The organism is Aquipuribacter sp. SD81 (assembly GCF_037153975.1).
In the GTDB taxonomy this organism is placed as follows: domain Bacteria; phylum Actinomycetota; class Actinomycetes; order Actinomycetales; family JBBAYJ01; genus Aquipuribacter.
The window spans coordinates 1-57153 of record NZ_JBBAYJ010000015.1; the positions used below are offsets into that span (position 1 = coordinate 1).

Genomic DNA, 57153 nt, shown 5'->3' on the forward strand with positions numbered 1-57153 from the left:
GAGGGGGCCGGCGCGGCGGGCGCCGGTGCCGCGGCGGCGGGTGCCGCCGGTGCCGGCGCGCTCGGTGCCGGTGCGGCCGGGGCGGCCGCCTTGGGCGCCGCCTTCTTGGCCGGGGCCGGGGCGCCGTCGAAGTTCTCACGGACCTTCCGCACGACCGGGGCCTCGATGGTCGAGGACGCCGCCCGCACGTACTCGCCGTTGTCCTGCAACCAGGACAGCAGCGCCTTGCTGGTGAGTCCGAGCTCCTTCGCGAGCTCGTGTACGCGGACCTTTGCCACTTCTCTCCTGTCTCGGTCCGGGAGCCAGGAGGGCACACGGACCGTCGTTAACGAGGGCTGTTCATCGCAGCGCGCTCATGGGGTGCTCATCACTCGTCGACCCGCTTCCGGTCTCGTGGGGTGGTGCAGGGCCTGGTCCTCCGGGCCCTCGTCACCGTCCGTGGGTGCCAACGTCCGGTGTGGTGCTCGTCCTTCCCGTCGCCCAGGTGCGGGCGAGTTTCGCGACCTGGTCCGTGGCCACCGGTCCCGCGGTGCGCAGCGCCCGCGCGAACGCCTTGCGGCGGACGGCGTGCTCGGCGCACGTGGGGTCGGGGTGGAGCCAGGCCCCGCGCCCGGGGGACCGCCTGCCGGGGTCGTGGACGACCTGCGGCCGGCCCTCGACCTCGACCACGACGAACCGGGCGAGGACGGACCGCGAACCGGGGCGGCGGCAGCCGATGCACGTGCGAACGGGTCCGTCCGCCGTGGTGGTGTCCGTGGCGTACCGGGGCTCCGTGCGCTCGGGCAGGGCAGGTGCCGCTCCTGTCGAGGCCTCGGTAAGTGTAGCGCCGTCCGGCGCCGGGGCCGACCGGGGCGCACCCGGCTGCGCACCGGACCGCCCCGCGGCGCTCACGCGGGGGTGTCCGGGCGGGCCTGCTCCCGCGCCACCGCCTCGTCGGAGCGGATGTCGATGCGCCAGCCCGTCAGGCGGGCGGCGAGCCGGGCGTTCTGGCCCTCCTTGCCGATGGCCAGCGACAGCTGGTAGTCCGGCACGACGACCCGCGTCTGCTTGGCCGCCGCGTCGACGACCTCGACCGACACCACCTTCGCCGGCGACAGGGCCGCGGCCACGAAACGGGCCGGGTCGTCCTCGAAGTCGACGATGTCGATCTTCTCGCCGCGCAGCTCGCTCATGACGGCCCGCACCCGCTGGCCCATCGGCCCGATGAACGCGCCCTTGGCGTTGAAGTTCGCCCGGTTCGCGCGGACGGCGACCTTGCTGCGGTGCCCCGCCTCGCGGGCGATGGCCGCGATCTCGACCGTCCCGTCCTCGAGCTCGGGCACCTCGAGCGCGAAGAGCCGGCGCACGAGGTTGGGGTGGCTGCGCGACAGCGTGATCTGCGGGCCCTTGAGCCCCTTGGCCACGCTGACGACGTAGCAGCGCACGCGCTCGCCGTGGCGCAGCGACTCCCCCGCCACCTGCTCCGCGGGCGGCATCACGCCCTCGACGTCGCCGAGCTTCACCCGCACGTAGCGCGGGTCGCGGCCCTGCTGCACCTCGCCGGAGACGATGTCGCCCTCGCGGCCGCGGAACTCGCCGAGGACGCGCTCGTCCTCCGCGTCGCGGATGCGCTGGAGGATCACCTGCCGCGCGGTCGAGGCCGCGACCCGGCCGAAGCCGGCGGGCGTGTCGTCCCACTCGCGGACGACCTGGCCGTCCTCGTCGGTCTCCTGCGCCATGACCGCGACTCGCCCGGTGCGACGGTCCAGGTCGATGCGGGCGCGTGCCTGCGCCCCCTCGGTGCGCTCGTAGGCGAGAAGCAGCGCCTGCTCGATCGTCTGGATGAGGACGGGCAGCGGGATCTCCCGCTCCTGCTCGATGAGGCGGAGCGCCTGCATGTCGATGTCCATCAGACCTCCTCGTCCTGCTCGTCGCGCCGGCCCTTGGGCGGCTTGGTGAACTCGACCTGCACGAGGCCGCGGCGCACGTCGGGCCACGCCAGCGGCAGCCGCTCCCCGTCCACGCCGAGGACGGGCCCGTCGTCGGAGACCTCTTCGAGGCGGCCCGTCACCGGGTCGTCGCCGGCCCGCTCGACGGTCACCAACCGCGTCCGCGCCCGCCGCCAGTGACGGGGCTCGGTGAGCGGCCTGTCGACGCCGGGGGTCGTGACCTCCAGGGAGTACGGACCGGGCCCGAGCACGTCGACCTCGTCGAGGCGGGCACCGACCGCGCGGGACACCTCGGCCACCCGGTCGAGGTCGACCGCGCCGACCTCGGTGTCCGGCAGGTCGACGACGACGCGGACGAGCCGTCGCCGCCCGACGGTCGCGACCCCGACCTCCTCCAGCACCAGCCCGCCGTCGGCCACCACGGGCTCCAGCAGCGTGGTGAGCTGCGCGTGGTGGGACGGGTTCGGCGAGGGCACGAGGACGCTCCGGGGTAGGCGGGCAGGTGGGTGGGGGACGCGGGACCACACTATCCGTGCGCCCCCGCCGACCAGCACCTCGCGCGGGCCGCTGCGACCGGTCGACGGTCTGACAGCATGCCCCGGTGCGCAGCGACCGGTCCGGCCCCGCGCCGGGCCGCAGGTCGGTGCTGCGGGCCGGGGCCGTGCTCGCCGCCGGCGCGCTCCTCGTGTCCGGCTGCACGCGCGACGGCCGCTCCTCCGGCGGGGCGAGTCGTGAGCCCGACGGCGCGGACGGTCCGGACGGTGCCGACGGCGCGGACGGTCCGCGTGAGCCCGACGAGCCGAGCGCGCGCGAGCTGCGCCGGCGCCGCGCGGTGGCCTCGGCCCGCCTGGCGCTCGACGTGCTCGGCCTCGCGGTGGCGCGGGGCGTCGCGCCCGCGGGGCGCTGGGGCGGGGACGTCGACCCCGTCGCGGCGCGCGCCGTGCACGCGGAGCACCTCGCCCTCCTCGAGCCCGTCGAGCCCGCTCCGACCGGCTCGGCCGGTACCGGCGCCTCGACGGGCCCCCAGCCGACCCCGGCGTCCCCCTCGCCGGGCGCGTCGGCCCCGTCGGCCCCGTCGGCCCCGTCGGCCCCGTCGCCGCTCGGGTCGGCCCCGGCGGTGGCGCTGGCCGCGGCGGCGCGCCCGCTGGCCGACGCGCTGGACGCCGACCTCACCGACGCCCTCGCCGAGCAGGCGGCCGACGACGGCGATCTCGACCTCGCGGTGCTGCTCGCGCGCGCGGCGGTCGCCCGGGGCGCGCACGCGGCGGGGCTCGGCGCGGACCCGGGTGACGCCCTGGAGCGGCTCGGCGCGCTCCCGGGCGCGTGGTCGACCGAGGCGGTCGGCGACCCGGGGGCGCTGGTGGACGCGCTGCAGCGGCTGCTCGCGCAGGAGCACCGGGCCCGCTGGTCGTACGCCGTCGTGCAGGCGTGGTCGACCGACCGCGCCGCCGACGCCGCGTCGGCCCGGGACGGGCACACCGCCGCGGTCGAGTCGCTGCAGGACGTCGTGACGCGGCTCGGTGCGGTGCCGGTCGCCGCCGAGGCGACGTACCCGACCGACGAGGACGGCCGACCGGTCGACGGGCCCGCCGCGGCGGCCGCCCTCGCGCTGCGGCTGGAGGAGGCCGTCGCCGGGGCCGCTGGTGCGGTCCTCGTCGCGGCCGTCGCCGCCGGCTCGCGCGGCTGGAGCGCCGCGGCCGCGCGCGGCTCCCTCGTGACCGAGCTCGGCCGGTGGTCGTGGGGCGGGGCGCCGGCCGTCCTGCCGGGCGCCGTCTGACCGGCCCCGACGGTCGGCTCCCGGCCCCACGCCTGCCACGAGCCCCTGCCGGCCACGACCCTCAGCCGGCCACGACCTCCCACGCGAGCCGCGCGGCGAGCAGGCCGACCACGACGAGGAAGACGACGCGCACGAAGCGGGAGCCGCGCGCGATGGCCGTGCGCGCCCCGAGCCAGCCGCCGAGCAGGTTGGCGGCCCCCATGAGCAGCCCGAGGGTCCACAGCGGGGCGCCCTGCACGGCGAAGACCGCGATCGCGGCGAGGTTCGTCACGGCGTTCGCGATGCGCGCGAGGCCCGTCGCGTCGAGGAACTGGTAGCCCGCGAGGCCGACGAGCGCGAACACGAACAGGGTGCCCGTGCCCGGGCCGAAGATGCCGTCCCACACCCCGACGCCGATGCCGATGCCGGCGAGCAGGGCCGCGAAGGACACCGAGCGGACCCGGTGCCGCTCGACGAGCCCGAGCTGCGGCCGGGCGACCGTCACCACCCCGATCACGACGACGAGCACGAGCACGAGCGGGGTGAAGACCTCGGAGGGGACGAAGGCCGCGAGCGCGGCGCCGAGCGCCGACCCGGCGGCCGCGGACACCGTCAGCACCCCCACGGCCCGCGGGCGGCGCGGCAGGCGGCGCGCGTAGGTGACCGCGGCGACCGTCGTGCCCCACACCCCCGACAGCTTGTTGGTCGCGAGCACCTGCACCGGGGTCGCGGTGGGCAGCGCGAGCAGGAGCGCGGGCAGCTGGACGAGGCCGCCGCCGCCGACGACCGCGTCCACCCAGCCCGCGACGAGCGCGGCGAGCACAAGGAGCGCGACGACCTGCCAGCCGACGTCGGGCATGCCCGGCAGGCCGGCGAGCACGCCGGCCGTCGGGAGGTCGATCACCCGAGGTGCTGCGCGACGTCGGCGAGCGCGACGTCCTGCCGCTCGCCGGTGCGACGGTCGACGACCTCGACGAGGCCGTCGACGAAGCGCTTCCCCACGACGACGACCGTGGGGAGGCCGACCAGCTCGGCGTCGTTGAGCTTGACGCCCATGCTCGCCTTCCGGTCGTCGAGGACGACGTCGTAGCCGGCGGCGTCGAGGTCGGACGCGAGCCGCTCGGCGCCCTCCGCGACGGCCGGGTCCTTGCCGGCGACGACGACGTGGACGTCGGCGGGGGCGACCGCGCGCGGCCACGCGAGCCCCTTCTCGTCGTGGGTGGACTCGGCGATCGCGGCGACGGCCCGGCTCACGCCGACGCCGTAGGAGCCCATCGTCACCACGACGCTCTTGCCGTTCTCGTCGAGCACGCGCAGCCCGAGCGCGTCGGCGTACTTACGCCCCAGCTGGAACACGTGCCCCATCTCGATGCCGCGCGCGGACTGCAGCGTGCCCGCGTCCGCGCCCGTCCGGCCCTGCTCCGCGCAGCGCGGGCAGGCGTCGCCGTCGCGGACCTCGGCGGCCTCGAGGGTGCCGTCGGAGCCCTCCTCGCCCGCCGCGGGGAAGTCGCGGCCGGCGACCAGGTCGAACACGTGCCGTCCCTCGGCGTCGGCGCCGGTGATCCAGCTCGAGCCGGCGACCACGCGCGGGTCGAGCAGGTAGCGGATGCCCGTGCCGCCGCGCTCGGCGCTCGCCGTCCCCAGCGCGCCCGGCCCGATGTAGCCCTTGGCGAGGCCCGGGTGCGCGCGGAAGTCGTCCTCGGTGAACGGCTCGACGGTCGCGGGCTCGACCGCGGCGGCGAGGCGCTTGGCGTCGACCTCCCGGTCGCCGGGCACGCCGACCGCGACCGGCTCGCGCGTTCCGTCGGGGTGCACGAGCACGACGAGGACGTTCTTGAGCGTGTCCGCGCCGGTCCAGGGCCGGTCCGCGCGCGGGAGGGCGGCGTTGGCGTGGTCGACGAGCGTCTGGATGGTCGGCGTGCCCGGGGTGTCCTCGACGTGCGCCGCGGGCAGCGCCGCGAGCTCCTCGGCGGTCGCGGCCCGGGGGGCGGGCGTGGTGACGGCCTCGACGTTGGCGGCGTAGTCGCAGCCCGTGCAGCGCACGTACGTGTCCTCGCCCACCTCACTCGGGGTGAGGAACTCCTCGCTCGCGCTGCCGCCCATCGCCCCGCTCACGGCCTGCACGACGACGTAGTCGAGCCCGAGCCGCTCGAAGATCCGGACGTAGGCGTCGCGGTGGGCGCGGTAGCTGCGCTCGAGACCCTCGTCGGTCACGTCGAAGGAGTAGCTGTCCTTCATGACGAACTCGCGCCCGCGCAGGATGCCCGCCCGCGGACGCGCCTCGTCGCGGTACTTCGTCTGGATCTGGAACAGGTACAGCGGCAGGTCCTTGTAGCTGCTGTACAGGTCCTTGACCAGCAGCGTGAACATCTCCTCGTGGGTGGGCCCGAGGAGGTAGTCGCCACCCTTGCGGTCGTGCAGGCGGAAGAGGTTGTCGCCGTACTCCTCCCAGCGGCCCGTCGTCTCGTACGGCTCCTTGGGCAGCAGCGCGGGGAAGTGGACCTCCTGCGCGCCGATGCGCTCCATCTCCTCGCGCACGACCTCCTCGACCTTGCGCAGCACCCGGTAGCCCAGCGGCAGCCAGCTGTAGATCCCGGGCGCGGCGCGGCGCACATAGCCGGCGCGGACGAGCAGCTTGTGGCTGGGGACCTCGGCGTCGGCCGGGTCGTCGCGCAGGGTGCGGAGGAAGAGGGACGACATGCGCATGAGCACGGCGGCGAGCGTACCGGCGGGCCACCGGGCCCCCGCGCCCCCTTGTCGCCGCCGCTGCTGCGCCCGAACGGTCGTGGCGGCCACAGCACAGGAAGCGGCTTCCGCCGGCCCGCGACGCGTCCTGGCTGAGGGGGTCGGCGCCTGCGCTGTGGCCTGTGGATCACGTCGCCGTCGCATCCGCCGCTGTGGACGACGGCCACGACGAGGCGCGCCCCGCCAGCCTGGCGGCCATGGCGACCCGGACCACCACACCGACGACGGTGCTGACCGCCCTGGGCAGCGCGACGTACGCGGAGCTGCTCGAGCACGTCCCACGGCGCGCGCTGCGGACCGCGGTGACCCACGGCGACATCGTGAGGGTCCGGAGAGGCCGCTACGTGCTGGCGGCACCGACGCCCCCGCAGTCGCCCTCGAGCTCGGTGGGGCGCTGTCCGGCCGCAGTGCAGCGACCCGTCACGGCTGGGGTGTCCTGCGGGTTCCGGCGGCACCCGAGGTCACCGTCCCACGGACCGCGTCGCGGCTCGCACGCGCCGGGACGGTCCTCCACTGGGGCGCGCTCACGGACGGCGAGCGACGAGCAGGTGTCACGGCACCGCTGCGGACCGTGCTCGACTGCGCGCGCCGGCTCCCGCCGCACGAGTCGCTGGCGGTCGCGGACTCGGCGCTGCGCTGCGGGGACGTGCGGCGCGACGAGCTCCTGAGCGCTGCTGGCGCCCTCACCGGCCCGGGAGCCGGGCGTGCACGGCTCGTCGTCGCCCACGCCAGTCCCCTCGCGGCGAACGCGTTCGAGTCCGGTCTACGCGGGTGGTGCCTCGAGGCCGGCTACCGGGGCCTGCGCCCGCAGGTGGAGGTCCGTTCACCCGGCCGACTGGCTGTGGTCGACATCGCGGACCCCCGCTGGCGCGTCGGCTTCGAGGCCGACGGGTACGAGGTGCACGGCACCCGGCGGGCCTTCGCCCGGGACCTGGTCCGGCACAACTGGCTCCAGTCCGCCGGCTGGGTCACGCGCCGCTTCGCCTGGGAGCACGTCATGTCCGCCGGACCGTGGGTGGTCGAGCAGGTGCGCGGCGCCTTCCGCGAGGCGGCTCTTCGACGCCCGGCGTGAGGCCGGCGGCCACACCGCAGGAAGCGCCCCCATGCGCCGTGACCCGACGTGCGCCGTCGCCGTACGGCTCCTGCGCTGTGGCCGTGGGAGTGACCAGGGACGCGGGGCGGCGGCTCAGAGCAGGACGGTCGCGAAGCTGCCGTGGCGCTCGAAGCCCACCTGCTCGTACACGTGGACGGCGCGCTCGTTGTAGTCGTTGACGTACAGCGAGGACCGGGCGCCCAGGTCGTCGCGGACGGCGCGCACGACGGCGGCGACCGCGGGCACGGCGAGGCCCTCGCCGCGGCGGTGCGGGGCCACCCACACGCCCTGGATCTGCGCGATGGCCCCGGTCACGGCCCCGAGCTCGGCCTTGAACACGACCTCCGGGTCGCCGTGCTCGTCGAGGTCGATCCGCACGAACGACCGCCCGAGCGCGACCATCTCCGCGACGCCCGCCTTGTACGCGGCGCCACCGTCGAGGCCGACCGGGGAGTAGCCGATCTCCTCGGTGAACATGGCGACGGAGGCGGGGAAGAGCGTGTCGAGCTCGTCGGGACGGGTCCGCCGCACGTAGGGGTCGACGCCGACGGCAGGCTCACCGCACACCATGAGCGGCTGGTCGCGGCGGACCTCGCGGGCCGGGCCCCACGCCTGCTCCAGCCCCGCCCACAGCCGCAGCACGTCGTCGCGGGGGCCGAACAGCGAGGAGCTGCGGCGGGGCGCGGAGCGGGCGCGCGCGGCGAAGGCGTCGGCCGCCTCGCCGCCGGCCTCGACCGGCACCATGTTGGCCCCCACCCAGCACAGCGAGACCAGCTCGCCACGCTCGTGGTAGCCCCACACCTCGGCGTGCCCGGCCTCGCCCAGCAGGCCCCCGACGAGCCGCGACGACACGAAGGCGTGGGACACGGGGTCGCTCGCGCACACGTCGACGGCGGCCTCGAGGTCCCTCGCCCCGAGGACCCGCACGGTCGAGCGCAGCACGCGGTCATCCTCACCCACCGCGGGCGATCATGCGACGAGGCGCGAGCACCGACCTCGCCGGGAGTGCGCGGCGACCGCGGTCGGGCGGTCTCAGGAGACGCTGACCACCGGGCTGCCGCTGCCCGCCGCGGCCTCCGGGTCCACGCCCATCTCCTCGGCGATGCGCATCGCCTCCTCGATGAGCGTCTCGACGATCTGCGACTCCGGCACCGTCTTGACGACCTCGCCCTTGACGAAGATCTGCCCCTTGCCGTTGCCGCTGGCGACGCCGAGGTCGGCCTCGCGCGCCTCGCCCGGGCCGTTGACGACGCAGCCCATGACGGCCACGCGCAGCGGCACGGTCATGCCCTCCAGGCCCGCGGTCACCTCGTCGGCGAGGGTGTAGACGTCGACCTGCGCCCGCCCGCACGACGGGCACGACACGATCTCGAGCTTGCGCGGGCGCAGGTTGAGCGACTGCAGGATCTGGTTGCCGACCTTGACCTCCTCGACCGGCGGCGCGGACAGCGACACGCGGATCGTGTCGCCGATGCCCTTGCCCAGCAGCGCGCCGAAGGCGACGGAGGACTTGATGGTGCCCTGGAAGGCGGGCCCGGCCTCGGTGACGCCGAGGTGCAGCGGCCAGTCGCCGCGCTCGGCGAGCATCTCGTAGGCGCGCACCATGACGACGGGGTCGTTGTGCTTGACGGAGATCTTGAAGTCGTGGAAGTCGTGCTCCTCGAACAGCGACGCCTCCCACACCGCGGACTCCACGAGCGCCTCGGGGGTGGCCTTGCCGTACTTCGCCATCAGCCGGGGGTCGAGCGAGCCCGCGTTGACGCCGATCCGGATCGACACGCCGGCGTCGCGCGCGGCCGCCGCGATCTCCTTGACCTGGTCGTCGAACTTCCGGATGTTGCCGGGGTTGACCCGGACGGCGGCGCAGCCGGCGTCGATCGCGGCGTAGACGTACTTCGGCTGGAAGTGGATGTCGGCGATGACGGGGATCTGCGACTTCCTCGCGATCGCCGGGAGCGCCTCGGCGTCGTCCTGCGACGGGCACGCGACCCGGACGATGTCGCAGCCGCTCGCGGTGAGCTCGGCGATCTGCTGCAGCGTCGCGTTGATGTCGGTGGTCGGCGTCGTCGTCATCGACTGCACGCTGACGGGCGCGTCGCCGCCGACGAGGACGCTGCCCACCTTGATCTGGCGCGACTTCCGGCGGGGGGCGAGGACGGGCGCGGGGGCTTCGGGCATGCCGAGGCTGACGGTCACGCCCCCATTGTGACCCCGGCTCAGCCCGTGAGCCTGATCGGGTTGACGAGGTCGGCGTAGATGAGCACGGCCGCCATGCCGAGCAGGAGCACCGCGACGCCGTACGCGAGCGGCAGCGCCTTCGCGACGTCGACGGGGCCGGGGTCGGGCAGGCTCCGCGCGCGGGCCCACGTCTTCTTCACGCCCTCCCACAGCGCCCCGGCCACGTGGCCGCCGTCCAGCGGCAGCAGCGGGACGAGGTTGAACACGAACAGCGCGATGTTGAGGCCGGCGAGGATCGCGAGGATCTGCGCGACGCGCCCGCCGAGGCCCAGCAGGCCGTCGGGGTCCTCCAGGGCCGCGACCTCGCCGGCGAACCGGCCGACGCCCACGACGCTCACCGGTCCCTCGGGGTCGCGCTCACCGGCGCCGAAGGCGGCGTCGGCGACGCCGACCATGTACTGCGGGAGCCGGACGATGACCCCGGCGGTGCCGACGACCGCGTCGCCGACCGTGCCCGGGACGACGGTGAGGGGCTGACGGACCCGCTCGGTGACGGGGGAGATGCCGAGGAAGCCCGCGCGGACCGTCTCGAACCCGCCGTCCTCGCGCACGACCGGCGCGCCGTCCTCGTCACGGGCCACGACGTCGGCGACGACCGGGGTGGCGCGCAGCGTGGTCTCGACGCCGTCGCGCTCGACGACGACGGCCACCTGCTGCCCGCCGGCGGCCCGGATCGCCTCGCTCACGTCGTCCCAGCTCCGGGTCGGGGTGCCGCCGAGGGACACGATCCGGTCCCCGGGCCGCAGCCCGGCCGCCGCGGCCGGGGCGGCGGTGTCGTCCGGTCCGCACTCGGCGTCCAGGGGCGCGTCGACCGGCAGGACGCACTGCGACACGGTCTGCACCTGCGTGGTCTGCTGGGGCAGCCCGAACCCGACCGCCACCACGGCGAGCAGGACGGTGGCGAGCACGAGGTTCATGACGGGCCCGCCGAGCATGATGACGAGCTTCTTCGGGACCGCGAGGGAGTAGAACGTCCGGCGCTCGTCGCCGGGGCGCAGCTCCTCCAGCGACTCCGCGCGCGCCTGCTCCACGAGCGACGCGATCGGGTTGCTCGAGGCCGCGCCGACCATGCCGGCAGGCGTGCCGGGCCGGGGCGGGAACATGCCGATCATGCGGATGTAGCCGCCGAGCGGGACCGCCTTGACCCCGTACTCCGTCTCGCCGCGCCGCCGGGACCACAGCGTCGGCCCGAAGCCGACCATGTACTGGGTGACCCGGACGCCGAACAGCTTGGCGGGCACGAGGTGCCCGACCTCGTGCAGGGCGATGGAGACGGCGACACCGACGACGACGGCCAGCACCCCCACGGTGTAGGCGAGCGCGTACTCCACTGCTGCCTCCTGCTATAGGTCCCGCGTGCCGCGGGCTGCCAGTGTCTCAGCCGCGCGGGCCCTCGCCCACGCGTCGGCCTCGACGACGTCGTCGACGTCGCGCGGCTCGGCGAGGCCGCGCGCGGCCGCCTCGTCGAGAACCTCGGCCACCGTGTCGACGATCTGGAGGAAGCCGGTGTTCCCGGCGAGGAACTCCGCGACCGCCACCTCGTTGGCCGCGTTGTACACCGCGGGGGCGACGCCGCCCGCGGCGCCGGCCTCGCGGGCGAGGCGGACGGCGGGGAACGTCGCGTGGTCGACGGGCTCGAACGTCCACGCCGCCGCCTGCGTCCAGTCCAGGCCGGGGGCGGCGTCAGTGAGCCGGTCGGGCCACGTGAGCCCGAGCGCGATGGGCAGGCGCATGTCCGGCGGCGAGCACTGCGCGAGGGTCGAGCCGTCGAGGAACTCGACCATCGAGTGCACGACGGACTGCGGGTGCACGACGACGTCGACCCGGTCCATCGGCACGTCGAAGAGCAGGTGCGCCTCGATGACCTCCAGCCCCTTGTTCACGAGCGTCGCGGAGTTGCACGTGACGAGGGGGCCCATGGCCCACGTCGGGTGGGCGAGCGCCTGCTCGGCGGTGACCCCCGCGAGCGAGGTGCGGTCGCGGCCGCGGAACGGCCCGCCGGAGGCGGTGAGGACGAGGCGGCGGACCTCCTCCGCGCGCCCGCCGCGCAGGCACTGGGCGAGCGCGGAGTGCTCGGAGTCGACGGGCACGATCTGCCCGGGCCGGGCCGCGCGCCTCACGAGCGGCCCGCCGACGATGAGGGACTCCTTGTTCGCGAGCGCGAGCACGTGCCCGGCCTCCAGCGCCGCGAGCGTCGGGCGCAGCCCGACGGCGCCGGCGAGCCCGTTGAGCACGACGTCGGTGTCGCGCGCCGCGAGCTCGGTGGCGGCGCCGTCGCCGACGAGGACCTCGGTGCGGCGCCCCGCCCCCCGGAGCCTGGTCTCGACGTCGGCGGCCACGCGGGCGTCGCCGACCGCGACGACGTCGACGTCGTGCTCGACCGCCTGCCGCACGAGCAGGTCGGGGTCGCCGCCGCGGGCGGCGAGACCGGTCACCCGGAGCCGGTCCGGGTTGCGGCCGACGACGTCGAGGGCCTGGGTGCCGATGGACCCGGTGGAGCCGAGGACGGTGACGCGCCGCATGGGCGCGAGTGTCCCAGCCGCGCCCGGCCGGTCGGCGCCCGCCCGGCCCCGGTTGTCAAAAGTCTTGTCACGGGCCGTCATCGACGCCTACGGTCGGCCGCCACGGGGCGACGTCCGCCCCCGACAGGAGGAACCATGCGCCGACCCCACCCCAACGCCCGCCGGTTGCTGGCCCTCGCCGCAGGGCTCGCCCTCACCGCGGGCCTGGCGACGCCCGCCGGGGCCGTCCCGTCCGAACGCGCCGCCGGCGTCGCGCACGCCCGCGCCGCCACGACGGCCGCGGAGCGCGCCGCCGTCGCCGCGTACTGGTCCCCCGCGCGGATGCGTGCGGCGCGGCCCGCCGACGCGCTGGCCCCGACCGTGACCCCCGGCGAGGTGAGCACGGCCGACGTCGCGCGCGGCTCGGCGTCGGTGCGACCGACTGCCCGGCCCGGCGGCGGGAAGGGCAAGCCCGGCGGCGGTGGTGGCGGCGGCACGGTCGTCACGGGCGCGGAGTGGACCGGCGGCACCGCGGTCGTCGCGACCACGGGCAAGGTGTTCTTCACCCTCGGCGGCAGCAACTACGTGTGCTCCGGGTCCGCGGTGACGAGCGCGAACGAGAGCACCGTCCTGACCGCGGGCCACTGCCTGCACGGGGGTCCGGGCGCCTACGCCACCAACTGGGCGTTCGTCCCCGCCTACGACGACGGCGCCCGGCCGTACGGCACCTTCGTCGCCACGGACCTGTACACGACGAGCCAGTGGGCGAGCAGCGGCGACTTCTCCTACGACGTCGGCTTCGCGACAGTCGCCCCGGTCGCCGGCGCGACCCTGACGGACACCACGGGGGCGCAGGGCATCACGTTCAGCGCTCCGCGGCAGGAGAGCCGCTACGCCTTCGGCTACCCGGCGGCGAAGCCCTACGACGGCAGCGACCTCGTGCACTGCGCGGGTCCGCTGAAGTCCGACCCGTACGGCGCGGACACCCTCGGCATGGACTGCACCATGACGGGCGGCTCCTCGGGCGGGCCGTGGCTCTCGCAGTTCAGCACGTCGACCGGCCTAGGCCAGCTGAGCTCGGTGAACTCCTACAAGTACTCCTCCGACTCCCGCTCGATGTACGGGCCGTACCTCGGCTCGGTCGCGCAGCAGCTGTACGCGACCGCCTCCCGCTGACGGGCTGCGGTCCGCTTCCGCCGCGCACCAGGGGCGGATTCCGTCGCCGGGACTCTGTCCGGCCGCGGAATCCGCCCCTATGCTGCGCGCATGACGACGGTAACCGTGGACGCCGACCCGACCCGCTCCCCCGCCGTGGTCGCGGGGGTCGAGCAGGTGCGCCGGCTGCGGACGGCCGTGCCCGGGCCCGTGTCGCTCCGCCTGCGCGAGCGGCGCGCGGCGGCCGTCGCGGCCGGGGTCGGCATGGTCCTGCCCGCCTTCGTCGAGCGGGCCGGCGGGGCGGTGCTCGTCGACGTCGACGGCAACTCCCTCGTCGACCTCGGCGCGGGCATCGCCGTGGTCAACGCGGGCCACGCGCACCCCCGCGTCGTGGCCGCCGTCACAGAGCAGGCCGAGGCCTTCCTCCACACGTGCTTCATGGTGACCCCGTACGAGGGCTACGTCGCCGTCGCCGAGCGACTCGGCGGGCTCGTGCCCGTCGACGGGCCCACGCGGACGGTGCTGCTGAGCTCGGGGGCGGAGGCCGTCGAGAACGCCGTGAAGATCGCCCGCGCCGCCACCGGGCGCGACGCCGTCGCCGTCTTCGACCACGCCTACCACGGCCGCACGAACCTCACGATGGCGATGACGGCCAAGGCGATGCCGTACAAGCGCGGCTTCGGCCCGTTCGCGGGCGAGGTGTACCGCGCGCCGATGTCGTACCCGTTCCGCGACCCCGCCGGGCTGACCGGCGAGGAGGCGGCCGAGCGCGCGGTCCGCAGCCTCGTCACGCAGGTCGGCGCGGAGGAGCTCGCGTGCCTCGTCATCGAGCCGATCCAGGGCGAGGGCGGCTTCGTCGAGCCCGCGCCCGGCTTCCTGCCCGCGCTGGCCGCATGGTGCCGCGACCACGGCGTGCTGCTAGTGGCCGACGAGATCCAGACGGGCTTCGCGCGCACCGGCGACGTGTTCGCCCTCGACCACGAGGGCGTGCGGGCCGACCTCGTGACGGTGGCCAAGGGCCTCGCCGACGGCATGCCGCTCGCGGGGGTCGTGGGCCGCGCCGAGGTCATGGACGCCGTCCACGCCGGCGGCCTCGGCGGCACGTACGGCGGTAACCCCGTCGCGTGCGCGGCCGCGCTCGCGAGCGCCGACGTCATGACGGAGGAGGACCTGCCCGCGCGGGCGCGGGAGATCGAGGCCGTCCTGCGTCCCGCGCTCGAGGCGGCACGCGAGCACGCGCCGGGGATCGGCGACGTGCGGGGCCGCGGCGCCATGCTCGCCGTCGAGCTGGTGCGGCCCGGGACGCTCGAGCCGGACGCGGCCGAGGCGGCCCGCGTCGCCCGCACCTGCCACGAGGCCGGCGTCGTGGTGCTGACGTGCGGCACGTACGGCAACGTCATCCGGCTGCTGCCGCCGCTCACCATCGACCCGGCGCTGCTCGCCGACGGCACCGCCGTGCTCGTCGAGGCCCTCACGGGACGCGCCGGCAGCGCCGCGTGACCGGCGTCGACCCGGCGCGCGTGGCGGAGCTGCACGCCGCCGCCACGACGACCTTCGAGGCGCAGCGCCCGCGCTCGCGCGAGCTGTACGCGCGCGCCCGCCGGGTCATGCCCGGCGGGGTGCCGATGTCGTGGATGGTGAAGTGGCCCGGCCCGTGGCCGACCTTCGTCGCGCACGCGTCGGGCGCGCACTTCACCGACGTCGACGGCAACGACCACGTCGACCTCTGCCTCGGCGACACCGGCGCCATGACGGGGCACTCCCCCGCCGCCACGGTGGCGGCCGTGCGCACGCAGCTCGACCGCGGCATCACGACGATGCTCCCGGGCGAGGACGCGGTGCTCGCGGCGGAGGACCTGACCGCGCGCTTCGGGCTGCCGCAGTGGCAGTTCACGCTCACCGCGACCGACGCCAACCGCCACCTGCTGCGCTACGCCCGACACGTGACCGGCCGCCCGCGGGTCGCCGTCGTCGACTGGTGCTACCACGGCAGCGTCGACGAGACCTTCGCCACGCTCGACGCCGACGGCCGGGTCGTCGCCCGGCGCGGCAACATCGGCCCGCCCGTGCCGCCGGAGGTGACGACGGCCGTCGTGCCGTTCAACGACGTCGCGGCCATGGAGCGCGCGCTCGCCTCGCGCGAGGTCGCGGCGGTCCTGCTGGAGCCGGCCATGACGAACATCGGCATCGTGCTGCCAGACGAGGGCTACCTCGCCGCGGTGCGCGCGCTCTGCGACGAGACGGGCACCCTGCTCGTGGTCGACGAGACCCACACGCTGTGCGCGGGCCCGGGCGGCTGCACGCGGGAGTGGGGGCTGCGCCCGGATGCCGTTGTCGTCGGCAAGACGATCGGTGGTGGCGTGCCCGCGGCCGCCTTCGGCATGACGACGGAGCTGGCCGAGCGCGTGCAGCGCAGCGTCGAGCTCGAGGACGTCGACGTCGGCGGGGTCGGCGGCACCCTCGCCGGCAACGCGCTGTCGATGGCCGCCGTCCGCGCGACGCTCACGGAGGTCCTCACCGCCGAGGCCTTCGCGACCATGACGGCGCGGGCGGTCCGGTGGACCGAGGGCGTGCAGGCGGGCATCGACGCGGCCGGCCTGCCGTGGCAGGTGACGCGCCTCGGCTGCCGCGCGGAGTACACGTTCCGCCCGACCCCGCCGCACGACGGCGCCGAGGCCGCCGCAGCCGACGACTTCGACCTCCAGCAGCTGCTGCACCTGCACGCCCTCGTCGACGGGGTGCTCCTCACCCCGTTCCACAACATGGCGCTCATGAGCCCGGACACCACCGACGCCGACGTCGACCGGCACAGCACCTCGTTCGCGGCCGTGACGAGGGCCCTGACCGCCTGAGTCGCGCAGAGCCGCGCAGAGCCGCGCAGAGCCGGCCGTACCCCCGCGGGGGTACGCGAGGACGCCCCGCCGGGGGGACGTGCCGGGCGAGACCCGTCCCTAGCGTCGTCGGCGACGGTCGGGACGGCCGGTCGGGACGAGCACCGGAGGCGGCGATGAGCACGACGGCGACAGCAGGGACGGCACCTCGTGCGGTCGGGGTGACGGCGGGCGGCACCACGACGGCACCCGACCCCTGGTCGGTCCGGGCGCTCGTGTCGGCGCTGTGGTGGGAGGTGCGCCCCCGCACCCGCGCGGAGCGCTGGACGGCCGGTGCCGGGCTCGCGCTGGCCGCGGTCGGCCTCGCGCACCTCGGCGTGCAGGCGGTGGACGGCGGCGCGTGGGCCGGGCCCGTGTCGTGGCGCAAGCCCGTCGTGTTCGGCGTCTCGCTCGGCATACTGCTCCTCACCGTCGCCGCGGTCCTACGGTGGGTGCCGGGCCGCCGCACGCAGTGGTGGGTCGCGGCCCCGCTCGTGGTCGGGTCGGTCGTGGAGTACGCCGCCATCGCGTCACAGCGCTGGCGCGGGGTGCCGTCGCACTTCAACGACGCGACGCCGTACGACAGCGTCGTGTTCGGGGTGATGGCGGGCAGCGTCGGGCTCATCGTCGCGGCCGTCGCGGTGCTCACCGTGGTGGCCGCCCTGCCGCGCGGGTTCTCCGGCGGGCCCGCGCTGCGGCTCGCGGTGCTCGTCGGCCTCGCCGGCGTCCTCGTGAGCAGCTGGGTCGGCGGACGCATGATCGCCGAGGGCACCGAGGTCGTGGCCGCGACGGGCGCCGTCCCCGACAGCGTCGTGCTCGGCGCCGCGGGCAGCGCGAAGCTGTTCCACGCGGTCGGCCAGCACGGGCTGCAGGTGCTCCTCGCCGTCGCGCTGCTCCTCCACGTCGCCGGGGCGCCGCGGCGACGGGCGCTCGCCGTGACGGCCCTCGCCTCGCTCGGGTTCGCGGGCGTGCTCGGCGGCGTCGGGGCCGCCGCGCTGCGGGGCGAGGCGTGGCTCGCGCTCCCGCCGTCGCTGCTCGTCCCCGCCGTTCCCGGGGTCGCCCTCCTGGCCGCGGCCGCGGTGGCCGTGCTCGGCCACCTGCGCCCGGCCGGCGGAACCCTCGCCCGACGGCCCGGGGCTGTGGTGGGCTGAGCCCGTGCACCCCACGACGTCGGGCACGCGCGCGGAACGTGCGGTGCAGGCCCTCACGGGGGGCCGCTCGCTCGACGTCCTGCTCGCGGCGGTCGCCGTCGTCGCCACCGTCGCGGGGCGCCTGTCCGAAGGGCCCTCCCCCGCCGGGGCCGGTCCGGCCACGGTGGTGCCCGGGCTGCTGCTCGCCGTGGTGGTCGGCGGGTCGCTCGCGTGGCGGCGCACGGCGCCGCTCGCCTCGTACGCCGTCGGGACGGCGGCCCTGGTCGTGGAGTCGCTGGCGCTCGGGCCGAGCCCGGTCTCGCCCTACGCCAACCTCGTCGGCGTCGTCTCGCTCGGCTGGTTCGGCTCGGCGCGCCGGGCGCTGTGGGGGCCGCCGTTCGCGCTGGTCGGCATCGCGGCCTGGTTCGCCAGCCCCCAGCTGCCCGCGGTCGTGCCCGTCACCGTCGTGCTCGTCTGGCTCGCGAGCTGGGCGCTCGCGTACCAGGTGGCCCGGCGGCGGGAGGCGGAGGCCCGCGACCGCGCGACCCGCCAGCGCGAGGCGGTGCGCGACGAGCGCACGCGGATCGCCCGGGAGCTGCACGACGTCGTGGGGCACGCCCTCAGCCTCATGCTCGTGCAGGTGGGCGCCGCCCGGACGGTCCTCGACGAGCGGCCTGCGGCTGCGCGGGACCTGCTGCTCGCGACGGAGCGGACCGGCGCGGAGACGATGGCCGAGCTCGACCGTGTGCTCGGGCTGCTGCGGGAGGACGTCGGCTCCGACACCGGTCCCGTGGCGGGGGGTCCGGTCGACGACGGGCCCGGGCTCGCCGACCTCGACGGCCTCGTCGCGCGCTTCGGCGACGCGGGCCTGCAGGTCCGGCTCGACCGCGGTCCGGGGGTGCGCGCGCACTACTCCACGAGCACCGACCTCGCGGTGTACCGGGTCGTGCAGGAGGCGCTGACGAACGCGCTGCGCCACGGCCGGGCCGCGACGGCCCGCGTGTCGCTGCGGTGCCGCGACGGCGAGCTGCTCGTCGAGGTCGTCGACGACGGGACGGGTCCGGCCCCGGGCTGGGAGCCGGGTCGGGGCCTGCTCGGCGTCCGCGAGCGGACGGGGCTGCTCGGCGGCGGGGTCGAGCACGGCGCCGCGCCGGGCGGCGGGTTCCGGCTCGCGGTGCACCTGCCCGTCGGGGCGCCGTCGTGAGCGTCGGCGCGGCGACGGAGGGCGAGGCCGTGCGCGTGCTGGTCGTCGACGACGACGCGCTCCTGCGCGCGGGGGTGCGGGTCGTGCTCGAGGCGGCGGGCCTGGAGGTCGTCGGCGAGGCGGGCGACGGCCTCGCCGCGGTCGCAGCGGTCGCCTCGCTCGACCCCGACGTCGTGCTCATGGACGTCCGGATGCCCGGGGTCGACGGCGTGGAGGCGACCCGACGGGTCGTCGCCTCCGGCGCGCGGGCGCGGGTGCTCGTGCTCACGACCTTCCGGCACGACGAGTACGTGTGGGGGGCGCTGGAGGCCGGCGCGAGCGGGTTCCTGCTCAAGCGCGCGAGCCCGGAGCGCCTCGTCGACGCGGTCCGGACGGTCGCGGCCGGGGAGTCGCTGCTCGACCCCGCCGTCACGCACGACCTCGTCGCCCGCTTCGTCGGCGCGGGCGCGGCCGCGGGTGCGCGCGACGCGGACCCGGACGCGGCCGCGCGCGTCGCCGGGCTCACCGATCGCGAGCAGGAGGTGCTCCGCCTCGTCGCCGAGGGGCTGTCGAACGCCGAGCTCGCCGAGCGCCTCACCATCGCCGAGTCGACCGCCAAGACGCACGTCAAGCGCATCCTCGCCAAGGTCGGCGCCCGCGACCGCGCCCAGGCGGTCGTGCTGGCGTACCGCTCGGGGCTGGCCGGCTGACGCGGCGACCCGGCCCGGGCGGCGTGCGTCAGTCGGTCTCCGCCATCTGCTCCGCGGCGGTGAGGTCGAGCACCCGGGTGGGCTCCCGCTCCTGCATCCCCCACGGCGAGCCGTAGCCGTCGCGCAGCAGCTCGAGGAACGGCACGGCGTCGAAGGCCTCGGGACCGAGCACCCCGGTGCCGGACCACGTGCCGCGGGCCAGCAGCTCCAGGGCCACCGCGGGGTTGACGGCGGTCTGCCACACGACGCACTGCGCGCCGTACTCCGCCATCGACCACTCGTTGTCGACGACGTGGTGCAGGTACACCTCGCGCGGTCGGCCGTCCGTCCCGGTCCCGGTCACCCACAGCCCGGCGCACGTGGCGCCGCGCATGCGGTCGCCGAGCGTCGCGGGGTCGGGCAGGCACGCGGCCACGACGTCGCGCGGGGACACCTGGACCGGGCCGTCGGCGGAGCCGACCCGGACCGTGTCGGTGCGGTCGAGGCCGACCTTGTGCAGCACCTCGAGCACCTCGATGAACTCGTCGCCGAGGCCGTACTTGAACGTCACCCGCCTCGCGTCGAGCCAGCGGGGCATGAGGAGCACCTCCTCGTGCTCGACGTTGACGCACTCGACCGGGCCGATGCCGCCCGGGAAGTCGAACACCTCGGGCTCGCTGAACGGCGCGGTCGTGAACCAGCCGCGCTCGCGCTCCCACACCACCGGCGGGTTGAGGCACTCCTCGATCGTCGTCCAGATGGAGAACGACGGGGCGAAGTCGTACCCGTCGACGGTGAGGTTCGACCCGTCGCGGGTGCCGAGCTCGTCGACCTCGGAGAAGAGGTGGTCGACGGCGTAGCGGGCGAAGACGTCGGACAGGCCCGGCTCCACCCCCATGCCGACGAGCGCGAGCCGGCCCGCGGCCTCCCAGCGCGCCGCGGCCTCGAACTGCTCGGAGCCGAGCGTGACCCCGGTCTCCTCGTACGGGCGCTCGGGGTGCGGCCGCGACAGCGACATCGCCATGTCGAGGTAGTCCGCCCCCGCGGCGAGCGCGCCGGAGAACACGGGCATGACGAACCGCGGGTCGACCGCGTTGAGCACGTGGGTGGCGCGGTGCTCGCGGGCGACGGCGGCGACCGCCGCGGAGTCGGAGGCGTCGACGGTGGTCGCGGTGAACCGCCGCTCGTGCGGGTGCCGCTCCCGGACGGCCGCGACCGTCCGCTCCGCGCGGACGAGGTCGCGGTCGGCCATGACGACGGCCTCGGCGAAGTCACGCCGAGCGACGATGCGGGCGAAGGCGTCTCCGACGCCACCGGAGCCGACGACGAGGATGCGCACGGGTGTCTCCTTCGACTGTGTGCCGGGTGGTGTTGGGGTGGTGCGGGGTCGCGCCGGGCGGCGGTGTCAGCCCCGGCCGCGGCGGAGCGTGAGGAGCCGGCCGGCGACGACGACGAGCAGCGAGATCGCGAACATCGCCGAGCCGATCACGTACGCCTGCGCGGGGATGCCGCGGGCGGCCGCCACGTAGACGAACTTGGGGAAGGTGTCGGTGTTGCCGGAGTTGAAGTTCGTGATGATGAAGTCGTCGAAGCTGAGGGAGAACGCGAGCAGCGCCGCCGCGGCGATGCCCGGGAGCAGCAGCGGCAGCGTCACCCGCAGGAAGGTCTGCGCCCCGGAGGCGTAGAGGTCCGCGGCGGCCTCCTCCAGGCGCGGGTCGAGCGTCGCGACCCGCGCCTTGACCGTCACCACGACGAACGACAGCGTGAACATGATGTGGGCGGCCACGATGGTCCAGAAGCCGAGCCGCGCCCCCACGTTGAGGAACTGCGCGAGCAGCGACGCGCCGAGCACGACCTCCGGCGTCGCCATCGGCAGGAAGATGAGCAGGTTGATCGCGCCACGGGCGCGGAACCGGTAGCGCACGAGCGCGTAGGCGAGCAGCGTGCCGAGCGCGGTGGCGACGAGGGTCGCGAGCAGCCCGATGCGGATGGAGTTCCCGAGCGCCTCGCACACCCCGGGCGCCCCGCACGGGTTGAGCCAGTTGTCCCACGTGAAGCCGCGCCAGATGAGGTTGGAGCGGCGCCCGTCGTTGAACGAGAAGGCGACGACGTAGCCGATCGGGACGAACAGGTACCCGAAGGCGACGACGGCGAAGGCGACGAGGAGGGCGTCACCGGGCCGGCGCCGGACGGTCTGCAGCAGCCCGCTCACACGAGGTCCTCGGTGCCGGCCCGCCGGATGTAGAGGAAGACGATGACGAGGATGGTCGCCATGAGCAGGAACGACAGCGCCGCCGCCGTCGGGTAGTCGACGATGCGGAAGAACCGCGACTCGATGACGTTGCCGATCATCTGCGTCCGCGAGGTGCCGAGCAGCGCGGCGTTGACGTAGTCGCCGGAGGCGGGGATGAACGTCAGCAGCGTGCCCGCGACGACCCCGGGCAGCGACAGCGGCCACGTGACGGTGCGGAACGTGGTCCACGGCCCGGCGTACAGGTCCTGCCCGGCCTCGACGTAGCGCAGGTCGAGCCGCTCGAGCGAGGCGTAGATCGGCAGGGTCATGAACGGCACGAAGTTGTACGTGAGGCCCGCGACCACCGCGAACGACGTCGCGGTGAGCCGGCCGTCACCCGGGAGCAGCGCGAGCGCCTGCATCGTCTGCACGACGACGCCCTCGTCGGCGAGGATCTGCCGCCACGCGATCGTGCGGAGGATGAAGCTCGTGAAGAACGGCGCGATGATGAGGACGAGGAGCAGCGCCTGCAGCGTGGGGAACCGCCGGCACTTGACCGCGACGACGTAGGCGAGCGGGTAGCCGATGAGGAGCGCGAGCACCGTCGCGAGCAGCCCGTAGGCGAAGGAGCGGACGAAGGTCGGCCAGTACTCCGCGAGCGCCTCGGTGTAGTTCGCGACCCGGAAGGCCGGCTCGAACTGGCCGATGTCCCCGCCCGGCACCGGGACCATGAGCGAGGTGGAGAACAGCAGGGCGATGGGCAGGGCGAAGAACAGCGCTAGCCAGCCCAGCCCGGGCAGCGTGAGGAGCCAGCCGAGCTGGCGGCGCCGCCCCGGGCCCGGCTCGGTCGGGGTCGGGGACACCCGGTCGTGCCCCGCGGGGGCGTGGGCGACCGCCACGGCTCAGGCCTCGTCGTCCAGCGACGACGCGGGCACGTCGTGGCCGAGCAGCGCGAAGCCGTGGTCGACGTCCCACGTGAGGTCGACGTGGGCGCCCGAGGCCGGGTCGGCGGTGCCGCCGAGGTTCTGGTGGAACACCGACAGCCGTCCGGCACCGGGCAGGTCGACGAGGTACTGCGTGCTGACCCCGGTGTAGGACCGGTCGACCACCCGGGCGGGGCCCAGCACGTTGGTGCCGCTCGCCGCGGCCGCCTCCGGGTCCCCGGCCGCCCGCAGCAGCACCTTCTCCGGGCGCACCCCGACGAGCACCTCGGTGCCCTCGGCCACCCCCTCGGGCGCGCGCCGCCGCGGCACGACGACGCGGGTGCCGCCCGGAAGTTCCAGGCGCACGTCGACCCGGTCGGCACCGATGTGCGCGACCGTCCCCGGCAGCAGGTTGCACTGCCCGAGGAACGTCGCGGCGAAGGGCGTGGCCGGGCTGTCGTACAGCTGCTCGGGCGCCCCGAGCTGCTCGATGCGCCCGGCGTTCATGACCGCGACCGTGTCGGCCATCGTCATGGCCTCCTCCTGGTCGTGGGTGACGTGGACGAAGGTGATGCCGACCTCGGTCTGGATGCGCTTGAGCTCGACCTGCATCTGCCGCCGCAGCTTGAGGTCGAGCGCACCCAGGGGCTCGTCGAGCAGCAGCACGTCCGGCCGGTTGACGACGGCGCGGGCGAGGGCGACGCGCTGCTGCATGCCGCCGGACAGCTGGGCGGGCCGCTTGTCGGCGACGTGGGCGAGCTCGACGAGCTCGAGGGCCTCCATCGCCTGCTCCCGCGAGCGCTGCACCTTGCGCCGGCGCAGCCCGAAGGCGACGTTGTCGACGACGCTCAGGTGCGGGAACAGCGCGTAGGACTGGAACACGGTGTTGACGGGCCGCTGGAAGGGCTTCGTCGTCGTGATGTCGCGCCCGCCGAGGGTGATGGTGCCGCTCGTGGGGTGCTCGAGCCCGGCGACCATCCGCAGGGTCGTCGTCTTGCCGCACCCGCTCGGGCCGAGGAGCGCGAAGAACGACCCCGCGGGCACGTCGAGGTCGATGCCGTCGACGGCGACCGCCTCGCCGAACGCCTTGCGGACCTCGCGCAGGGCGAGGCCGTCGCCGGCGGCCGCGTCGGCGCGCCCGGCCGGGCGGGCGGCCGCCCCGGCGACGGTGTCGGTCACCGGCCGATCACCCGCTGGAACTCGGTGCCGAAGTCCGTCTCCTCCTCACCGGACAGCGACCGGAAGATGGAGACGTTGGTGAGGAAGTCCTCGGTGGGGAAGATGAGCGGGTCCTCGGCGAGCTCGGGGTCGATGTCGAGCATCGCCTCCTGCGCGCCCTGCACGGGGCAGATGTAGTTGACCCACGCGGCGACCTCGGCGGCGACGGCCGGGTCGTAGTAGTAGTTCATGAGCCGCTCGGCGTTCGTCTTCTTCGGGCTGCCGATGGGGACGAGCATGTTGTCGCTCCACAGCGTGCCGCCGGCCTCGGGGAGGGCGAACTCCCACCGGTCGCCGGACTCGAAGTTGATCTGCGTGATGTCGCCGGACCAGCCGATGACGGCGAGCGCGTCGCCGCTCACGAGGTCCTCCTTGTAGGAGTTGCCGACGACCTGGCGGATCTGGCCGCTGCTCACCTGGCGCTCCAGCTCCTCCAGGGCCCGGCCGAACTCCTCGGCGCCCCAGTCCCCGGCGATGTCGACGCCCTGGTCCATCATGATCAGGCCCATCGTGTCCCTCATCTCGTCGAGGACCTCGACCCGCCCGCGCAGCTCCGGCTTCCACAGGTCGGACACGCTCGTGAGCCCCTCGGGCACGGCCTCGCGGTTCCACGCGATGCCGGCGAAGCCGGACTGCCACGTGAGGGAGTGCGTGCGTCCCGGGTCGAAGTCGACGTCGGCGAGGTTCGGCAGGATGTTCTGCTTGTTGGGGATGTTCGCCTCGTCGAGCTCCTGGGTGTAGCCGAGGCGGATCATGCGCGCGGCCATCCAGTCGGTGAACACGACGATGTCCTGGCCGATGTCGTCGCCGTTGGCGAGCTGGCCCTGGATGCGGCCGTAGTAGGAGTCGTTGCCGTCGATGTCCTCGGAGTACTCGACCGCGATCCCGGACTCCTCCTCGAACGCCTCCAGCGTCGGGTACGTCGAGCCGTCCTCGGACACGTCGAGGTAGAGGGTCCAGTTCGCCCAGCTGAGGGTCGGGTCCTCCTCGCTCGTGTCCTCCGGCGGGGTCAGCGCGCCGGCGGAGGCGCCGGACCCGCTCCCGGCGGCGGTGCCGCCCGTGCCGCAGGCGGCCAGCCCGGCGCCGAGCCCGACCAGGCCCATGCCGCGCAGCACGTCGCGCCGGGCGGGGCGCCGCCCGGCGAGCCGGCTGCGCACGAGGGCCTGGGCCGCGGGCGACAGGGTGTGCAGGGGCGGGCGGCGCAGGGGGCGAGCGGTCACGGGGGTTCTCCTCCGGGGGCCGGTGACGGTCGGACGCGGGACGCGTTCAGCCGTCGAGGTTGGTCATGACGTGCTTGATGCGGGTGTAGTCGTCGAAGCCGTAGGCGGACAGGTCCTTGCCGTAGCCGGACTGCTTGAACCCGCCGTGCGGCATCTCGGCCACGAGCGGGATGTGGGTGTTGACCCACACGCAGCCGAAGTCCAGGGCCCGGCTCGCGCGCATCGCGCGGCCGTGGTCCTTCGTCCACACGCTGGAGGCGAGGCCGTAGCGGGAGGCGTTGGCCAGGCGCAGCGCCTCGGCCTCGTCGGTGAAGGTCTGCACGGTGATGACGGGCCCGAAGATCTCGTCGACCGTCACCTCGTCACCCTGCCTCACGCCGGACACGACCGTGGGCGTGACGAAGAAACCGTCACCCAGCTGCTGCGCGCGCCCCCCGCCCGCGTCGACGGAGGCGTGGTCGGGCAGCCGGTCGAGGAAGCCGAGGACGCGGGCGAGCTGGTCGGGGTTGTTGACCGGCCCGACGTCCGTGCCGGCCTCGCGCGGCATGCCGAGCGTCGTGCCGCGGGCGGCCTCGGCGAGCGCGGCCGTGAAGTCCGCGGCGACGGAGGCGTGCACGAGCACCCGGGTCGCGGCGGTGCAGTCCTGCCCGGCGTTGAAGTACCCGGCCCCCGCGATGCCCTCGGCCGCGGCCGCGAGGTCGGCGTCCTCGAACACGACCACCGGCGCCTTGCCGCCCAGCTCGAGGTGGACGCGCTTGAGGCTGCGCGAGGCCGCCTCGGCGACCTGCTGCCCGGCCCGGATGGAGCCCGTGACCGCCACCATGTCCGCGCGCTCGTGCGCGACGACCGCGCGGCCGGTGTCCCGGTCGCCGACCACGACGTTGAGCACGCCCGGCGGCAGGAACTCCGCCGCGATCTCGGCGAGCAGCAGCGTCGACTGCGGGGTGGTGTCGCTCGGCTTGAGCACGATGGTGTTGCCGGCCGCGACCGCGGGCGCGAACTTCCACGTCGCCATGTTGAGCGGGTAGTTCCACGGCGTGACCTGCCCGACCACCCCGACCGGCTCCCGGCGCACGTAGCTCGTGTGCCCGGCCATGTACTCCGCCGCGGCCCGGCCCTCGAGCATGCGCGCGGCGCCGGCGAAGAACCGGATCTGGTCGACGGTGGGCGGGATCTCCTCGCTCATCGTGAGGTCGTACGGCTTGCCCGTGTCCTGCACCTCGAGGTCGACGAGCTCCGCGGCGCGGGCCTCGACGGCGTCGGCGATGCGCAGCAGCGCGAGCGAGCGCTCCGACGGCGTCGCGTCGCGCCACCCCGGGAACGCCTCGGCCGCGGCGGCGTAGGCCTCGTCGACGTCGGCGGCGGTGCTGCGCGGTGCGCGCGCGACGGTGCGCGCCGTGGCGGGGTCGACGAGGTCGTCGTGGGCCTCCGCCCGGGACTCGACGTGGCGGCCGCCGACGAAGTTGCGCAGGACGGGCAGCTGCTCGGAGCCCGCCGGGGCGGGCGCGGACGGAGCGGTCGTCATGACCGGGGACCATAACGGCTGGGCCTCGGATTCGGTAGGACCAGGCGCGTCACGATCGTGATTCGGTCGTGTGACGGGCACGAGACGACGGCTTCCGTCACCACGACGGGGTGACGGGCTTGCCACCGAGCGTGCCGAGCGGCCACCATGGCGCGCGTGTCGAACCGGTCGGCGGGCTCGCTCCCGCTGGTGCTCGACGACGTGTCCAAGCGGATCGTCGAGCTCCTCCAGGAGGACGGCCGTCGCGCCTGGGCCAGCATCGGCAAGGTCGTCGGCCTGTCCGAGGCGGCCGTGCGCCACCGCGTGCAGCGCCTGCTCGACGCGGGCGTCATGCAGATCGTCGCCGTCACCGACCCGATGCAGCTGGGCTTCGCCCGGCAGGCCATGATCGGCATCCGGTGCACCGGCGACATGCGGCCGGTCGCCGAGGCGCTCGCCGCCATGCCGGAGGTCGACTACGTCGTCCTCACCGCCGGCTCGTTCGACCTGCTCGTCGAGGTGGTGTGCGCCGACGAGGACCACCTCGTCACGCTCCTCAACGAGCGCATCCGCACCCTCGACGGCGTCGCGACCACCGAGACGTTCGTCTACCTCAAGCTGCACGGGCAGCGCTACGACTGGGGCACCCGATGACCACCACACCGCAGGACACGACGGAGCACCACGGCGGGCACGACGGCGGGGACCGCGCCGCCGAGGACGCGAGGACCCCCCGCGGCACCCCCCGGCAGCAGGCCGCGCGCGACCACCTGTGGCAGCACTTCGCGCGGCACTCGACGTACGAGGAGGGCGGCTCGGTCCCCGTCATCGTGCGGGGGGAGGGCGCGCGCATCTGGGACGACCGCGGCCGGCGGTACCTCGACGGGCTGTCGGGGCTCTTCGTCGTGCAGGCCGGCCACGGCCGGCGCGAGCTCGCCGAGGCCGCCGCGAAGCAGGCCGGCGACCTCGCGTTCTTCCCGCTGTGGTCCTACGCCCACCCCGCGGCCATCGAGCTCGCGGAGCGGCTGGCCTCCTACGCGCCGGGCGACCTCAACCGGGTGTTCTTCACCACGGGCGGCGGGGAGGCCGTCGAGACGGCGTGGAAGCTCGCCAAGCAGTACTGGAAGCTCGTCGGCCGGCCCACCAAGCACAAGGTCATCAGCCGGGCCGTCGCGTACCACGGCACCCCGCAGGGGGCGCTGTCCATCACCGGCATCCCCGCGGCCAAGGAGATGTTCGAGCCGCTCGTGCCCGGCACGTTCAAGGTGCCGAACACCAACGCCTACCGCGCCCCCGAGCACCTGCGCGAGGACCCCAAGGCGTTCGGGCGCTGGGCGGCGGACCGGATCGAGGAGGCGATCGAGTTCGAGGGGCCGGAGACCGTCGCGGCGGTGTTCCTCGAGCCGGTGCAGAACTCGGGCGGCTGCTTCCCGCCGCCGCCGGGCTACTTCGAGCGCGTCCGCGAGATCTGCGACCGTCACGACGTGCTGCTGGTCTCCGACGAGGTCATCTGCGCGTTCGGGCGCATCGGGTCGATGTTCGCCTGCGACGACCTCGGCTACGTGCCCGACATGATCACGTGCGCCAAGGGGATGACGAGCGGCTACTCCCCCATCGGCGCGATGATCGCCAGCGACCGGCTGTTCGAGCCGTTCCGGCACGGCACGACGAGCTTCGCCCACGGCTACACCTTCGGCGGGCACCCGGTCTCCGCGGCCGTCGCGATGCGCAACCTCGACATCTTCGAGGCCGAGGGCCTCAACGCCCACGTCAAGGAGACCGCGCCCGCCTTCCGCGCGACGCTGGAGCGCCTGCTCGACCTGCCGATCGTCGGCGACGTCCGCGGCGAGGGCTTCTTCTACGGCATCGAGATGGTGAAGGACAAGGCCACCCGGGAGACCTTCGACGAGGAGGAGTCCGAGCGCCTGCTGCGCGGCTTCCTGTCCAAGGCGCTGTTCGAGGCGGGCCTGTACTGCCGCGCGGACGACCGCGGCGACCCCGTCATCCAGCTCGCGCCGCCGCTGGTCTGCGGGCAGGCGGAGTTCGACGAGATCGAGCAGATCCTCCGGGGTGTGCTCACCGAGGCGTGGGCGCGGCTCTGACGTGACGGGCGGGGCGACGGCGCAGCCGGACGGCGCGGCGGCGCGCACGCGCGTGCGCCGCCTGCCGCACAAGCAGGTCCACGACGTCGCCGCGCGCGACGCGCTGCTGCGTGACGCGCTCGTCGCCCACGTCGGGGTGGGCCTCGGCACGCAGCCGCTCGTGCTGCCCCTCGCGGTGGCCCCCGACCGCGGGGACGGCGAGGACGGGGACGGGCCCTTCGAGCGGCTCCTCCTGCACGGCAGCACCGGCTCGCGCCTGTTCCGCGCGCTCGCCGAGGGCGCGCCGGCGTGCGTGACGGTGACGGCGCTGGACGGCCTCGTCCTCGCCCGGAGCCGCTTCGAGTCCTCGATGCGCTACCGCTGCCTGGTGGCGCTCGGGCGCTGCGAGGTCCTCACCGGCCGGGCCGCGGAGCGCGGGCTGGAGGTGCTCACCACGCACCTCCTGCCGGGCCGCACGGAGGCGCGCCCGCCGTCGCGCAAGGAGCTCGCCGCCACCCGCGTGCTCGCGCTGCCGCTGTCGGAGTGGTCGCTCAAGGTGTCCGACGACGGCCCGGAGGACGACCCCGCCGACCTCGACCTGCCCGTGTGGGCCGGTGTCGTGCCGCTGCACCACGTGTGGGGCGAGCCGGAGCCCGCGCCCGACCTGCCGCCCGGGCTGCCGGTCCCGCCGTACCTCGCGACGTGGCCCGGCGGGCGCACGTGAGCGCGCCGGGGGCCGGGGACGCCGCCGCGCCGTACCGGTCGCTGTCGCTGTGGCACGAGCAGGTCGCCGAGGCCGGCGACGACCTCGTCCCGGCCGACGTCCTCGACGGCGACGCCGAGGCCGACGTCTGCGTGGTCGGGGCGGGGTACACGGGGCTGTGGACGGCGTACTACCTGAGCCGGGCGCGGCCGGACCTGCGGGTCGTCGTCCTCGAGAGCCACGTCGCCGGGTTCGGCGCGAGCGGCCGCAACGGCGGCTGGTGCTCGGCGCTGTTCCCGGCCTCCGTCGCGGCGCTGGACGCCCGCCACGGGCGCGAGGCCGCCCTCGCCATGCGACGCGCGATGAACGACACGGTCGAGGAGGTCGGGCGGGTCACGGCGGCGGAGGGCATCGGGTGCGGCTTCACTCGCGGCGGCACCGTCGTGCTCGCCCGCAGCGAGGCGCAGCTGCGCCGCGCGCGCACCGAGCACCGGGTCGACGAGCGCTACGGCGGCGTCGACGGCGTGCACCTGCTCGACGCCGCCGCGGCCACCGAGCGCCTCGCCGCCACCCGGGTGCGGGGCGCGACGTGGACGCCGCACTGCGCCCGGGTGCAGCCCGCCGCGCTCGTCCGCGGGCTGGCGGCGGCGGTGCGACGGCAGGGGGTGCACGTCCACGAGGGCACGCCCGCCACCGTGATCGCGCCGGGGGCCGTCCGGACCGTGCGGGGCACCGTCCGCGCGCGGCAGGTGGTGCGCGCGACGGAGGCGTGGACGTCGGCACTGCCCGGCAGCCGTCGCAGCGTCGTGCCGGTGTACAGCCTCGTCGTCGCGACGGAGCCGCTGCCGCCGTCGGTGTGGGAGCAGGTGGGCCTCGCGCGGTACGAGACGTTCTCCGAGCACCGCCACCTCGTCGTCTACGGCCAGCGCACCGCCGACGACCGGCTCGTGTTCGGCGGGCGCGGCGCCCCCTACCACTGGGGCTCGGGCATCCGGCCCGCCTTCGACCGCGACGACCGCGTGTTCGCCCGGCTGCGGGCGACCCTGCACGAGCTGCTGCCGCAGGTGGCGCCGTACCGGGTGACGCACGGGTGGGGCGGGCCGCTCGGCATCCCCCGCGACTGGCACGCGGGCGTCGGCCTCGACCCGGCGACCGGGATCGGCTGGGCCGGCGGCTACGTCGGTGACGGGGTGGGCACGGCCAACCTCGCCGGCCGGACGCTCGCCGACCTGCTCCTCGGGCACGACAGCGACCTGGTCCGGCTGCCGTGGGTGCAGCACCGCTCGCGGCGCTGGGAGCCGGAGCCGCTGCGCTGGGCCGGGGTCAACGCGGGCCTCACCATGGCGACGGTCGCCGACGCCGAGGAGCGGCTGACGGGCCGGCCGGCGCTGTCGGGTCAGGTGCTGGGCCGGCTCACCGGGCACTGAGCGGCCCCGCCCCCGTCAGGGCGGGGCGGGGCCCGCGGTCGCGTCCCCCGTCAGCGGCTCGCGCACGTCCCGCGGGCCGGTGCCGTCACGATCGTCGACATGAACCGGCACGTGCGGGCCAGGGGGCTGAGGGCAGTCGGCGCGGCGCGGCGGGCGAGCGTGCGCACCTCCTCGGGGACCGGCGTGGGTGCGGGGCGCGGCACGGGTGCGGGGCACGGGGACGTGTTCCGGACGGTGTGCGACGTGGGGAGCTCGCCGACGTAGTACTCGCACGGGCCGTAGTCGTGCGACGTGAGCGCCGTGCCGGTCCACCACGACGTCCGCTTGTACGCGCCGTCCCACGAGAGGGACACGTGCACGTGGTCGGTGTGGGGGCTCGCGCCCGTGTAGTCCTTCCACCCGCTGCGGGAGTTCCAGATCCGCTTGTTCCAGATCACGTACTGGATGCCGAGGCGGTGAGCGTTGCCCCCGGGGACGCCCTGGCTGTCCGGGCCCGTCGCCCACGCGACGAAGTGGTCGGCCCGGGCCTTGTGGGTCGCGTTCGACACGTCGTTGGCCCAGTCGTACGCGCGCCCCTCCTTGTGCTCGCTGCGCCCGCCCTGGGTGCAGCTGCGCGAGATGCCGCCGGTGTTCGCGACCCCGTAGGTCTCGCGCAGCAGCGCGCGGACCGCCTGCGCGCCCGGCTTCTCGGCGGGGTCGCAGATGAGCTGGCCCACGTACGGCGCGGGCTGCTCGGGGGCCGTGGTGAAGGAGACGGGGGGCCGCGGCGCGGTGAGCGCGGCGGAGGCGGGGGCGGCGGCCAGGGTGCTGAGGGCGGCCACGACGGCGACGGTCGTGGCGGCGGCGCCCAGCAGGCGTCGGGACAGGGTGCGGATCGGCATCATCGGCTCTCGTGGGTCTCGGTCGGGACGGGTCGGGTCTCGTGGCGCTCGCGGTGTCACCGAGCACATCGGCCGGTCGGCGGGCCACCTCAAGCGCCGGGCGTGACCATCTCGTGACGGGTCCGTCACGCGGACGGCGCAGCGCGGGGCGCTGCGGCGGGCAGGCCGGGCCGGACGGGGCCGCCCTAGACGGCGAGCCCGACGTACTTGGTGTCGAGGTACTCCTCGATCCCCTCGGCGCCGCCCTCCCGGCCGAAGCCCGACGCCTTGACCCCGCCGAACGGCGCGGCGGGGTTCGACACGACGCCCTGGTTGAGCCCGACCATGCCGAACTGCAGCCGCTCCGACACGCGGACGGCGCGGGACACGTCGCGGGTGAACAGGTACGCGACGAGGCCGTACTCGGTGTCGTTCGCCGAGCGGACCGCCTCGTCGTCGTCCGTGAACGTCGACACGGGGGCGACCGGGCCGAAGATCTCCTCCCGGCGCAGCCGGGCGTCGTGGGGCACGTCGGTGAGGACGGTGGGCGGGTAGAACGCGCCGGGCCCGGCCACCGGCTCGCCGCCGGTCAGCACCCGCGCGCCCGCCGACACGGCCTCGCCGACTAGGGCGTGGACGCCCTGCCGGGCCTCGCGCGTGATGAGCGGCCCCACCTTGCTCGCCGGGTCGGTGCCGCGCCCGACCGGCATCGCCCCGAGGCGCTCGGCGAGCCGGGCGGAGAACTCCTCGGCGACGTCGGCGTGGACGAGGAAGCGGTTGGCCGACGTGCACGCCTCGCCGATGTTGCGCATCTTCGCCAGGACCGCCCCGTCGACGGCCGCCTCGAGGTCGGCGTCGGCGAAGACGAGGAACGGCGCGTTGCCGCCGAGCTCCATGGACACCCGCTGCAGGTTCTCCGCGGCCTGCGCGACCAGGCGCCTGCCCACCGGGGTGGAGCCGGTGAACGTCACCTTGCGAAGCCGCGGGTCGCCGAGCAGCGGCGCGGTGAGGGCGCCGGCGTCGGAGGTCGGCAGGACCTGCACGACACCGTCGGGCAGGCCCGCGTCCAGCAGGACCTGCGCGAAGGCGAGCGCCGTGAGGGGGGTCTGGGCGGCGGGCTTGAGGACCATCGTGCAGCCGGCCGCGAGCGCCGGGCCGATCTTGCGGGTCGCCATGGCGAGGGGGAAGTTCCACGGCGTGATGGCGTAGCAGGGCCCGACCGGCTGCTTCATGGTGAGCAGCCGGCTCGCCCCGTTCGGTGCCGTGGACCAGCGCCCGTACGCGCGCACGGCCTCCTCGGAGAACCAGCGGAGGAACTCCGCGCCGTACGTGACCTCGGCGCGGGACTCCGCGAGCGGCTTGCCCATCTCCAGCGTCATGAGCAGGGCGAGGTCCTCGCCCCGCTCGACGGTCAGCTCGAAGGCGCGACGCAGCAGCTCTCCCCGCTCGCGGGGGGCGGTGCCCGCCCAGCCCTCCTGCGCGGCGACGGCCGCCTCTAGGGCCGACCGGGCGTCCTCCGCGGTCGCGTCGGCGACGTCGGTGAGCACCTCCCCCGTCGCCGGGTCCTCGACGGGGATGCGGGCGCCGCCGGAGGCGTCCCGCCACCGGCCGTCCAGCAGCAGGCCGGTCGGGACCGCGGCGACGACGGCGCGCTCCCGCTCGACGGTCACGGGCTCGGGTCCGGCGGCGTCGGCGCTCACGGACGGACGGTAGCGCGCGTCCGGTCGCCCGGCCGTTCCACGAGACCCAGCACGCGGTCCACCGCGACCTCCACGACGACCCGGCGGGGGTTGTCCCGCGGCGGCCGGTACCGCGCGGTGTAGCGGGCGACGGCGTCGGCGACGACGTCGGGCTCCGTGCGGACGCGCGCCGGGCCCTCGAGCGTGAGCCAGCGCCAGCCGTCCACCTGGCAGAGCGCGACCCGCCCGCCCCGCTCGACGTTGCGGGTCTTCTGCGTGCCGGCGGAGGTGATGACACGGGCGAGGCGCGCCTCGCCGTCCCACGTGAAGCCGACCGGCACGACGTGGACCGAGCCGTCGGCCCGCAGCCCGGACAGGGTCGCGAGGTGCCGCTCGGTGAGGAAGTCCCGCGCGGCGGGCGGGAGGCGCGCCGGGTCGAGGCGCACGCTCAGCCGGAGCCGCGGCGGCGCATGACGTCGACGACGCGGTCGAGGAACGCGTCGACCGGCGCCTCGCGGTACCCGCGTGAGCCGCGCCCGGCGCGGAACACCGACGTCCGCACCTCGTCGACGGCCAGCGGCCGGCCGAGCACGAGGTGGTCGCGGATGCGGGCGGTGAGCGCGTCGACCTCGCCGACGCGGTAGCCGAGGCCGAGGGCCCGGCCGCGGGGGAAGCGCGTCCCGTCGCCGCGCTGCAGCCGCGCGAGCACACCCTCCTCCGCCTCGCGCCAGCTGTTCGGCCCCGCGCGCTCCTCGCGCGAGACGAACGCGTCCTCGATCCGGTCCAGCGCCTCGTCCACGGCACCGATGTCGTAGCCGTCGCGGCGCAGGTCGAAGCCGACCGTCCGCACGTGCCACGACGTCACCGCGCCGGGCGGGCCGCCGGCGTCCCACACCTGCTTGGCGCGGTCGAGGAAGTCCTCGACCTGCTCCCGGTGGTAGCCCTTGCGCAGCCGGCCCGAGCGGTGGAACAGGTCGGTGCTCACGCGTCGGACCCCTCGCGCGGCTGGACGAGGTCCTGGGCGGCGAGCTGGCCGCACGCGCCGTCGATGTCGCTCCCCCGGGTGTCGCGGACCGTCGTCGGTACCCCCGCCGCGCGGAGACGGCGCACGAACTCGTGCTCGACGCGGGGGTCGGAGGCCGTCCAGCGCGAGCCGGGCGTCGGGTTGAGCGGGATCGGGTTGACGTGCACCCAGCCGCGCCCGCGACGGTTGAGCTCGCGCGCGAGCAGGTCGGCCCGCCACGCCTGGTCGTTGACGTCGCGGATGAGCGCGTACTCGATGCTGACCCGCCGTCCCGTCACCTCGAAGTAGTGGCGGGCCGCGTCCAGCAGCTCGCCGACCTTGTGCCGGGTGTTGATGGGCACGAGCTCGTCGCGCAGTTCGTCGTCGGGGGTGTGCAGGCTCACCGCGAGCGTGACCGGCAGGTTCTCGGCCGCGAGCCGCTCGACCGCCGGCACGAGCCCGACCGTCGACACCGTGATGTGCCGGGCGGAGATGCCGAGACCCTCCGGTGCGGGGTCCGTCATGCGGCGCAGCGCGGTCACCACGGCGTTGTAGTTGGCGAGCGGCTCGCCCATGCCCATGAACACCACGTTGCTCACGCGCCGCCCGGTGACGGCCGAGGCGCGCACGACCTGGTCGACGATCTCCGCCGCCGACAGGTTGCGGGTCAGCCCCTGCTGACCGGTCGCGCAGAACGGGCACGCCATGCCGCAGCCGGCCTGGCTCGACAGGCACAGCGTCGTGCGGTCGGAGTAGTGCATGAGCACGCTCTCGACGAGCGACCCGTCGAACAGCCGCCACAGGGTCTTCAGGGTGGCGCCGTGGTCGGCCTCGAGGCGCCGCACCTGCGTGAGCAGCGGGGGCAGGACGGCGGCGACCACCGCCTCGCGCTCGGCCGCCGGCAGGTCCGTCATGTCGGCGGCGTCGGCGGTGAAGCGGGAGAAGTAGTGCCGGGACAGCTGCTGCGCGCGGTAGCGGGGCAGGCCCGCGGCCTGCACGGCAGCCGCGCGCTCCTCACCGGTGAGGTCGGCGAGGTGCTGCGGGGGCTTGCCGCGGCGCGGCGCAGCCAGGACGAGCTCGAGGGGCACGGGACCAGTGTGCCAAGCCGCGGGCGGTGCGCCCACCACCGAAGGGCGCCGTAGCGCACCCCCGCGGGGCGACCCGGGACCTTCGTGGGGTTGTGCCCGCCGCGGCGCGGGGCTTCGCTGGCGGGGTGGACGACACGATGACCACCTCCGGGCCCTACCTCGACGACGACACCCTCGCGGCGGTGGACGCGTGGTTCCGCGCCGCCAACTACCTGTCGGTGGGCCAGATCTACCTCATGGCCAACCCCCTGCTGCGCGAGCCGCTCGCCGAGCCGCACGTGAAGCCGCGCCTGCTCGGGCACTGGGGCACCACCCCGGGGCTCAACTTCGTCCACGTGCACTGCAACCGGGCGATCATCGAGCGCGACCTCGACATGATGTACGTCATCGGGCCCGGGCACGGCGGGCCGGGGCTCGTGGCGGCGGCGTGGCTGGACGGCACGTACAGCGAGGTCTACCCCGACGTGTCGCTGGACGAGCGGGGCATGGCGCGGCTGTTCACGCAGTTCTCGTTCCCCGGCGGCATCCCCAGCCACGTCGCCCCGGAGACGCCCGGCTCCATCCACGAGGGCGGCGAGCTCGGGTACTCCCTCAGCCACGCGTTCGGCGCGGCCTTCGACAACCCGGACCTCGTCGTGACGTGCGTCGTCGGCGACGGCGAGGCCGAGACGGGCCCGCTCGCGACGAGCTGGCACTCCACGAAGTTCCTCGACCCCGTGCACGACGGCGCCGTCCTGCCCGTCCTCCACCTCAACGGCTACAAGATCGCGAACCCGACGGTGCTCGCGCGCATCCCCGCGGACGAGCTGCACGCCCTGCTGTGGGGCTGTGGCTGGCAGCCCTACGAGGTGTCCGGCGACGACCCGCAGACCATGCACCACGCCTTCGCCCGCACCCTCGACGCGTGCCTGGACGAGATCCGCCGGATCCAGACCGAGGCACGCACGAGCGGGCGCAGCGGCCGCCCCCGCTGGCCGATGATCGTGCTGCGCTCCCCCAAGGGCTGGACCGGGCCGGAGCAGGTCGACGGCAAGCCGGTCGAGGGCCACTGGCGCAGCCACCAGGTGCCGTTCGCCGACACCCGGGACAACCCCGAGCACCTCGCCGTGCTCGAGCAGTGGCTGCGCTCCTACTCCCCCGAGGAGCTGTTCGGCGCCGACGGGGCGCCCGTCGACCTCGTGCGCCGCATGTCGCCGGCCGGCGAGCGGCGGATGAGCGCCACCCCGCACGCCAACGGCGGGCTGCTGCGCCGACCGCTGCGGCTGCCGGACTTCCGTGACTACGCCGTGGACGTGCCGTCGCCGGGGCAGACGACCGCGGGCGCCACCGGGGTCCTCGGGGAGTTCCTGCGCGACGTCATGGCGCTGGACTCCCCCCACCGCAGCTTCCGTGTCTTCGCGCCCGACGAGAACAACTCCAACCGCCTGCAGGCCGTCCTGGAGGCGACGGGCCGGGCGTGGCAGGAGACCGTCCTCGACACCGACACGGGGCTCGCGCCCGACGGGCGCGTCATGGAGATCCTGTCCGAGCACACGTGCCAGGGCTGGCTCGAGGGCTACCTCCTCACCGGCCGCCACGGCTTCTTCAGCTGCTACGAGGCGTTCGTCCACATCGTCGACTCGATGGTCAACCAGCACGCGAAGTGGCTGAAGACGAGCCGCGAGATCGAGTGGCGCCGCCCGATCAGCAGCCTCAACTACCTGCTGACCAGCCACGTGTGGCGCCAGGACCACAACGGCTTCTCCCACCAGGACCCGGGCTTCATCGACCACGTGGTGAACAAGAAGGCCGAGGTCGTGCGGGTGTACCTGCCGCCGGACGCCAACACCCTGCTGAGCGTCGCCGACCACTGCCTGCGGACCCGCGACTACGTCAACGTGATCGTGGCGGGCAAGCAGTCGTCACCGCAGTTCCTGTCGATGGAGGACGCGGTCGTGCACTGCACGAAGGGCATCGGCATCTGGGACTGGGCGAGCAGCGACGCCGACGGAGAGCCCGACGTCGTGCTCGCGTGCGCCGGCGACGTGCCGACCATGGAGGCGCTCGCGGCGGTCGACGTGCTGCGCGGGCACTTCCCCGACCTGCGCATCCGGTTCGTCAACGTCGTCGACCTCATGCGGCTGCAGTCCGCCTCCGAGCACCCGCACGGGCTGTCCGACACGGAGTTCGACAGCCTGTTCACCACCGACCGGCCCGTCGTCTTCAACTACCACGGCTATCCCTGGCTCATCCACCGCCTCACGTACCGGCGCACCAACCACGCCAACATCCACGTGCGCGGCTACATCGAGGAGGGCACGACGACGACGCCGTTCGACATGGCGGTCATGAACCGGATCGACCGGTTCCACCTCGCCATCGACGTGATCGACCGGCTGCCGCAGCTGGGCCCGCGGGCCGCGCACGTGCGCCAGCACCTGCAGGACACCCTCGTGCGGCACACCGAGTGGACCCGGCGCACGGGCGAGGACCTGCCGGAGGTCGCCGACTGGGTGTGGAGCCGTCGGGACTTCGCCGAGCAGAACCCGGGCTGAGACCGGCCGCGCGGGTCCGGTCCGGGCCCGCGCGGTCGCGTCGCTCCGCCGCTCAGGCGACGGGGACGATGAGGGCGAGCAGCACCCACGCGACCGGCGCCGCCGGCAGCAGGGAGTCGAGGCGGTCCATGATCCCGCCGTGGCCCGGCAGCAGGCTGCCCATGTCCTTGATGCCGAGGTCGCGCTTGAGCAGGGACTCCGACAGGTCGCCGACCGTCGCCGTCACGACGACGACCACCCCGAGCAGGACCCCGGCCCACCACGAGCCGCCGAGGCCGAGAACGACCCCGAGGACGCCGAGGACGACGGCGAAGACCGTCGAGCCGAGCAGGCCCTCCCACGACTTCTTCGGGCTGACGTTGGGGGCGAGCGGGTGCCGGCCCCACACGGAGCCGAAGGCGTAGCCGCCGATGTCGCTGCCGATGGCGACCATGAGGAACGCGAGCACGCGGTAGGGGCCGTCGTCCTCGGCGAGCATGAGGAGCGCGAAGCCGGCGAGGAAGGGGACGTAGGCCGCCGTGAACACGCCGGCGGTCACGTCGCGGACCGGGTTCGGCCCGTCGAGCACGCGCCACAGCAGGCTCGAGAACGCCGTGAGCGCGAAGGTGACGAACAGCGCCTCGGGCCCGGCGAGGAACGCCGAGACGAGCATGCCCACCCCGCCGACCACGACCGGCACGACCGGGATGCGGATACGGCGGGCGCGGAACGCGTTCGCGAGCTCCCACAGCGCGAGCACGATGGCCGCCGCGGTCAGGAGGACGAAGGCCTCCTTGCGCACGAAGAGGGCGAGCGCCACGAGGACCCCGAGCGCCGTGCCGACGGCGACGGCGGCCGGCAGGTTCCGCCCGGCGCGCGCCTGCCGCGCGCGGCGGCGGTCGCCGTCGTCGGCCGGCGACGGCGGGTCGGGCACGACGGCGACGCGTCGCGGCCCTGACCCCGGCGCACCGGCGTCGGGGCTGGGCACCGGCACAGGCGGCCGGGCGGGCGGCTGCGTCACGTCAGACCGCCAGCAGCTCGGCTTCCTTGCCCTTGAGGAGCTCGTCGATGACGTCGACGTGGCGCTTGGTGACGGCCTCGAGCTCCTTCTCCGCGCGGGTGCCCTCGTCCTCGCCGGCCTCGCCGTCGCGCACCGTGCGGTCGATCTCCTCCTTGGCGCGGCGGCGGATGTTGCGCACCGAGACGCGGGCGTCCTCCGCCTTGGCGCGCGCGAGCTTGATGTAGTCGCGGCGCCGCTCCTCGGTGAGCTGCGGCAGGTTGAGCCGGATGATGTTGCCGTCGTTGCTCGGGTTGACGCCGAGGTCGCTCTCGCGGATCGCGCGCTCGATGGCCCCCATGGCGCTGCGGTCGTACGGGGAGACGAGCACGACGCGCGCCTCGGGGATCTGGAAGGAGGCGAGCTGCTGCAGCGGCGTCGGGGCGCCGTAGTAGTCGACGAGGATCTTGTTGAACATGCCGGGGTTCGCCCGGCCCGTCCGGATGCCGGCGAAGTCGTCCTTGACGACCTCGACCGCCTTGTCCATCTTGTCCTCGGCCTCGAGGAGTGCCTCGTCGATCACGTGCGTGTCCTCCGTCTGCTCGGTGCGCCGCCGGCTCTCAGCCGGTGACGAGCGTGCCGATCCTCTCACCCACGAGCGCGCGGGTGACGTCGCCGCTCCCCTCCATGCCGAACACCACCATCGGCAGGCGGTTGTCCATGAGGAGGCTGAAGGCGGTGGCGTCGACGACCTTGAGGCCCTGCTGAAGCGCGTCGGCGTACGTGAGGCGCTCCAGGCGGCGGGCGGTCGGGTCCAGGCGCGGGTCGGCGGTGTAGACGGCGTCGACGCCGTTCTTGCCCATGAGCACGACGTCGGCCTGCACCTCCAGCGCCCGCTGCGCCGCGACGGTGTCGGTGGAGAAGTACGGCAGCCCCGCGCCCGCGCCGAAGATGACGACCCGGCCCTTGGCCAGGTGCCGGATCGCCCGGCGCGGGATGTACGGCTCGGCGACCTGCCCCATCGTGATGGCGGTCTGCACGCGCGTGTCGACGCCGGCCTGCTCGAGGAAGTCCTGCAGGGCGAGGCAGTTCATGACCGTGCCGAGCATGCCCATGTAGTCGGCGCGCGAGCGCTCCATGCCGCGCTGCGACAGCTCCGCGCCGCGGAAGAAGTTGCCGCCGCCGGTCACGATCGCGATCTGGACGCCCTGGGCGGCCGCGTCGGCGATCTCCTTGGCGACCCGGGCGACGACGTCGGGGTCGACCCCGACCGCGCCGCCGCCGAAGGCCTCGCCCGACAGCTTGAGCAGCACGCGGCGGCCCTCGCGCCGCACGTGCAGGTCCTCCGGTGCCTGCTGCACGTCGAGGACCACCTCCGTCCCGCCCGTCGTGGGTGTCCCGCTCACTCGGTCCCGTCCTCGTCGTCGCCGTGCCCCGACCGCGCGGCTGCCCGGTCGGGGTCGTCCTGCCTGCCTACCAGCAGCGGCGCGTCCCGGCGTACCGGGGCGCGCCGCCGCTGTGCAGTCGGGCCGTGCGGATCAGGTCGTGCGGATCAGGTCGTGCGTGCTGCGGGTCAGGCGCCGACGCGGAACCGCGCGAAGGCCGAGACGGTGAGGCCGGCCTCGGAGAGGACCTGCCCGACCGTCTTCTTGTTGTCCTTGGAGTACGCCTGCTCGAGCAGGACGTTCTCCTTGAGGTAGCCCTTGGTCCGACCCTCGACGATCTTGGGCAGCGCCTGCTCGGGCTTGCCCTCGTTGACGGCCGTCTCGTGGGCGATGCGCCGCTCGGCCTCGAGCGTCTCCTCGGGCACCTCGTCGGTGCTGAGGAAGCTCGGCGACATGGCGGCGGTGTGCAGGGCGACGTCGCGGGCGGTGGCCGCGTCGTCACCGCTGTAAGCGACGAGGACACCGATCTGCGGGGGCAGGTCCGGGCTCGTGCGGTGCAGGTAGCTGGCGACGGAGTCGCCCTCCACGCGGGCGACGCGGCGCAGCACGAGCTTCTCGCCGATCGTCGCGTTGCCGTCGTCGAGCAGCTGCTGGACGCTGCGGCCGCCGGTCTCGACCTGCGCGAGCTGGTCGGCGTCGGTGGCGCCGCTGGCGACGGCGGCCTCGAGCACCTGCTGCGCGAGCTCCTGGAACCTGTCGCCCTTGGCGACGAAGTCCGTCTCGCAGTTGACCTCGACGAGCACACCCGTGCCGCCGTCGACGTGCGCGGCCACGAGGCCGTTGCTCGCGCTGCGGCCCTCGCGCTTGGTGACGCCCTTGAGGCCCTTGACGCGGAGGATCTCCACGGCCTTGTCGGTGTCGCCCTCGGCCTCGTCGAGAGCCTTCTTCACGTCGAGCATGCCGGCACCCGTGCGCTCGCGCAGGGCCTTGATGTCACTGGCGGTGTAGCTGGGCACGAACTCTCCTCCGTCGGGCAGGAGCCCGGTCGTCGCTGGTCTCGGCGCGGGTCAGGACTGGGTGGACTGCGGGACGCCGTCGGCGGCGGCGGTCTCTGCGGTCGGCGTCTCCGAGACGGGCGCCTCGGTGACGGGCGTCTCGTCGGCGGGGGTCTGGGCGACCTCCTCGGCGGCCTCGGCGGCGTCCGGCTGCGCGGCGGGGGCCGCGGCGGCGTCGATGTCGCCGGGGGTGACACCGGCCTGCTCGGCCTGCGGCGCCTGCTCGGCCTGCGGGGCCTGCTCGGCCTGCGGGGCCTGCTCGGCCTGCGCTGCCTGCTGCGCCTCGCCGGTGGCGAGGAGCTCGCGCTCCCACTCCGCCAGCGGCTCCTCCGCGGCGTCGGTCCCGCCACCGGAGCGGGCGACGAGGCCGTCGGCGACGGCGTCGGCCACGACCCGCGTCAGCAGGGCGACGGAGCGGATCGCGTCGTCGTTGCCGGGGATCTTGTAGTCGACCTCGTCGGGGTCGCAGTTGGTGTCGAGGATCGCGATGACCGGGATCCCGAGCTTCTTCGCCTCGCTGACCGCGAGGTGCTCCTTCTTCGTGTCGACGACCCACACGGCGCTCGGGATCTTGCTCATGTCGCGGAGACCGCCGAGGGTCTTCTCGAGCTTCTCCTTCTCGCGACGGAGGACGAGGAGCTCCTTCTTCGTCATGCCGGAGCCGGCGACGTCGTCGAAGTCGATCGCCTCGAGCTCACGGAGACGCTGCAGCCGCTTGGAGACGGTCTGGAAGTTCGTGAGCATGCCGCCGAGCCAGCGCTGGTTGACGTAGGGCATGCCCACGCGCGCGGCCTGGGTGGCGACGGGCTCCTGCGCCTGCTTCTTCGTGCCGACGAACATGACGGTGCCGCCGTGGGCGACCGTCTGCTTGACGAAGTCGTAGGCGACGTTGATGAACTCCAGCGACTGCTGGAGGTCGATGATGTAGATGCCGTTGCGCTCGGTGAAGATGAAGCGCTTCATCTTGGGGTTCCAGCGACGGGTCTGGTGCCCGAAGTGGACGCCGCTCTCCAGGAGCTGGCGCATCGTAACGACGGCCATGCCGACGCACTCCTCTCGGCGCCCGCGGGCGCCCGGTCCGGTTGTCGTGGCGACGCCGGGCGGCGCCGCTCCCTGGTGCCCTGGGTGGCCCTCCCCGGCTCCGCGGGTGCGGGGCCGGGACCGGGGACCTCCCCCGGGCCGTGCGCTGCACGGTTGCCGGTCGAGGGCACGCGAACTCACCGGGACACGCCCGGCGGCGCTGTCATGGTACGGCCCCCGCGACACGGCTCCAAACCACGTCGGTGGCCGACCAGGGGCACGACGTCCCCACAGGCCGTGCGACGGCCCGTCGTCCACAGCCCGGCCCGGGGGCGCCTGCCCGGAGCGCTCAGCACGGCGATCGTCGGTCGGGTGGCCACCTCCGCCGTCCTCCTGCCGCTCGCCGCCTCCCTCGCCGCACTCGTGGCGGCGGTCGCCCCGCTCCCGGCGGTCGGGCCGGGACCGACCGGCGCGGTGCCCGTCGCGGCGCCACCGGTGGTCGCGGTCGCGGTCGCGGAGGAGCCGACCGCCCCCGTCGGCCTCCACGCGGACCCCGTCCCCCCGGCCGCCGCCGGCGGGCAGGTGGTGCACGCCCCGCGGGCGGACCGGACGGGTCCGGCGTCCGGTCCGCCGGTCCGGCGCTTCGAGGCGCCGCCGCACGCCTACGGCCCGGGCCACCGCGGGGTCGACCTCGCGGCGGTCCCCGGCGAGGTGCTGCGTGCCCCGGCCGCCGGCACCGTGGTGTTCGCGGGCCCGGTGGCCGGTCGCGGCGTGGTGGTCGTGGCCTCCGGACAGGGGCCGCAGGCCACCCGGCACGCCCTGGAGCCGGCCGAGGCGCTCGTGCCGGTCGGCACCGTCGTCGGTGCGGGCGACCCCGTCGCGCGGCTGGCGGCATCCCCGCGGCACGCCGGGTGCGCCGTGTCGTGCGTGCACTGGGGGGTGCGCGTGGCCGGACGCTACGTCGACCCCTGGTGGTGGCTGGGCCTCGGGGCACCGGTGCGTCTGCTGCCGCTCGACGGGCTGCGGGCCCCGTGAGCGGTCGCCGTCGGCCGGGGCCCGGCCGGTTGTCCCCGTCCCGGCCCCGGCACGGCGGTCAGCGGCCCGTCACCCGGTACACGGTCGTCGTGCCGGACACCTCGTTGCCGACGACGAGCAGCGGCTCCCCGGTCGGGGAGTCCGCCGCGGCGACGAACACGAGGCCCTCGGGCCCGCTGTCGGTGCCGTTCGCCGCCAGGTCGCCGGCGAAGTCCCGCACGTTGACGTAGTCGACGAAGCGGGCCGCGCTCGGGACCGTGATGTCGTAGACGATGACGCCGCCGACGCGCTCGAGCCCGACGAAGGCGTACGTGCGCCCGGCCACGGAGCCCACCTCGATGCCCTCCGGCTCGGGACCCTTGTTGTCGCTGCGGTTGTCGAAGGAGTCGTTCTCTGCGTTGTCCGCGTTGAACGCCTCGCGCGGCAGCTCTCCGGCCGCGACGAGCTCGGCGAGGACCTGCTCGAGGTCGTCGCCGGAGTCGAACACGAGCCGGCCCTCGGCGTCCCGGATCGAGAACGACCGGCCGCCGAACACGTCGATGCGGGTGACCCGGCCGTCGGCGTCCGCGGGGCTCGTCACCGTGCTCGTGAGACGACCGAGGGCGGCGTCGGCCTGGAGGGCCGCGACGGCGTCCGGGCCACCGAAGGTCGCGGGGTCGAGCTCGAGGTCCTTCACCCGGACCTCCTCCTCGAAGCCGTCGTACTCCCGGGCGTCGCCCTCGTTGGCGAGTACGAGGTACGTGCGGCCGCGGGCGCGGTAGGCGTCGACCGAGTCGGGCATGTACATGCCGTGCACCGGCCACGTGCGGATGTCCACCGCACCGTCCCGGTCGGAGGCGTCGAGGCCGTTGCCCGCGAGCGAGTGGTCCTTGAGCCCGAGGGGCAGCACGTCGGTGACGCGGGCCGTCGCGATGTCGACGACCGCGAGCGCGTTCGCCTCCTGCAGGGACACCCACGCGGCGCGGGAGCGGGCGTCGACGGCCACGTACTCCGGCTCGAGGTCCTCGCTCACGCTCGCGCCGGGACCGAAGACGCGCACGCCGGCCGCGCGCAGGGCGTCCACGTCGTCGTCGAAGGCCCCGAAGCCGGCGGTGCGGACGTCGGCCTGGTCCGGCACCCCGTTCCGCGGGACGGCGATGACGCTGATGCTGCCCTCCGGGTCGACCTGCCCCGCCTCGTAGCCCTCCGGCTCGCCCTCGTTCGCGACGAGGACGTGGCGCCCGTCCGGGGTGAAGGTGAGCATGTCGGGCAGCGCCCCCACCCGCACACGGCCGAGCTCGCGGAGCGTGGCGGTGTCGACGAAGGCGACGCTGCCCGCCTCGGTGGCGACGTCGGCCTCCTCGGCCACGGCGAGCAGGCCACCGTCGACGTCGACGCTGTTCGCGCCGGGGGTGTCGAGCTCGCCCACCTTGACGAGATGGGAGGGGTCGGAGGCGTCGAGCACGTCGACGGTGCCGCGCTCGGCGTTGACGACGAAGACCCGGTCCGTGGCGGGGTCGAAGGCGGGGATCTCGGCCGCGGACTCGTCGAAGCCGCCCCCGCTGTAGGTGCCGAGCGGTTCCAGGCTGACGGTGGAGGCGGGCCGGCCGGGCGCGCCGCCCGGTCCCGCCTCGGCGCTGGGGGCGAGCACGACACCGGTGACGACGAGCACCGCGAGGGCGCTGCCCGACACGAGGGCCGGGAACGGGGTGAGGTCGGAGGTCATGCACCGCAACCTGCACGGTCGTCGTGAACGCCCCCCGAACCGACCGTGAACGGACCATGACGTCACCGGGACGTCACCGGGAGGTCACCCGGACGTCAGCGACGCATCACCCGAGACGTCACCGGAGCCGTCACGGACGGCCCCGGGGCGGCGGGAGCGGTAGGGGCGGGCGGGGCGGACGCCGGGGACCGGGTGCCGGGTTCCTCGCGCGCGGGACGCGGCCCGCGGCCGGGTCAGCCGTCGCCGGCGGCGCTCAGCTTGGCGCGCAGCTGCATGACGGCCTTGGTGTGCATCTGGCAGATGCGCGACTCGGTCACCCCGAGCACACGGCCGATCTCGGCGAGCGTGAGTCCCTCGTAGTAGTAGAGGGTCACGACGATCTTCTCCCGCTCGGGCAGGAGGTTGACCGCGCGCGACAGGAGGAACTTCGTCTCCTGCGTCTCGAACGCCGCGACCGGGTCCTCGGCCTTGCTGTCCTTGAGGGTGTCCCCGAGCGTGAGTGAGTCTCCGCGCTCGCTGCCGGCGTGCATGAGCTCGTCGAGGGCGACGACGTTCGCGTAGGAGACCTTCGAGAAGATCGCGTGCAGGTCGCTGATCGCGATGCCGAGACGGTCGGCGACCTCCTGCTCGGTGGGGCTGCGGTGCAGCTCCGCCTCGAGGGCGGCGTACGCGCGCTCGACCTCGCGGGACTTGCTGCGCACCGAGCGGGGTATCCAGTCGATCGACCGCAGCTCGTCGATGATGGCGCCGCGGATGCGGGAGATCGCGTACGTCTCGAACTTGATCGCGCGCTCGTGGTCGAACTTGTCGATGGCGTCGATGAGGCCGAAGACGCCGTAGGACACGAGGTCGGCGTGCTCGACGTTGGCGGGCAGGCCGACCCCGACGCGGCCGGCCACGTACTTGACGAGCGGTGAGTAGTGGAGGATCAGCCGGTCGCGGACGGCGCGGTCCCCGGTCGCCTTGTACTGCGTCCACATCGCGGCGACGACGGCCTCGGCGTCGGCCTTCGCCTCCCGGGCCGCCTCGCGCGCGAGCTCCTCGGGGTCCTCGGCCTCCTCCGGGGCGTCGACGTCGTCGACGTCGTCGAGGTCGTCGTCGGTGCCCTCGCCCGACGCCGCGGCGTCGAGGTCGAGCACGTCGGGCCGCGCGCTGCGCGTGTCCCGGCGCGTGCCCCCTGCGCCGCGGTCGTCCGAGGTGGACGTCGCTCGAGCCATGCCGCCCCTTCTGCTCCTCACGCCCGCGGATGAGCGCGGTGGTATGCCGCGAGCAGCCGAGCCTGCGAGACGTGGGTGTAGATCTCCGTCGTCGTGAGCGTAGCGTGACCGAGCAGCTCCTGTACCGACGTCAGGTCCGCTCCCCCGTCGAGCACGTGGGTGGCCGCGCTGTGCCGCAGGGCGTGCGGGTGGACGTCACGGAGGCCGGCGGCCCGGGCCACGGCCGCGAGCGCGCTGCGGGCCTGGCGCTGGTCGAGGCGGCCGCCCCGGGCGCCGAGCAGCAGCGCGTCGGGCGAGCGGGGGCCGGCCAGGGCGGGACGGCCCGCGCGCAGCCACACCTCGACGGCCTCGAGGGCCGGCAGCCCGAGCGGCACCACCCGCTCCTTGTCGCCCTTGCCGGTGACGCGTAGCGCACGACGCTCCCGGTCGAGGTCGGCGAGGTCGACGCCGACGACCTCACCGACGCGCGCCCCCGTCGCGTAGAGCAGCTCGACGAGCGCGTGGTCGCGCAGCCCGACCGGCCCGGCCGCCGCACGTGCCTCCGCCGCCTCGCACAGCGCGCGGGCCTCCGCGACGTCCAGGACCCGGGGCAGGACCCGGGGCCTGCGGGCGGACGCGAGGCGGCCGCCGGGGTCGCTGGGCAGCAGGCCCTGCCGCACCGCCCACGCCGTGAAGCTCCGTGCCGCGGCCGCCCGACGCGCGGTGGTGGCACGGGACCACTGCGCGTGCTGCCCGGCGGCGAGCCACGACCGCAGGTGGGACGTCGACAGGTCGGCGAGTCGCTCGCACCCCTCGGCGCCCGCGTGCCCGAGCAGACCGGTGAGGTCCGACCGGTAGGCGCGGACCGTCGCCGCCGAGCGCCCGCGCTCCCAGCGCAACCAGCCGAGGAAGCGGTCGAGCGCCTCCTCCGAGCCGGCGGGCCCCGCCGCCCCGGCAGGCCCGTCGGGCCCGTCCAGCCCGTCAGGCGCGTCCAGCCCGTCAGGCGCGTCGAGCCCGTCAGGTCGCTCGCCGTCCGCGCCCCTCACCGGCTCATGGGACCACGGCGTCGCCTCCCCCCACCCCGGCGCCACGCCGCCAGCCGTCGTCCCCGCGCTCGACGGTGCCCTCGAGGACCAGCCGGGCGAGCGCGCCCGCCGCCTCGTGGTGCGCGAGCCCCGTCGCCGCCACCACGTCCTCGAGCCGTCGCCAGCGCGAGCGGCGCAGGGACTGCAGGACCCGTTCGGTCGGCACCCGCGCGTCCTCGGCGCGCCGGTGCCGGTCACCGCCCCCCTCGCCGGCCGAGGAACCGGCGTCGTCGGAGGCGTCGGCGTCGTCGGAGGCGTCGGCGTCGTCCGCGGCGTCCAGCGGCAGCGTCGCCTGGCCGAACGGCTCGACGAGCCGGACGACGTCGTCGGCGCACGTCACGCACGGGACACCGTCGCGCAGCAGGCCGTTGCTGCCCGCGGACAGCCCCGACGTCACCGGTCCCGGGACCGCGGCGACGTCACGGTGCAGGTCCCCGGCCACCCTGGCCGTCTGCAGGGCGCCGGAGCGGTGGCCGGCCTCCACGACGACCGTCGCCCGGGTCCACGCGGCGATGAGGCGGTTGCGCAGCAGGAACCGGTACGGCGCCGGGCGCGTGCCGGGCGGCACCTCGGACACGACCGCGCCGCCGAGGTCGACGACCCGCTGCAGCAGGTCCGCGTGCCCGGCGGGCGAGGCCCGGTCCGCCCCGCCCGCGAGGACGGCGACGGTGGGCAGGGGCGGGACCACGCCCCCGGCTCGCAACGTCGCCGCGGCGCCGAGCGCCCCGCCGTGCGCGGCGGCGTCGATGCCGTACGCCGCCCCGGACACGACCGTCCACCCGCGCTGGACGAGGCCAGCACCGATGTCCTGCGCGACGTGGGTCCCGTACGCGCTGCACATCCGCGCCCCGACCACCGCGGCGGCGCGTGGCGCGTCGGCCGGCAGCGTGCCACGCACCCACAGGCACGCGGGCGCGGACGAGGCCTCGCTGTCGAGGTCGCCGAGGCCCGAGGGCCACGCCGCGTCACCCGGGTGCACGACGCCGACGCCTCGGCGGGCGAGCGTCCCGACGAAGTCGCTGGTCCGGCTGCGCAGCTGCGCGTGACGCACCGTCCACACCTCGGGGCCGCCGCCCCGCCGCGCGAGGGCGAGGGTCTCCCGCCACCCGCGCTCGGCGAGCAGGCGGTGCAGCGCGGGGTCGCCCGGCTCGGCGACCCGCGACAGGTGCGCGCGGGCGAGGCGCTCGTCGTGCTCGCAGCCGTGCGCCGGGTCGTCGGTGCGCTGCACGACGGCGCTCACGCCGCGACCGCCAGGGTGCGGAACGACAGCGCCTCGGCGACCTCCAGCTCACCCGGCGACGTGCGCCCCGCCAGGTCGGCGAGGGTCCACGCGACGCGCAGCGTGCGGTCGAAGCCGCGGGCGGTGAGGGTGCCGCGGTCCACCCCCTTCACCAGCGGCGCGAGGACGCGCGCGGGCGGACGGAAGCGTGGGTGGCGCAGCAGCGGACCGGGCACGTGGCCGTTGGCGCGCGCCGCGCCCGCCCAGCGCGCGGCCGCCGCGGCGCGGGCGGTGCTCACGCGGCCGGCGACCACGGCGGTCGCCTCGCCGGTCTCCGCCCCCGCCCAGCGGCCCACCGACACCGCGGGCACGTCGACCTGGACGTCGACCCGGTCCAGCAGCGGCCCGGACAGCCGGGCGAGGTAGCCGCGGCGGACGGTGGGGGTGCACCGGCACACCGGCCCGCCCGGCGGCGCGCCCGCGTGACCGCACGGGCACGGGTTGGCGGCGAGGACCAGCTGGAAGCGGGCGGGCAGCCGGGCGGAGCCGCGGGCGCGCTGGATCTCCACGACACCCTGCTCCAGCGGCTGGCGCAGGGCGTCGAGGACGCCGCGGCGGAACTCCGGGCACTCGTCGAGGAACAGCACCCCGCCGTGCGCCCGGCTGGCCGCGCCGGGCCGCGGCACACCGCTGCCGCCGCCGACCACGGCCGCGACGCTCGCGCTGTGGTGCGGGTCCTCGAACGGCGGCCGGCGCAGCAGGACGGGGTCGGCGAGGGTGCCGGCCAGGGAGTGCACCGCGGTGACGGTGAGGGCGTCCTCGTCGTCGAGGTCCGGCAGGATGCCGGGCAGCCTCGTCGCGAGCATCGTCTTCCCCGAGCCCGGCGGGCCTAGTCTGAGTCAGTGACGGTTATTCGAGCGGTCCTCTACACGCGTCTGTCCGAGTCGGACGAGGCTTCGACCTCTCTCGCGCGACAGGAGGCCGACCTCCGCGCCCTCGCCGACCGCGAGGGCTGGACCGTCACTGAGGTCCTCGCCGACGACGGGCTCTCCGGCGGCAAGGACAGGGTGAAGGCCGACCGTGCGCTCGACCTCCTCCGGAGCGGCGCCGCTGACGTGCTCGCCGTCTGGAAGCTCGACAGGTGGAGCCGGCAGGGCATCGGCACCGTGGCACGCCTCATGGACGTGCTCGAGGAGCGCCCCGAAGCACTCTTCGTCGCAGACCGCGACGGCATCCGGTCCGACCAGGCCGGGTGGCGCCTCACCGCCGCCGTCCTGTCCGAGGTCGCCCGTACCGAGCGGGAGAACACTCAGGTCCGCGTGCGCTCGGCCATCAAGAGGATGCGCCGTGAGGGCCGCTTCCCCGGCGGAAACGTCCCCTATGGCTACCGCACAGCGGCGGCGCCGGACGGCCCGGGCCGCGTTCTCGAGATCGACCCTGACGAGGCCGCCGTCGTGCGCGAGGCCGCCTCTCGCGCCATCGCCGGGGAGAGCCTCTACGCCATCTCCAAGGACTTCGGCAGGCGCGGGCTCAAGCCTCGCCGCGCCAAGGAGTGGAGCATTTCCTCGCTCCAGGTAGTGCTCACGAGCGAGCCCGTCGTCGGTCGCCTCACCAAGGTCTCCCACGTCACCGAGGGCGGCCGCACCCGCCGCGTGCGAGACGTCGTCCGCGACGACGACGGCAACCCCGTCCAGATGTGGCCGCCCGTCCTCGACCTCGAGACCTGGCACCGCGTCCGGGCACGCTTCTCCGCCCGCGGGGAGAACGCCGTGGCGCCTCGCCGCCGCCGCGCCCGTCTCCTGTCCGGCATCGTCACCTGTGGACTATGCGGACGGCCGCTGTACGTGCGGACCAACGCTCGCCAGGACCTCGCCTACGCATGCAGTGCTGGCTCGCAGGGCAAATCCTGCCCCGGCGTCTCGATCTCCTGTCCGCACCTCGAGGACTACGTGACGGAGCAGTTCCTCGCCGACGTCGGTCCGGCGGAGGTGGTCGACCGCGTCGTGGAGGCGCCCGACGACGCCGACGCCGCCGAGGTGGAGGCCTCCATCGCCGCGACGACGCGGCAGATGGGCGACGACGACGCCGACGTGGAGGCCCTGTCCAAGCGCCTCGCCGCGCTCAAGGAGCGCCGGGCCGTCATCCGCTCACGTCCGCGAGAGCGCCGGGTCCGCATCGTCCCCACCGGCCGCACCTTCGCCGAGGAGTGGGAGGACGGCGACCTCGTCCGCCGCCGCGAGCTCCTCGAGGCCAACACGGCCGTCATGGCCATCGCCAAGGGCAAGAAGGGCCGGAAGACCTTCGACCCGTCCCGCGTGACGTGGGTGACGACGCCACCGCATCCCGCGGACGCAGAGCACCCCAACGCGCTCACGTCCCCGCGCCGCGTGGTCTGAGCAGATCCGAGATCCTCGCAGACCTCCTAGGTGAGAGGGCCTGTAAACGGCCCGCCGACCGAGGAGCCCCCACCGTGCCCGCGTCGACGACGCTCGAGGACCACCTAGTCACGCGCTACCCGGACGACACCGTCCCCGAGGCCGCCGCCCGCCGGGCCGCGGTCCTCCGCGCCGCCCTGCGCCGCGTCCGCGCCGCCGAGGTTATGGAGCGCGCGACGTTCAAACGCTGCCCCCAATGCGCGCGAGACCTGCCGCTCGAGAGCTTCCACCGGAAACTCCGCGCGGCCGGACGGGCGCGCCTCCTCGTGCAAGGAGTGCCGACGCGGCCGACACTGAGTGACGACGCGGGGCCGGAGCGTGGCGGCCGGTGGGGTTTTGGTGCTCCAGGTGGGGTTTTCCCACTTCTCCCCCATTACCTCTATATGGAGGCTCTCTTATAAGGGGAATGGGGGCAGGTGGGCCAAAACCCCACCTGAGACCTTAAAACCCCACCTAGCCCTCCGCGGCGAGCCCCCGTGAGCGCCTGGGTCACTCTGCTCGCAGACGTCCCAAGTAGAGACCACCGCCGGCCGGTCGACGCCGACCCCGCGCCCCTGGCGTCCCCTTCCGCCTTGCCGAGCGCCCGGCTCCCGGCCGGCGGTCTCCTCCCTCGCCACAAGGCCGTCCGACTCGTCCCGTGCGGGTCGGACGGCCTCCCTCTCGCCCCTGTTCCGGCCAATCGCCGGCGACCGTCCGAACCTAGGAGCCCCGCCCCATGGCCCGACGCCTGACTTGCTCGGTATGCAACTCGACCTTCGACGCCAACCCGCAGGGCCGTCCGCCGGAGACGTGCTCCACGGAGTGCCGCCGCGTCGTCCGCTCGCGCTCCGAGGCCAACCGGGTCGCCCGCAAGCGCGCCGCCACCCGAGAAGAGGCCCTCGACGCCTTCCGCTCTCTCGCCCGCGCCGAGGCCGAGGCCGCCCTTGAGCGCGCTGGCATCGCCGCTCGCCGCTGACCGCGCGGCCCAACCACTTCCCCGGCCGTCGTGTCGGGGAGGGAGTCCGTGGTGGGACTTGCAGAAGACCCGACCCGCTGAGAGCACCGCGACGCCATCGCGGAGCTCGGTGGGTCGGGTCTTCGCCCCTCCGCCCGAGACCTCCCGCCCCCACTCGTCAAGCGTGACGGACCGCCCGTGACGGGACTGACGAGGACCCCGCGAAACCGCTGGTCAACGGCCGCGCCTCAACGCGTCACCGCACCGAGTCCGGTGTTGAAGAGCGCATGACGGGGTTGGCCCCCGGCGACAACTCCCACCACCCCAGACCTCCGCCAGAAGGACTCCCCCGTGCGACGCCCCACCATCGAGCAACTGGCCGCCGACCTCGGCGCCACCGACCCTGTCCCCACCGACGACGGCCTCCGCGCCCTCTGCCCCGCGTGCATGACCGGCGCAGCCCTCACGATCACCACTCCTGTCCCCGGAACGGGCGCGACCCTGTCGTGTGCGTCCGGATGCCACCTCGGCGACATCGCGGAGGCACGAGGCCTCACCCAGGCACGCCTCGACGCGTTCCTTGAGAGCGCCACGACCCGCGACGCCCCGGCCGCTGCAAGTAACCTCGCCGCCGGCCTCCTGGACCGGCACGACCTGTCCAGCCTCCCGGCCGCTGAGCCGCTCATCGCCGACACGCTCGACCGTCGCACCGTCGCCTTCCTCGCCGGCGCACCCGGCTCCTACAAGACCTTCACCGCGCTCGCGTGGGCGTGCTCCATCGCCACGGGCACCGCGTGGCTGGGACGCCAGGCCGAGCCCGGCAAGGTGCTCTATGTCGCAGCAGAGGGCACAGGTGGCCTCGACGCCCGCGTGACCGCTTGGGAGCGGCACAACGGGATGACAGTCCCCGCCGGGAAGCTCACTGTCTTCCCGGACGCCTTACCGCTGGCAGACCCTGAGGTCCTGGAGGGCGTGTGCCGTCTCGCCGCCGCGGAGGACTACGACCTCGTGGTCGTGGACACCCTCGCCCGAGCCGCCCACGGCCTCGTTGAGGAGAGCTCGAAGGACATGGGCCTCCTCATGGACGCTGCGCACCGCGTCCGCCGAGCGACAACCCGCGGCACCGTCCTCTTCCTCCACCACTCCTCCAAGAGCGGCGCCACCCTTCGCGGGTCCTCTGCGCTCGAGGGCGCCAGCGACACCGTCTGGACGTCCACCCGCAAGGGCCGCGGCGTGCTGCTCCGGTGCGTCCGCGCCAAGGACCGCGACTTCGACGCCGACGTCTTCGACCTGGCACCGAACGCGTCCGGTGACTCCATCGTCCTCGCCCTCCGCGACGACACCGAGCAGGACAAGACCCCTGGCGGTCTCCGCGAGGAGACGCTCACCGTCTGGCGGGACCTCGACCAGACCTTCGGCGCCGCCCGGCAGACCTTCTCGAGAAGCGAGGCCTTCCGAGCGGTCCGTGAGGCCGCGCGGGACGACGCCACGGGCCTCTCCGACGCGACGCTCCGCCGGCGTCTCAACGACCTTCTCGAGCTCGGCACGGTCGTCCGCGTCGCGGCACCCTCCGGCTCCCGCGCCGACCGCTTCACCTTGGCCCGCGACACCGCAGAGCGTCACGGCCTGCCGCTGCACAACGTCATGCGCGACGACGGCGACACGTTCCTCGACGCCGTCACCGCGCCGGCCGCCTGAGACCCACAACTCCCCCACCACGGAAGGACCACCATGACCGCCACCCTCACCCGTCCCGCGCCGCTCACGCTCCCCGGCTGGCTCCGCGAGACCTCCGCGACCGACGCCGAGGCCTCCGACCTCCTCGAGGCCCTCAGCGAGGTCGGCGCCCGCCCCCGCCAGCCCGGCGGCCTCATCGGCGCCGCACGCCGCTACGGCCTGCCGCTGAGGCTCCACACCATCGCCGCCCGCGTCGCCGCGGACTACGTCACCGCCCGCGACGCCCGGGAGGCGGAGATCCTCGAGCACCGCCTCACCGCCCGCGAGGAGGCCGCCGTCACCGACGTCCGCCCCTCCCGCGACGGCGGCCACCTCGTGTACGCGGAGTGCGCGAGGTGCGGCCGCACCGTCCAGCACGGCGGCGGCCCGGTCGACGGTCCCGTCGACCTCGGCCACCGCACGGCCCACTGCGAGTGCTCGGACTACTTCCTCGTGGACCCCAACGGCGTGGTCGCCGCCCTTGGCCTCACCGCCTCGCCGGAGGCGTGACGGTGCCCTGGGAGACGTCCAACCGCCGGAGTCGCCTACCCCGCGACTGGCAGACCCGACGGCGACAGATCCTCAACCGTGACGGTCACTCCTGTCGCACCCTGGACCCCGAGACCGGGCAGATGTGCTGCGCGCCCGCCCGAGAAGTCGACCACGTCATCCCCGGCGACGACCACCGGCCGTCCAATCTCCGCGCCATTTGTACGCCGTGCCACCGCGTGAAGAGCAGCGCCGAAGGCCGGGCGGCCATGAAGTCTCGGACCTTGGCCAGGCGTGCATGACTTGGACTGGCCGTGGACGGCACTAGTCGTCTCTGCTATCACGCGAGCAGACCCCTTCACCAGAATGGTCGGCTTGCTGCTCGGACTGCCGGAAGCCGGACAAGCGCAGGTTCGAGACATTGTCACCTATGAGAGGGGACCCCTTGGTGTTCTCGTCCCATCCTTCAATGGTGACACCCTCGACATTGACCATGTTGACGAGGTGATTACTGGACCCATCGCCATACAGGTTGCTGATCGTCACCCCCCGACTACTTCGGATTCTATGGAATGCACCAGCGCCGCCGCCCGGACGAGCCGGAGAAACGTCACTACGGTCATAACGCAAATCGACATAATGACCCTTGCATGCTGCGTGAGGACACTTGAACTCGCCCTTCGGTTCCCGCTTGCCGAGGAAGACGAAGGTGTCATCGCACCAGACGCAGCGATATACCGTAGATGGTGACGGCGTGCCCGACGGCCACGTCCGCGCAGAATCTCGGAAGTCGATACGGTTGCCACATTCGCGGCATTCGGTCTTGAACCGTCGTGCCCGCTTAGTCGACTCGACCACCAGCAATATGGAAGCGCTACATTCAGAGCAGACAAATAGGAAGCGAAGCGACGGAGTGCCTCTCATATTGCTGCTCCGCATACGCGCCCGCTAATTGGCACCATCATCGCCTCGCTCCGTGATCTGCTCGAAGTCAAGATCCTCGGCGTCATCCGCTTGAAGTATCTGCCGACCCTTCGTGACGCTGATTGGCCCACTATGCATACGTCGCAGGGAGCCGAAGTGCATCAACGGAACGGCTGAGTCTGTGGGGGAGCCGGCGGTCGTGCTGCGACTGCGAGACAACCGCTCAGCCAGTCCGGCCAGGACAGTGCCAAGGACACCGAGCGTGGCGACAACAACGCCTGCCAGGGTGCGAGGCCAACCCGGCTCTGGCAGGAACCAGGCTCCGAGAGCAGCACCGAGCGCGGCGAGGGTCAGCGCCACGCCAGCCGCCGAACGAAGCGGGGAGCCAGTCGTTGACGGCGTCTGCACGCACGCACGTTACGTCTTCGTCCCTCGAACTTGGAAGAGATATGCAACTTGCGCTGCCGCTGCGCTCCGTCACGATGCGCCGCACGCCAGGTCAGTCGCTCCTATGGGCGCCAGCCGGGGCCGCAGTCGGCGTGGCAAATGCACGGCACCAGGGCGACGTGACGACACCGCCCCCTCACCGGGTGGGGGGGGTTCCCTTGCGCTCCCTCTTCAAACAGTCGGAGAGGGCTGGCCCTCGACCTCCGCGTAGTAGCGCCTGGCGTTTTTCTGACCACCACCCGCACCCCGGAAGGGACCCATGAACCCCGAACCCACCGCCGACCACGACGCCTACGAGTGCCCTCCTCCGCCGGCCGGCATCACCGAGCGCGCCGCCGCGTTCTGGTCCGACTTCCACGACGAGATGGACGAGGACGACCTCGACCCGGACGCCCGCGAGACCGCCATCCTCACCGAGGCCGTCCGCGCCATGAGCACCGTCGACCGCCTCGAGGACCAGGCCTCGCGCCTCGAGTCCGTCCTCGTCCCCGGCTCCACCGGCAACGAGCGCGTCCACCCGGTCCTCGCCGAGATCGACAAGAACCGCAAGACCATCGCCACCCTCCTGACCGCGCTCAAGCCGCCGGCGGACCGCTCCGCCATCGGGAGGGCCAACGCGGCACGGCGCCGCGACCGGCGGAGGTGACGCGCCGTGCCTCGAGCTCGCCGCCGTCCCCGCGCCGCTCCCCTCCCCGCGACGCCGCACCGCTCCGGTGACCCCGTCCTGGACGAGGCCCGGACCGCCGTAGCGGCCCTGTACGCGCTGGACGGCACCTCGTCCCTCCTCCGGGCCTTCACCGCCCGCCACGGCCACGCGGAGGACGCCGTCGCCGCTCTCCGATCCGCTCACCGCGAGCAGACGACCGCCACGGGGCTCTCCGTCTCCTCGGCCGCGTGGCAGCACGCGGTCCGCGACCTCTCCGACCCCTAGGAGTCCCCCGTGCCACACCCCTCCCGTGACGCCATCGGCGCCGCGGCCCGTGAGGCCTACGCCTCATGGTCCGGCCGTCGCCGCGGTCCCAACGGCCGCGACGAGGTGGAGGGCCGCGTCTTCGCCCTCCACGGCTCCGACCGGGCGGTTTGTGCGGCTCTTGCCCGCGCCCGCCGCGCTCGCCTCGAGCACGACACGAACACGGCTCTCGCCCGCCGCGTCCTCGCCGACCTCGAGGCCGCCCCCACCAGCCACACCGAAGGAGCTTGACCATGCCCACGATCACCGAGCGCAACGCCCGCGCCACCGCCGCCCGCGGCCGCGTCCCGGCCGTCAACTACAACCCCTCGGCCATCCCCGGCGCCGCCACGGCCGTCGCCACGTTCGCCACGCTCGCCGACACCGCGGTCTCCGCCGAGGTCGCCGAGCACGCCCGCATGGTCGCGCTGTACCGCGACGCCGACGCCGCCCTCCGCGCTCACGAGACCCGCGACCTCGAGGAGGCCGAGGCCGAGGACCGCGCCGCCCTCGCCGACGCCCTGGCCGCCGGCAAGGACGACCCCGGCACCGCCGCCGCGGACGCCTTCCGCGCCGAGCGCACCCGCTTCCAGCGCCACGCCGAGGCCACCGGCGTCGCACTCCTCAAGGCCTTCCACGTCCTCCTCGACGCCATCGCCGAGCAGGAGGCCACCCTCAACCGCGAGGCGACCCGCGCCGAGACCAAGGCCCGCGCGTCCCTCGAGCGCGCGGTCACCTCCGCCCGCGAGGCCACGTCGGCCCTCGACCGCGCCGCCCGCGTCCGAGCCGTTGTCGGCCAAGCCCTCGAGCGCGGAGAGCGCA

General features: G+C 74.7%; 54 protein-coding genes and 1 pseudogene (1 of these 55 only partly in view). 22 read left to right on the forward strand and 33 right to left on the reverse strand.

All coding sequences use genetic code 11. The features are described from left to right. From WAA21_RS10405 to rimP, 4 genes are all read right to left on the reverse strand, one after another. The coding region (locus WAA21_RS10405) for a translation initiation factor IF-2 N-terminal domain-containing protein (RefSeq protein WP_336922729.1) at positions 1 to 278 on the reverse strand (278 nt) is incomplete at its 3' end. Positions 279 to 429: 151 nt separating this feature from the next. Then, entirely contained in the window at positions 430 to 891 is a 462-nt protein-coding gene (locus WAA21_RS10410; protein WP_336922730.1) for a YlxR family protein, read from the reverse strand. Then, positions 888 to 1889, reverse strand: a complete 1002-nt coding sequence (nusA, locus tag WAA21_RS10415; protein ID WP_336922731.1) for a transcription termination factor NusA — start codon at positions 1887 to 1889, stop codon at positions 888 to 890. The genes WAA21_RS10410 and nusA overlap by 4 nt, the downstream gene beginning before the upstream one ends. Continuing rightward, entirely contained in the window at positions 1889 to 2404 is a 516-nt protein-coding gene (gene rimP / locus WAA21_RS10420; protein WP_336922732.1) for a ribosome maturation factor RimP, read from the reverse strand. The genes nusA and rimP overlap by 1 nt, the downstream gene beginning before the upstream one ends. Positions 2405 to 2529: 125 nt before the next feature. Here rimP and WAA21_RS10425 point away from each other — a divergent pair, with 125 nt between their 5' ends. After that, positions 2530 to 3705, forward strand: a complete 1176-nt coding sequence (locus WAA21_RS10425; protein ID WP_336922733.1) for a DUF4439 domain-containing protein — start codon at positions 2530 to 2532, stop codon at positions 3703 to 3705. A gap of 61 nt (positions 3706 to 3766) precedes the next feature. On the opposite strand, the gene WAA21_RS10430 is transcribed toward WAA21_RS10425, so the two are convergent. Next, a complete protein-coding gene (locus WAA21_RS10430) occupies positions 3767 to 4588 on the reverse strand; it encodes a TSUP family transporter (protein ID WP_336922734.1) in 822 nt (273 codons plus the stop codon). Beyond that, positions 4585 to 6396: a proline--tRNA ligase gene (locus tag WAA21_RS10435; protein ID WP_336922735.1), complete on the reverse strand. Its 1812-nt coding sequence runs from the start codon at positions 6394 to 6396 to the stop codon at positions 4585 to 4587. Before WAA21_RS10435 ends, WAA21_RS10430 begins: the two co-directional genes overlap by 4 nt. A gap of 604 nt (positions 6397 to 7000) precedes the next feature. Here WAA21_RS10435 and WAA21_RS10440 point away from each other — a divergent pair. Next, positions 7001 to 7501, forward strand: a complete 501-nt coding sequence (locus tag WAA21_RS10440; protein ID WP_336922736.1) for an endonuclease domain-containing protein — start codon at positions 7001 to 7003, stop codon at positions 7499 to 7501. A gap of 114 nt (positions 7502 to 7615) precedes the next feature. On the opposite strand, the gene WAA21_RS10445 is transcribed toward WAA21_RS10440, so the two are convergent. The 4 genes from WAA21_RS10445 to dxr form a co-directional block, all read right to left on the reverse strand. Continuing rightward, positions 7616 to 8464 (reverse strand): GNAT family N-acetyltransferase, encoded by an 849-nt coding sequence (locus WAA21_RS10445; RefSeq protein ID WP_336922737.1) that lies wholly within the window; start codon positions 8462 to 8464, stop codon positions 7616 to 7618. Positions 8465 to 8554: 90 nt separating this feature from the next. Then, positions 8555 to 9700 carry a flavodoxin-dependent (E)-4-hydroxy-3-methylbut-2-enyl-diphosphate synthase gene (gene ispG, locus WAA21_RS10450; RefSeq protein ID WP_336922814.1) on the reverse strand — a complete coding sequence of 382 codons (1146 nt, stop codon included), beginning with the start codon at positions 9698 to 9700 and terminating at the stop codon, positions 8555 to 8557. A 38-nt stretch (positions 9701 to 9738) separates the two neighbouring features. Next, positions 9739 to 11091, reverse strand: coding sequence for a M50 family metallopeptidase (locus WAA21_RS10455; protein ID WP_336922738.1), 1353 nt, complete (start codon positions 11089 to 11091; stop codon positions 9739 to 9741). Between the two features lie 12 nt (positions 11092 to 11103). Continuing rightward, positions 11104 to 12282 (reverse strand): 1-deoxy-D-xylulose-5-phosphate reductoisomerase, encoded by a 1179-nt coding sequence (gene dxr / locus WAA21_RS10460; protein WP_336922739.1) that lies wholly within the window; start codon positions 12280 to 12282, stop codon positions 11104 to 11106. A gap of 135 nt (positions 12283 to 12417) precedes the next feature. Between dxr and WAA21_RS10465 the strand changes: the two genes are divergently transcribed. The 6 genes from WAA21_RS10465 (at position 12418) to WAA21_RS10490 (ending at position 19309) form a co-directional block, all read left to right on the forward strand. Then, a complete protein-coding gene (locus WAA21_RS10465) occupies positions 12418 to 13437 on the forward strand; it encodes a trypsin-like serine peptidase (RefSeq protein WP_336922740.1) in 1020 nt (339 codons plus the stop codon). Between the two features lie 90 nt (positions 13438 to 13527). Beyond that, positions 13528 to 14916 (forward strand): 4-aminobutyrate--2-oxoglutarate transaminase, encoded by a 1389-nt coding sequence (gabT, locus tag WAA21_RS10470; protein ID WP_336922741.1) that lies wholly within the window; start codon positions 13528 to 13530, stop codon positions 14914 to 14916. Continuing rightward, a complete protein-coding gene (locus WAA21_RS10475) occupies positions 14913 to 16268 on the forward strand; it encodes a transaminase (RefSeq protein ID WP_336922742.1) in 1356 nt (451 codons plus the stop codon). Before gabT ends, WAA21_RS10475 begins: the two co-directional genes overlap by 4 nt. 155 nt (positions 16269 to 16423) lie before the next feature. Next, positions 16424 to 17437: a hypothetical protein gene (locus WAA21_RS10480; protein ID WP_336922743.1), complete on the forward strand. Its 1014-nt coding sequence runs from the start codon at positions 16424 to 16426 to the stop codon at positions 17435 to 17437. A gap of 4 nt (positions 17438 to 17441) precedes the next feature. After that, positions 17442 to 18620, forward strand: a complete 1179-nt coding sequence (locus WAA21_RS10485; RefSeq protein WP_336922744.1) for a sensor histidine kinase — start codon at positions 17442 to 17444, stop codon at positions 18618 to 18620. Next, positions 18617 to 19309, forward strand: a complete 693-nt coding sequence (locus WAA21_RS10490) for a response regulator transcription factor (protein WP_336922745.1) — start codon at positions 18617 to 18619, stop codon at positions 19307 to 19309. Before WAA21_RS10485 ends, WAA21_RS10490 begins: the two co-directional genes overlap by 4 nt. A gap of 28 nt (positions 19310 to 19337) precedes the next feature. On the opposite strand, the gene WAA21_RS10495 is transcribed toward WAA21_RS10490, so the two are convergent. The 6 genes from WAA21_RS10495 to WAA21_RS10520 form a co-directional block, all read right to left on the reverse strand. Further along, positions 19338 to 20627, reverse strand: coding sequence for a saccharopine dehydrogenase C-terminal domain-containing protein (locus tag WAA21_RS10495; RefSeq protein ID WP_336922746.1), 1290 nt, complete (start codon positions 20625 to 20627; stop codon positions 19338 to 19340). A 66-nt stretch (positions 20628 to 20693) separates the two neighbouring features. Then, on the reverse strand, positions 20694 to 21491 hold the full coding sequence (locus tag WAA21_RS10500; RefSeq protein ID WP_336922815.1) for an ABC transporter permease: 798 nt from the start codon (positions 21489 to 21491) through the stop codon (positions 20694 to 20696). A gap of 5 nt (positions 21492 to 21496) precedes the next feature. Then, a complete protein-coding gene (locus WAA21_RS10505; protein ID WP_442893264.1) occupies positions 21497 to 22420 on the reverse strand; it encodes an ABC transporter permease in 924 nt (307 codons plus the stop codon). A gap of 3 nt (positions 22421 to 22423) precedes the next feature. Beyond that, a complete protein-coding gene (locus WAA21_RS10510) occupies positions 22424 to 23623 on the reverse strand; it encodes an ABC transporter ATP-binding protein (protein ID WP_442893265.1) in 1200 nt (399 codons plus the stop codon). Beyond that, positions 23620 to 24882: a polyamine ABC transporter substrate-binding protein gene (locus WAA21_RS10515; RefSeq protein WP_336922747.1), complete on the reverse strand. Its 1263-nt coding sequence runs from the start codon at positions 24880 to 24882 to the stop codon at positions 23620 to 23622. The genes WAA21_RS10510 and WAA21_RS10515 overlap by 4 nt, the downstream gene beginning before the upstream one ends. A 46-nt stretch (positions 24883 to 24928) precedes the next feature. After that, entirely contained in the window at positions 24929 to 26407 is a 1479-nt protein-coding gene (locus tag WAA21_RS10520; protein WP_336922748.1) for an aminobutyraldehyde dehydrogenase, read from the reverse strand. A 147-nt stretch (positions 26408 to 26554) separates the two neighbouring features. Between WAA21_RS10520 and WAA21_RS10525 the strand changes: the two genes are divergently transcribed. The 4 genes from WAA21_RS10525 to WAA21_RS10540 are packed head-to-tail and all read left to right on the forward strand — an operon-like array spanning position 26555 to position 30597. After that, positions 26555 to 27040: an Lrp/AsnC family transcriptional regulator gene (locus WAA21_RS10525; RefSeq protein WP_442893266.1), complete on the forward strand. Its 486-nt coding sequence runs from the start codon at positions 26555 to 26557 to the stop codon at positions 27038 to 27040. Then, on the forward strand, positions 27037 to 28488 hold the full coding sequence (locus tag WAA21_RS10530; RefSeq protein ID WP_336922750.1) for an aspartate aminotransferase family protein: 1452 nt from the start codon (positions 27037 to 27039) through the stop codon (positions 28486 to 28488). Before WAA21_RS10525 ends, WAA21_RS10530 begins: the two co-directional genes overlap by 4 nt. Before the next feature lies 1 nt (position 28489). Next, positions 28490 to 29191 carry a pyridoxamine 5'-phosphate oxidase family protein gene (locus tag WAA21_RS10535; protein WP_336922751.1) on the forward strand — a complete coding sequence of 234 codons (702 nt, stop codon included), beginning with the start codon at positions 28490 to 28492 and terminating at the stop codon, positions 29189 to 29191. Beyond that, positions 29188 to 30597 (forward strand): NAD(P)/FAD-dependent oxidoreductase, encoded by a 1410-nt coding sequence (locus WAA21_RS10540; RefSeq protein WP_336922752.1) that lies wholly within the window; start codon positions 29188 to 29190, stop codon positions 30595 to 30597. Before WAA21_RS10535 ends, WAA21_RS10540 begins: the two co-directional genes overlap by 4 nt. Before the next feature lie 50 nt (positions 30598 to 30647). Here the strand turns inward: WAA21_RS10540 and WAA21_RS10545 are convergent, their stop codons facing one another. The 5 genes from WAA21_RS10545 to rlmN all read right to left on the reverse strand — a co-directional run bounded on the left by WAA21_RS10545 (position 30648) and on the right by rlmN (position 35227). Next, positions 30648 to 31478: a hypothetical protein gene (locus WAA21_RS10545; protein ID WP_336922753.1), complete on the reverse strand. Its 831-nt coding sequence runs from the start codon at positions 31476 to 31478 to the stop codon at positions 30648 to 30650. 185 nt (positions 31479 to 31663) lie between these two features. Beyond that, positions 31664 to 33157 carry an NAD-dependent succinate-semialdehyde dehydrogenase gene (locus WAA21_RS10550; RefSeq protein ID WP_336922754.1) on the reverse strand — a complete coding sequence of 498 codons (1494 nt, stop codon included), beginning with the start codon at positions 33155 to 33157 and terminating at the stop codon, positions 31664 to 31666. Then, a complete protein-coding gene (locus WAA21_RS10555) occupies positions 33154 to 33582 on the reverse strand; it encodes a TIGR03618 family F420-dependent PPOX class oxidoreductase (protein WP_336922755.1) in 429 nt (142 codons plus the stop codon). The genes WAA21_RS10550 and WAA21_RS10555 overlap by 4 nt, the downstream gene beginning before the upstream one ends. A gap of 2 nt (positions 33583 to 33584) precedes the next feature. Then, positions 33585 to 34121, reverse strand: a complete 537-nt coding sequence (locus WAA21_RS10560) for a DivIVA domain-containing protein (protein WP_336922756.1) — start codon at positions 34119 to 34121, stop codon at positions 33585 to 33587. Next, complete coding sequence (gene rlmN / locus WAA21_RS10565) at positions 34118 to 35227, reverse strand: 23S rRNA (adenine(2503)-C(2))-methyltransferase RlmN (RefSeq protein WP_336922757.1); 1110 nt, start codon at positions 35225 to 35227, stop codon at positions 34118 to 34120. The genes WAA21_RS10560 and rlmN overlap by 4 nt, the downstream gene beginning before the upstream one ends. A gap of 137 nt (positions 35228 to 35364) precedes the next feature. Between rlmN and WAA21_RS10570 the strand changes: the two genes are divergently transcribed. Beyond that, positions 35365 to 37761 (forward strand): phosphoketolase family protein, encoded by a 2397-nt coding sequence (locus tag WAA21_RS10570; protein WP_336922818.1) that lies wholly within the window; start codon positions 35365 to 35367, stop codon positions 37759 to 37761. A 52-nt stretch (positions 37762 to 37813) separates the two neighbouring features. Here the strand turns inward: WAA21_RS10570 and WAA21_RS10575 are convergent, their stop codons facing one another. The 5 genes from WAA21_RS10575 to rpsB all read right to left on the reverse strand — a co-directional run bounded on the left by WAA21_RS10575 (position 37814) and on the right by rpsB (position 42218). Next, complete coding sequence (locus WAA21_RS10575) at positions 37814 to 38728, reverse strand: phosphatidate cytidylyltransferase (protein WP_336922758.1); 915 nt, start codon at positions 38726 to 38728, stop codon at positions 37814 to 37816. A 34-nt stretch (positions 38729 to 38762) separates the two neighbouring features. Beyond that, the gene (gene frr, locus WAA21_RS10580) at positions 38763 to 39320 is read right to left on the reverse strand and encodes a ribosome recycling factor (protein ID WP_336922759.1); all 558 of its coding nucleotides are present in this window, start codon (positions 39318 to 39320) and stop codon (positions 38763 to 38765) included. Positions 39321 to 39357: 37 nt separating this feature from the next. Then, the gene (gene pyrH, locus WAA21_RS10585; RefSeq protein ID WP_442893268.1) at positions 39358 to 40110 is read right to left on the reverse strand and encodes a UMP kinase; all 753 of its coding nucleotides are present in this window, start codon (positions 40108 to 40110) and stop codon (positions 39358 to 39360) included. A gap of 200 nt (positions 40111 to 40310) precedes the next feature. Further along, entirely contained in the window at positions 40311 to 41138 is an 828-nt protein-coding gene (gene tsf, locus WAA21_RS10590) for a translation elongation factor Ts (RefSeq protein ID WP_336922760.1), read from the reverse strand. A gap of 51 nt (positions 41139 to 41189) precedes the next feature. After that, complete coding sequence (gene rpsB / locus WAA21_RS10595; RefSeq protein WP_336922761.1) at positions 41190 to 42218, reverse strand: 30S ribosomal protein S2; 1029 nt, start codon at positions 42216 to 42218, stop codon at positions 41190 to 41192. Positions 42219 to 42569: 351 nt separating this feature from the next. Between rpsB and WAA21_RS10600 the strand changes: the two genes are divergently transcribed. Further along, on the forward strand, positions 42570 to 43232 hold the full coding sequence (locus WAA21_RS10600; protein WP_336922762.1) for a M23 family metallopeptidase: 663 nt from the start codon (positions 42570 to 42572) through the stop codon (positions 43230 to 43232). A gap of 58 nt (positions 43233 to 43290) precedes the next feature. On the opposite strand, the gene WAA21_RS10605 is transcribed toward WAA21_RS10600, so the two are convergent. The 6 genes and pseudogenes from WAA21_RS10605 to WAA21_RS10630 all read right to left on the reverse strand — a co-directional run. Further along, positions 43291 to 44937, reverse strand: a complete 1647-nt coding sequence (locus tag WAA21_RS10605; RefSeq protein ID WP_336922763.1) for a choice-of-anchor I family protein — start codon at positions 44935 to 44937, stop codon at positions 43291 to 43293. Positions 44938 to 45170: 233 nt separating this feature from the next. Beyond that, positions 45171 to 46154, reverse strand: a complete 984-nt coding sequence (whiG, locus tag WAA21_RS10610; protein ID WP_336922764.1) for an RNA polymerase sigma factor WhiG — start codon at positions 46152 to 46154, stop codon at positions 45171 to 45173. A gap of 17 nt (positions 46155 to 46171) precedes the next feature. Then, positions 46172 to 47179, reverse strand: a complete 1008-nt coding sequence (locus WAA21_RS10615) for a tyrosine recombinase XerC (RefSeq protein ID WP_336922765.1) — start codon at positions 47177 to 47179, stop codon at positions 46172 to 46174. 4 nt (positions 47180 to 47183) lie between these two features. Next, positions 47184 to 48458: a DNA-processing protein DprA gene (locus WAA21_RS10620; RefSeq protein ID WP_336922766.1), complete on the reverse strand. Its 1275-nt coding sequence runs from the start codon at positions 48456 to 48458 to the stop codon at positions 47184 to 47186. Next, entirely contained in the window at positions 48455 to 48808 is a 354-nt protein-coding gene (locus WAA21_RS10625) for a hypothetical protein (RefSeq protein ID WP_336922820.1), read from the reverse strand. Before WAA21_RS10625 ends, WAA21_RS10620 begins: the two co-directional genes overlap by 4 nt. Then, a pseudogene (locus WAA21_RS10630) lies at positions 48806 to 49318 on the reverse strand (ATP-binding protein); the annotation flags it as partial. The pseudogene WAA21_RS10630 and the gene WAA21_RS10625, both read right to left, overlap by 3 nt. 21 nt (positions 49319 to 49339) lie before the next feature. Here WAA21_RS10630 and WAA21_RS10635 point away from each other — a divergent pair. The 4 genes from WAA21_RS10635 (at position 49340) to WAA21_RS10650 (ending at position 54032) form a co-directional block, all read left to right on the forward strand. Beyond that, on the forward strand, positions 49340 to 50833 hold the full coding sequence (locus WAA21_RS10635) for a recombinase family protein (RefSeq protein ID WP_336922767.1): 1494 nt from the start codon (positions 49340 to 49342) through the stop codon (positions 50831 to 50833). A 754-nt stretch (positions 50834 to 51587) separates the two neighbouring features. After that, complete coding sequence (locus WAA21_RS10640) at positions 51588 to 51827, forward strand: hypothetical protein (protein ID WP_336922768.1); 240 nt, start codon at positions 51588 to 51590, stop codon at positions 51825 to 51827. 330 nt (positions 51828 to 52157) lie between these two features. Beyond that, entirely contained in the window at positions 52158 to 53504 is a 1347-nt protein-coding gene (locus WAA21_RS10645) for an AAA family ATPase (protein ID WP_336922769.1), read from the forward strand. A gap of 33 nt (positions 53505 to 53537) precedes the next feature. Continuing rightward, the gene (locus WAA21_RS10650; protein ID WP_336922770.1) at positions 53538 to 54032 is read left to right on the forward strand and encodes a hypothetical protein; all 495 of its coding nucleotides are present in this window, start codon (positions 53538 to 53540) and stop codon (positions 54030 to 54032) included. A gap of 303 nt (positions 54033 to 54335) precedes the next feature. On the opposite strand, the gene WAA21_RS10655 is transcribed toward WAA21_RS10650, so the two are convergent. Next, positions 54336 to 54557, reverse strand: coding sequence for a hypothetical protein (locus WAA21_RS10655; RefSeq protein ID WP_336922771.1), 222 nt, complete (start codon positions 54555 to 54557; stop codon positions 54336 to 54338). Positions 54558 to 55641: 1084 nt separating this feature from the next. Between WAA21_RS10655 and WAA21_RS10660 the strand changes: the two genes are divergently transcribed. The 4 genes in view from WAA21_RS10660 to WAA21_RS10675 are tightly spaced (at most 9 nt apart) and all read left to right on the forward strand, a layout consistent with a single transcriptional unit that may run on beyond the window. After that, complete coding sequence (locus tag WAA21_RS10660; protein WP_336922772.1) at positions 55642 to 56028, forward strand: hypothetical protein; 387 nt, start codon at positions 55642 to 55644, stop codon at positions 56026 to 56028. A gap of 6 nt (positions 56029 to 56034) precedes the next feature. Continuing rightward, the gene (locus WAA21_RS10665; protein ID WP_336922773.1) at positions 56035 to 56313 is read left to right on the forward strand and encodes a hypothetical protein; all 279 of its coding nucleotides are present in this window, start codon (positions 56035 to 56037) and stop codon (positions 56311 to 56313) included. Between the two features lie 9 nt (positions 56314 to 56322). After that, the gene (locus WAA21_RS10670; protein ID WP_336922774.1) at positions 56323 to 56583 is read left to right on the forward strand and encodes a hypothetical protein; all 261 of its coding nucleotides are present in this window, start codon (positions 56323 to 56325) and stop codon (positions 56581 to 56583) included. A 2-nt stretch (positions 56584 to 56585) separates the two neighbouring features. After that, positions 56586 to 57153, forward strand: the 5' portion of a protein-coding gene (locus WAA21_RS10675; protein WP_336922775.1) for a hypothetical protein. Its footprint extends 113 nt past the window's final position; 568 of the gene's 681 nt are visible here — the first part of the coding sequence; the start codon lies at positions 56586 to 56588; its stop codon lies beyond the right edge, outside the window.

What these genes read in the sequence shown, in the direction of transcription:
- whiG (WP_336922764.1), bottom strand. Translation starts at nt 46,154, where the DNA reads ATGGCTCGAGCGACGTCCACCTCGGACGACCGCGGCGCAGGGGGCACG.
- ispG (WP_336922814.1), bottom strand. Translation starts at nt 9,700, where the DNA reads ATGCCCGAAGCCCCCGCGCCCGTCCTCGCCCCCCGCCGGAAGTCGCGC.
- WAA21_RS10525 (WP_442893266.1), top strand. Translation starts at nt 26,555, where the DNA reads ATGGCGCGCGTGTCGAACCGGTCGGCGGGCTCGCTCCCGCTGGTGCTC.
- WAA21_RS10660 (WP_336922772.1), top strand. Translation starts at nt 55,642, where the DNA reads ATGAACCCCGAACCCACCGCCGACCACGACGCCTACGAGTGCCCTCCT.
- WAA21_RS10605 (WP_336922763.1), bottom strand. Translation starts at nt 44,937, where the DNA reads ATGACCTCCGACCTCACCCCGTTCCCGGCCCTCGTGTCGGGCAGCGCC.
- WAA21_RS10520 (WP_336922748.1), bottom strand. Translation starts at nt 26,407, where the DNA reads ATGACGACCGCTCCGTCCGCGCCCGCCCCGGCGGGCTCCGAGCAGCTG.
- dxr (WP_336922739.1), bottom strand. Translation starts at nt 12,282, where the DNA reads ATGCGGCGCGTCACCGTCCTCGGCTCCACCGGGTCCATCGGCACCCAG.
- WAA21_RS10545 (WP_336922753.1), bottom strand. Translation starts at nt 31,478, where the DNA reads ATGCCGATCCGCACCCTGTCCCGACGCCTGCTGGGCGCCGCCGCCACG.
- WAA21_RS10640 (WP_336922768.1), top strand. Translation starts at nt 51,588, where the DNA reads ATGGCCCGACGCCTGACTTGCTCGGTATGCAACTCGACCTTCGACGCC.
- WAA21_RS10570 (WP_336922818.1), top strand. Translation starts at nt 35,365, where the DNA reads ATGACCACCTCCGGGCCCTACCTCGACGACGACACCCTCGCGGCGGTG.
- WAA21_RS10465 (WP_336922740.1), top strand. Translation starts at nt 12,418, where the DNA reads ATGCGCCGACCCCACCCCAACGCCCGCCGGTTGCTGGCCCTCGCCGCA.
- WAA21_RS10530 (WP_336922750.1), top strand. Translation starts at nt 27,037, where the DNA reads ATGACCACCACACCGCAGGACACGACGGAGCACCACGGCGGGCACGAC.
- WAA21_RS10650 (WP_336922770.1), top strand. Translation starts at nt 53,538, where the DNA reads ATGACCGCCACCCTCACCCGTCCCGCGCCGCTCACGCTCCCCGGCTGG.
- gabT (WP_336922741.1), top strand. Translation starts at nt 13,528, where the DNA reads ATGACGACGGTAACCGTGGACGCCGACCCGACCCGCTCCCCCGCCGTG.
- WAA21_RS10480 (WP_336922743.1), top strand. Translation starts at nt 16,424, where the DNA reads ATGAGCACGACGGCGACAGCAGGGACGGCACCTCGTGCGGTCGGGGTG.
- rpsB (WP_336922761.1), bottom strand. Translation starts at nt 42,218, where the DNA reads ATGGCCGTCGTTACGATGCGCCAGCTCCTGGAGAGCGGCGTCCACTTC.
- nusA (WP_336922731.1), bottom strand. Translation starts at nt 1,889, where the DNA reads ATGGACATCGACATGCAGGCGCTCCGCCTCATCGAGCAGGAGCGGGAG.